Annotated in this window: 53 protein-coding genes and 1 tRNA gene; 33 read left to right on the plus strand and 21 right to left on the minus strand. The window is 57.1% G+C overall.

Going from position 1 to position 56,991, the window contains the following annotated elements:
- The first annotated feature begins 8 nt into the window (after positions 1–8).
- The 3 genes from MDHKLMBL_RS05680 to MDHKLMBL_RS05690 all read left to right on the plus strand — a co-directional run bounded on the left by MDHKLMBL_RS05680 (position 9) and on the right by MDHKLMBL_RS05690 (position 2,321).
- Positions 9–449: a VOC family protein gene (locus MDHKLMBL_RS05680; protein WP_041645131.1), complete on the plus strand. Its 441-nt coding sequence runs from the start codon at positions 9–11 to the stop codon at positions 447–449.
- A 101-nt stretch (positions 450–550) separates the two neighbouring features.
- Positions 551–1,975, plus strand: coding sequence for a hypothetical protein (locus MDHKLMBL_RS05685; RefSeq protein WP_104270316.1), 1,425 nt, complete (start codon positions 551–553; stop codon positions 1,973–1,975).
- On the plus strand, positions 1,947–2,321 hold the full coding sequence (locus MDHKLMBL_RS05690; protein WP_062785170.1) for a hypothetical protein: 375 nt from the start codon (positions 1,947–1,949) through the stop codon (positions 2,319–2,321). Before MDHKLMBL_RS05685 ends, MDHKLMBL_RS05690 begins: the two co-directional genes overlap by 29 nt.
- Positions 2,322–2,364: 43 nt before the next feature.
- Here MDHKLMBL_RS05690 and MDHKLMBL_RS21275 read toward each other — a convergent pair whose 3' ends face one another.
- The gene (locus MDHKLMBL_RS21275) at positions 2,365–2,898 is read right to left on the minus strand and encodes a cold-shock protein (RefSeq protein ID WP_104270317.1); all 534 of its coding nucleotides are present in this window, start codon (positions 2,896–2,898) and stop codon (positions 2,365–2,367) included.
- 222 nt (positions 2,899–3,120) lie between these two features.
- Between MDHKLMBL_RS21275 and MDHKLMBL_RS05700 the strand changes: the two genes are divergently transcribed.
- On the plus strand, positions 3,121–3,339 hold the full coding sequence (locus MDHKLMBL_RS05700) for a SlyX family protein (RefSeq protein ID WP_064227410.1): 219 nt from the start codon (positions 3,121–3,123) through the stop codon (positions 3,337–3,339).
- A 72-nt stretch (positions 3,340–3,411) separates the two neighbouring features.
- On the opposite strand, the gene dapE is transcribed toward MDHKLMBL_RS05700, so the two are convergent.
- From dapE to map, 6 genes are all read right to left on the minus strand, one after another.
- Positions 3,412–4,548, minus strand: a complete 1,137-nt coding sequence (gene dapE, locus MDHKLMBL_RS05705; RefSeq protein WP_008170394.1) for a succinyl-diaminopimelate desuccinylase — start codon at positions 4,546–4,548, stop codon at positions 3,412–3,414.
- On the minus strand, positions 4,535–5,563 hold the full coding sequence (dapD, locus tag MDHKLMBL_RS05710) for a 2,3,4,5-tetrahydropyridine-2,6-dicarboxylate N-succinyltransferase (RefSeq protein ID WP_104270318.1): 1,029 nt from the start codon (positions 5,561–5,563) through the stop codon (positions 4,535–4,537). The genes dapE and dapD overlap by 14 nt, the downstream gene beginning before the upstream one ends.
- A gap of 87 nt (positions 5,564–5,650) precedes the next feature.
- Positions 5,651–5,992 (minus strand): ArsC family reductase, encoded by a 342-nt coding sequence (locus MDHKLMBL_RS05715; protein ID WP_008170391.1) that lies wholly within the window; start codon positions 5,990–5,992, stop codon positions 5,651–5,653.
- On the minus strand, positions 5,989–7,191 hold the full coding sequence (dapC, locus tag MDHKLMBL_RS05720; RefSeq protein WP_008170389.1) for a succinyldiaminopimelate transaminase: 1,203 nt from the start codon (positions 7,189–7,191) through the stop codon (positions 5,989–5,991). Before dapC ends, MDHKLMBL_RS05715 begins: the two co-directional genes overlap by 4 nt.
- On the minus strand, positions 7,188–9,833 hold the full coding sequence (locus MDHKLMBL_RS05725; RefSeq protein ID WP_008170387.1) for a [protein-PII] uridylyltransferase: 2,646 nt from the start codon (positions 9,831–9,833) through the stop codon (positions 7,188–7,190). Before MDHKLMBL_RS05725 ends, dapC begins: the two co-directional genes overlap by 4 nt.
- Positions 9,834–10,604: a type I methionyl aminopeptidase gene (gene map, locus MDHKLMBL_RS05730; RefSeq protein WP_008170385.1), complete on the minus strand. Its 771-nt coding sequence runs from the start codon at positions 10,602–10,604 to the stop codon at positions 9,834–9,836.
- 252 nt (positions 10,605–10,856) lie between these two features.
- Between map and rpsB the strand changes: the two genes are divergently transcribed.
- From rpsB to MDHKLMBL_RS05835, 21 genes are all read left to right on the plus strand, one after another.
- Positions 10,857–11,609, plus strand: coding sequence for a 30S ribosomal protein S2 (gene rpsB, locus MDHKLMBL_RS05735; RefSeq protein WP_008170383.1), 753 nt, complete (start codon positions 10,857–10,859; stop codon positions 11,607–11,609).
- A gap of 92 nt (positions 11,610–11,701) precedes the next feature.
- Entirely contained in the window at positions 11,702–12,571 is an 870-nt protein-coding gene (tsf, locus tag MDHKLMBL_RS05740) for a translation elongation factor Ts (RefSeq protein ID WP_008170381.1), read from the plus strand.
- Positions 12,572–12,756: 185 nt separating this feature from the next.
- Positions 12,757–13,485 (plus strand): UMP kinase, encoded by a 729-nt coding sequence (gene pyrH, locus MDHKLMBL_RS05745; RefSeq protein WP_008170379.1) that lies wholly within the window; start codon positions 12,757–12,759, stop codon positions 13,483–13,485.
- 74 nt (positions 13,486–13,559) lie between these two features.
- Positions 13,560–14,117 (plus strand): ribosome recycling factor, encoded by a 558-nt coding sequence (gene frr, locus MDHKLMBL_RS05750; RefSeq protein WP_008170376.1) that lies wholly within the window; start codon positions 13,560–13,562, stop codon positions 14,115–14,117.
- A gap of 71 nt (positions 14,118–14,188) precedes the next feature.
- Positions 14,189–14,959: a polyprenyl diphosphate synthase gene (gene uppS / locus MDHKLMBL_RS05755; protein ID WP_104270319.1), complete on the plus strand. Its 771-nt coding sequence runs from the start codon at positions 14,189–14,191 to the stop codon at positions 14,957–14,959.
- Positions 14,960–14,980: 21 nt separating this feature from the next.
- Complete coding sequence (locus tag MDHKLMBL_RS05760; RefSeq protein WP_104270320.1) at positions 14,981–15,820, plus strand: phosphatidate cytidylyltransferase; 840 nt, start codon at positions 14,981–14,983, stop codon at positions 15,818–15,820.
- Between the two features lie 2 nt (positions 15,821–15,822).
- Positions 15,823–17,007 (plus strand): 1-deoxy-D-xylulose-5-phosphate reductoisomerase, encoded by a 1,185-nt coding sequence (ispC, locus tag MDHKLMBL_RS05765; protein WP_104270321.1) that lies wholly within the window; start codon positions 15,823–15,825, stop codon positions 17,005–17,007.
- 49 nt (positions 17,008–17,056) lie between these two features.
- Positions 17,057–18,406, plus strand: coding sequence for an RIP metalloprotease RseP (gene rseP / locus MDHKLMBL_RS05770; RefSeq protein WP_104270322.1), 1,350 nt, complete (start codon positions 17,057–17,059; stop codon positions 18,404–18,406).
- A gap of 44 nt (positions 18,407–18,450) precedes the next feature.
- Positions 18,451–20,769 (plus strand): outer membrane protein assembly factor BamA, encoded by a 2,319-nt coding sequence (bamA, locus tag MDHKLMBL_RS05775; RefSeq protein ID WP_104270323.1) that lies wholly within the window; start codon positions 18,451–18,453, stop codon positions 20,767–20,769.
- Positions 20,770–20,814: 45 nt separating this feature from the next.
- The gene (locus MDHKLMBL_RS05780; RefSeq protein WP_104270324.1) at positions 20,815–21,312 is read left to right on the plus strand and encodes an OmpH/Skp family outer membrane protein; all 498 of its coding nucleotides are present in this window, start codon (positions 20,815–20,817) and stop codon (positions 21,310–21,312) included.
- 47 nt (positions 21,313–21,359) lie between these two features.
- Positions 21,360–22,385 carry a UDP-3-O-(3-hydroxymyristoyl)glucosamine N-acyltransferase gene (lpxD, locus tag MDHKLMBL_RS05785; protein WP_104270325.1) on the plus strand — a complete coding sequence of 342 codons (1,026 nt, stop codon included), beginning with the start codon at positions 21,360–21,362 and terminating at the stop codon, positions 22,383–22,385.
- An 11-nt stretch (positions 22,386–22,396) separates the two neighbouring features.
- The gene (fabZ, locus tag MDHKLMBL_RS05790; RefSeq protein WP_008170365.1) at positions 22,397–22,834 is read left to right on the plus strand and encodes a 3-hydroxyacyl-ACP dehydratase FabZ; all 438 of its coding nucleotides are present in this window, start codon (positions 22,397–22,399) and stop codon (positions 22,832–22,834) included.
- Entirely contained in the window at positions 22,834–23,625 is a 792-nt protein-coding gene (lpxA, locus tag MDHKLMBL_RS05795) for an acyl-ACP--UDP-N-acetylglucosamine O-acyltransferase (RefSeq protein ID WP_008170364.1), read from the plus strand. The genes fabZ and lpxA overlap by 1 nt, the downstream gene beginning before the upstream one ends.
- Positions 23,626–23,643: 18 nt before the next feature.
- Positions 23,644–24,825 (plus strand): lipid-A-disaccharide synthase, encoded by a 1,182-nt coding sequence (gene lpxB, locus MDHKLMBL_RS05800; RefSeq protein ID WP_104270326.1) that lies wholly within the window; start codon positions 23,644–23,646, stop codon positions 24,823–24,825.
- Positions 24,825–25,511, plus strand: coding sequence for a ribonuclease HII (gene rnhB / locus MDHKLMBL_RS05805; protein WP_104270327.1), 687 nt, complete (start codon positions 24,825–24,827; stop codon positions 25,509–25,511). The genes lpxB and rnhB overlap by 1 nt, the downstream gene beginning before the upstream one ends.
- A 69-nt stretch (positions 25,512–25,580) precedes the next feature.
- Positions 25,581–25,657, plus strand: a tRNA-Met gene (locus MDHKLMBL_RS05810).
- Positions 25,658–25,827: 170 nt separating this feature from the next.
- On the plus strand, positions 25,828–26,811 hold the full coding sequence (locus MDHKLMBL_RS05815) for a TRAP transporter substrate-binding protein (RefSeq protein WP_104270328.1): 984 nt from the start codon (positions 25,828–25,830) through the stop codon (positions 26,809–26,811).
- 15 nt (positions 26,812–26,826) lie between these two features.
- Positions 26,827–27,372, plus strand: a complete 546-nt coding sequence (locus MDHKLMBL_RS05820; RefSeq protein ID WP_104270329.1) for a TRAP transporter small permease — start codon at positions 26,827–26,829, stop codon at positions 27,370–27,372.
- Complete coding sequence (locus tag MDHKLMBL_RS05825; RefSeq protein ID WP_104270330.1) at positions 27,369–28,628, plus strand: TRAP transporter large permease; 1,260 nt, start codon at positions 27,369–27,371, stop codon at positions 28,626–28,628. The genes MDHKLMBL_RS05820 and MDHKLMBL_RS05825 overlap by 4 nt, the downstream gene beginning before the upstream one ends.
- 346 nt (positions 28,629–28,974) lie before the next feature.
- Positions 28,975–29,172 carry a hypothetical protein gene (locus tag MDHKLMBL_RS20775; RefSeq protein WP_146083405.1) on the plus strand — a complete coding sequence of 66 codons (198 nt, stop codon included), beginning with the start codon at positions 28,975–28,977 and terminating at the stop codon, positions 29,170–29,172.
- Between the two features lie 156 nt (positions 29,173–29,328).
- The gene (locus MDHKLMBL_RS05835) at positions 29,329–29,697 is read left to right on the plus strand and encodes a fibronectin type III domain-containing protein (RefSeq protein ID WP_227497769.1); all 369 of its coding nucleotides are present in this window, start codon (positions 29,329–29,331) and stop codon (positions 29,695–29,697) included.
- A 31-nt stretch (positions 29,698–29,728) separates the two neighbouring features.
- On the opposite strand, the gene MDHKLMBL_RS05840 is transcribed toward MDHKLMBL_RS05835, so the two are convergent.
- The 4 genes from MDHKLMBL_RS05840 to MDHKLMBL_RS05855 form a co-directional block, all read right to left on the minus strand.
- On the minus strand, positions 29,729–32,296 hold the full coding sequence (locus tag MDHKLMBL_RS05840) for a CHASE2 domain-containing protein (protein WP_104270332.1): 2,568 nt from the start codon (positions 32,294–32,296) through the stop codon (positions 29,729–29,731).
- Between the two features lie 33 nt (positions 32,297–32,329).
- The gene (locus MDHKLMBL_RS05845; RefSeq protein WP_104270333.1) at positions 32,330–33,967 is read right to left on the minus strand and encodes a FecR family protein; all 1,638 of its coding nucleotides are present in this window, start codon (positions 33,965–33,967) and stop codon (positions 32,330–32,332) included.
- Positions 33,960–34,694, minus strand: a complete 735-nt coding sequence (locus tag MDHKLMBL_RS05850) for a response regulator transcription factor (RefSeq protein WP_008171403.1) — start codon at positions 34,692–34,694, stop codon at positions 33,960–33,962. The genes MDHKLMBL_RS05845 and MDHKLMBL_RS05850 overlap by 8 nt, the downstream gene beginning before the upstream one ends.
- Before the next feature lie 111 nt (positions 34,695–34,805).
- On the minus strand, positions 34,806–36,989 hold the full coding sequence (locus MDHKLMBL_RS05855) for a DNA topoisomerase III (RefSeq protein ID WP_104270362.1): 2,184 nt from the start codon (positions 36,987–36,989) through the stop codon (positions 34,806–34,808).
- A gap of 277 nt (positions 36,990–37,266) precedes the next feature.
- Here MDHKLMBL_RS05855 and MDHKLMBL_RS05860 point away from each other — a divergent pair, with 277 nt between their 5' ends.
- Entirely contained in the window at positions 37,267–37,623 is a 357-nt protein-coding gene (locus tag MDHKLMBL_RS05860; protein WP_008171407.1) for a BolA family protein, read from the plus strand.
- On the plus strand, positions 37,620–38,243 hold the full coding sequence (locus MDHKLMBL_RS05865; RefSeq protein WP_008171409.1) for an L-threonylcarbamoyladenylate synthase: 624 nt from the start codon (positions 37,620–37,622) through the stop codon (positions 38,241–38,243). Before MDHKLMBL_RS05860 ends, MDHKLMBL_RS05865 begins: the two co-directional genes overlap by 4 nt.
- A 21-nt stretch (positions 38,244–38,264) precedes the next feature.
- On the opposite strand, the gene MDHKLMBL_RS05870 is transcribed toward MDHKLMBL_RS05865, so the two are convergent.
- Positions 38,265–38,930 (minus strand): hypothetical protein, encoded by a 666-nt coding sequence (locus tag MDHKLMBL_RS05870; protein WP_104270334.1) that lies wholly within the window; start codon positions 38,928–38,930, stop codon positions 38,265–38,267.
- A 284-nt stretch (positions 38,931–39,214) separates the two neighbouring features.
- On the opposite strand from MDHKLMBL_RS05870, the gene MDHKLMBL_RS05875 reads away from it, so the two are divergent.
- Entirely contained in the window at positions 39,215–40,840 is a 1,626-nt protein-coding gene (locus MDHKLMBL_RS05875; protein WP_104270335.1) for a methyl-accepting chemotaxis protein, read from the plus strand.
- A gap of 27 nt (positions 40,841–40,867) precedes the next feature.
- On the opposite strand, the gene MDHKLMBL_RS05880 is transcribed toward MDHKLMBL_RS05875, so the two are convergent.
- The 8 genes from MDHKLMBL_RS05880 to MDHKLMBL_RS05915 all read right to left on the minus strand — a co-directional run bounded on the left by MDHKLMBL_RS05880 (position 40,868) and on the right by MDHKLMBL_RS05915 (position 49,491).
- Positions 40,868–41,515 (minus strand): MBL fold metallo-hydrolase, encoded by a 648-nt coding sequence (locus tag MDHKLMBL_RS05880; protein ID WP_008171415.1) that lies wholly within the window; start codon positions 41,513–41,515, stop codon positions 40,868–40,870.
- 36 nt (positions 41,516–41,551) lie between these two features.
- Positions 41,552–42,130, minus strand: coding sequence for a Tll0287-like domain-containing protein (locus tag MDHKLMBL_RS05885; protein WP_104270336.1), 579 nt, complete (start codon positions 42,128–42,130; stop codon positions 41,552–41,554).
- Between the two features lie 97 nt (positions 42,131–42,227).
- Entirely contained in the window at positions 42,228–42,902 is a 675-nt protein-coding gene (locus MDHKLMBL_RS05890; RefSeq protein WP_104270337.1) for a spermine/spermidine synthase domain-containing protein, read from the minus strand.
- A gap of 586 nt (positions 42,903–43,488) precedes the next feature.
- Positions 43,489–46,527, minus strand: a complete 3,039-nt coding sequence (locus tag MDHKLMBL_RS05895) for an efflux RND transporter permease subunit (RefSeq protein WP_072678648.1) — start codon at positions 46,525–46,527, stop codon at positions 43,489–43,491.
- The gene (locus tag MDHKLMBL_RS05900) at positions 46,524–47,576 is read right to left on the minus strand and encodes an efflux RND transporter periplasmic adaptor subunit (RefSeq protein WP_072678647.1); all 1,053 of its coding nucleotides are present in this window, start codon (positions 47,574–47,576) and stop codon (positions 46,524–46,526) included. Before MDHKLMBL_RS05900 ends, MDHKLMBL_RS05895 begins: the two co-directional genes overlap by 4 nt.
- Positions 47,577–47,613: 37 nt before the next feature.
- Positions 47,614–48,516 carry an alpha/beta fold hydrolase gene (locus MDHKLMBL_RS05905; protein ID WP_091642674.1) on the minus strand — a complete coding sequence of 301 codons (903 nt, stop codon included), beginning with the start codon at positions 48,514–48,516 and terminating at the stop codon, positions 47,614–47,616.
- Complete coding sequence (locus MDHKLMBL_RS05910) at positions 48,506–49,009, minus strand: PaaI family thioesterase (RefSeq protein ID WP_091642677.1); 504 nt, start codon at positions 49,007–49,009, stop codon at positions 48,506–48,508. Before MDHKLMBL_RS05910 ends, MDHKLMBL_RS05905 begins: the two co-directional genes overlap by 11 nt.
- Positions 49,006–49,491, minus strand: a complete 486-nt coding sequence (locus MDHKLMBL_RS05915) for a PaaI family thioesterase (protein WP_091642679.1) — start codon at positions 49,489–49,491, stop codon at positions 49,006–49,008. Before MDHKLMBL_RS05915 ends, MDHKLMBL_RS05910 begins: the two co-directional genes overlap by 4 nt.
- Before the next feature lie 258 nt (positions 49,492–49,749).
- Here MDHKLMBL_RS05915 and MDHKLMBL_RS05920 point away from each other — a divergent pair, with 258 nt between their 5' ends.
- Positions 49,750–50,364 (plus strand): TetR/AcrR family transcriptional regulator, encoded by a 615-nt coding sequence (locus MDHKLMBL_RS05920; RefSeq protein ID WP_104270338.1) that lies wholly within the window; start codon positions 49,750–49,752, stop codon positions 50,362–50,364.
- A gap of 69 nt (positions 50,365–50,433) precedes the next feature.
- On the opposite strand, the gene cypR is transcribed toward MDHKLMBL_RS05920, so the two are convergent.
- Positions 50,434–51,477: a transcriptional regulator CypR gene (cypR, locus tag MDHKLMBL_RS05925; protein ID WP_091642684.1), complete on the minus strand. Its 1,044-nt coding sequence runs from the start codon at positions 51,475–51,477 to the stop codon at positions 50,434–50,436.
- Between the two features lie 129 nt (positions 51,478–51,606).
- On the opposite strand from cypR, the gene MDHKLMBL_RS05930 reads away from it, so the two are divergent.
- The 4 genes from MDHKLMBL_RS05930 to MDHKLMBL_RS05945 all read left to right on the plus strand — a co-directional run bounded on the left by MDHKLMBL_RS05930 (position 51,607) and on the right by MDHKLMBL_RS05945 (position 56,348).
- Positions 51,607–51,927: a 2Fe-2S iron-sulfur cluster-binding protein gene (locus MDHKLMBL_RS05930; RefSeq protein WP_091642688.1), complete on the plus strand. Its 321-nt coding sequence runs from the start codon at positions 51,607–51,609 to the stop codon at positions 51,925–51,927.
- Between the two features lie 14 nt (positions 51,928–51,941).
- Positions 51,942–53,354 carry a cytochrome P450 gene (locus MDHKLMBL_RS05935; protein ID WP_091642690.1) on the plus strand — a complete coding sequence of 471 codons (1,413 nt, stop codon included), beginning with the start codon at positions 51,942–51,944 and terminating at the stop codon, positions 53,352–53,354.
- A 17-nt stretch (positions 53,355–53,371) separates the two neighbouring features.
- Complete coding sequence (locus tag MDHKLMBL_RS05940) at positions 53,372–55,009, plus strand: GMC family oxidoreductase (RefSeq protein ID WP_227663913.1); 1,638 nt, start codon at positions 53,372–53,374, stop codon at positions 55,007–55,009.
- 88 nt (positions 55,010–55,097) lie between these two features.
- Positions 55,098–56,348 carry an NAD(P)/FAD-dependent oxidoreductase gene (locus MDHKLMBL_RS05945; RefSeq protein ID WP_091642696.1) on the plus strand — a complete coding sequence of 417 codons (1,251 nt, stop codon included), beginning with the start codon at positions 55,098–55,100 and terminating at the stop codon, positions 56,346–56,348.
- Positions 56,349–56,991: the final 643 nt, after the last annotated feature.

Below are 56,991 nucleotides of genomic sequence, written 5' to 3' on the forward strand. Positions count from 1 at the left end.
GAGGCTTCATGCAATATCTTCACACGATGATCCGGGTAAGCAACCTGGACGAGACCCTCCATTTCTTTTGCGACCTACTGGGAATGGTCGAGATCAGTCGCAAAAGCAGCGACAAAGGTCGATTCACCCTGGTGTTTCTGGCTGCACCCGACGACGAGGCGCGGGCCCGTGAAGACAGGGCGCCGATGATCGAGCTCACCTACAACTGGGACCCTGAGGAATATACGGGCGGTCGGAATTTTGGCCATCTCGCCTACCGCGTCGATGACATTTATGCACTGTGTGAGCACCTCAAAGCCAATGGTGTAACGATTAATCGTCCGCCCCGTGATGGACATATGGCTTTTATCCGCACCCCGGATAATATTTCTATCGAGCTGCTGCAGAAAGGTGATGCGCTGCCACCGAAAGAGCCCTGGGCCAGCATGGAAAACACCGGAACCTGGTAAGTGTTTGGGCGGGCCGCTGCGAAGCTTCGGAAATGCTACAATGGCCGCCCGCAATATGGCGTTCGCATCAGGACGATGCATTCATAACATGGAGAAGTTTGATGGACGATTGGCAAGGATGCCTGGATCCCCAGTGCCAGACCGCATTATTACGAGCCCGGGAGAGCGTTGAACGCAGGGGCGGCTCGGTGATTACCGCTGAAGACTACCTGCTTGCTCTTCTGGACTCCGCGCCTGCTATTGCCCGCTTTCTGCGCGGCTGCGGCGTGGATATGGATGAACTTACCCGCACCATTCAGTGCGAACAACCGATCGTGACGGAAGTTGGTGGGGAGGGGCAATTATCTTCCCAACTGATGTATTGGTTTGCGGCGGCCCGGGAAGCCAGCGATGCGCCATGGCTTGGTTGGTCGCACCTGCTGGAGGCGCTCGTTCGGCACGCGGACCGGTTGCAGCAAAAAGCCTATGTGGCGGTTTTTGAGCTTGTTACTCGCTGGCCGGATCCTTCCGATGAGCGGGAACCGGCGCCGATTGATGAATTCCAGAGAGCACCTGTGGTAGTGGCCGATTCGGCATGGGTTGAGCTGGCTGAAGATGTCGCGATCAGTCTCTCGGCGTCTTCGTCCGCCATGATCTGGGTGCGTGGCGAACGTGGGTCGGGCAAGACCGCCTGGCTGCAATCGTTGCTCCCAGCACTGGAGCAGGATTACGTCGAGTTGGATCTCAGGCGTGAAGCGGAGATTATGGCCAGTGATCTTCCGGTCCTGCCCGAGCGCACTTTGGAAAGTGCTCCAGGAGAGAGCGGCTCACGCTGGCCGGTTCTTGTGCTGGACAATGTCTCGCCTGCAGACCTGGTTGCGCTGATGGATCTCCCTGATGGGCTGGCGTCAGCGCTCGTGCTCCAGTGGGCGGGCCCAATACTTTTGCTGGGTCCTGACGAGCCCACAGAAAGCCGTTCAGCTGTCTCACTTCAGCATCGCCTGGGCCGGAGCCTCGACATCTTTGACATGCCTGTTACGAGCGTGGTCCAGCGTCAGGCCATTTTAACGGCACATCAGGCCGCCATCGAGAAGCAATGGAATATCCAGATTCCCCGCTCGGTGATCCGGTTTGTCGCCTCTCGCCAAAGCCGTTGCGTCAGCACGCCAGGGAGAATGCTTCAGTGGCTTGAGCGGGCGGCTGCAAGGCTAAATCTCTTTGCCCGCAGAGGTCCAGGCGATGCGGTCGCCCTTTCAGGACAGGCAGACACACTGAGGCGCCAGTCTCTGGTGGCGCTTGCACGCAAGGAGCCGCTCGAAGATATTGAAACGTCGTTGAGAGAGATACAGCTCCACCGGGTGGCAGCGGAAGTGGCCTGGCACGAACGACAAGCGGCCGGCACGTTGCGTCAGCTCTGTAATGAAGATTTGCGTCGGGAACTGGAGCGGCGGGTTGCAGCGCGACCCGGGCCGGTTCACTATGTGCTGCATTGTAATCAGCAGGATGGAGATTCAGCGGGTGCAGGATCTGGAAATATACATTCGTGATCTGGAGCCGGGGGCGGTTTCCGGGTGGCTTGAAAACCATGTGGACCAACTGGAACTGAATGACAGGGACGTAGCGAGCGTGATCAAGGGCTTCGCGCGCTATGAAGGTGACAGGGTTCGAATATCGCTTTATCCCGGCGCGTTCGGCAAGCGTTTTACCTCTCTGGTGATTGAGGGGCCTCGGGTACCCTGGAACAGTGATCTGGACTGCGCCCGAAGCGCATGGCGTGCCATGGAAACCGAGATTCGCTGCAGTCCGGGAGACTGGAAAGAGGGCGAGCCGGTAGAGGATGAGAAATGGTGGCGTCTGGACCACCGGGGCGAGCAACAGGTCGTCTGGAACTGAAAGAGGCAGCCCTTGGGCTGCCTCTTTGTTTTCAGTGGGCGATTCAATCGCTCAGGATGGATACGTTGTCGGCCTGAAGGCCTTTGTCTGCCTCCACAACATTGAAGCGGACCAGTTGACCCTGTCGCAGGACCCGGCGCCCACGGCCACGAATCGCCCGGAAGTGAACAAATACCTCGTCACCGCTGTCACGCACGATAAAGCCGAAGCCTTTCTTGACGTTGAACCACTTTACGGTGCCTTCTTCATCACCCTCAGGGCTGCTTTCGTCATAGCCATCATCATCGTCATCATTGTGGTTCTGGCTGGGGGCACGGTTGCTCGGCCGGGATGGGCTTTGCTTTTCGGCCGGTTTCTTGACTGAAAGCGCAATGGCCAGGAAGCCCGCAATGCCGAAAACGATCAGCGTAATAATGTAGGCTGCGATGCCACGAGTGCTACCGAGGGCCTCAATAAGCTGACCTGCAGCGATCAGGCGAAGAGGCTCTGGTGTAAAAGACAGCAACAGGGCAAGCACCAGCGGTGCGGGGATGGCGATCAGGAGAGCAAAAAGGATCGCTTTGGATGGATTACGCATTGACTGAAATTTCTCCATTCTTGTAACGCTAACGATAAAAACCGGATATCGGGTAAAATCGCACATCCGGCCGGTGAAAACCGCCAGTTCCCCGGAAAACGGGAGCGCTGACGGGCAAAAGCGGCATGATACCAGATTATCCCGAGCGCTGACCAAGCAACGGGGTAAGCAGTGTCATCGATCACATTCTTGATAGATCCACCCAGGGAGTGCCAATACCCAATGAGCCAGAACGATCTGGAAACCCGACTGGATGAGCTGGAGACACGGCTGGCCTTTCAGGACGACGTTATCAATACCCTGAGTGAGCAGGTGGCCAGGCAGGAAATGGACATCCGGGAATTGTGGGAGGCCAAACGGTTGCTGCACAAACAGCTCAAGGATGTTTCACCGTCCAATATCAAGTCGGAGCAGGACGAAACACCTCCCCCTCATTATTGAAAGTGGCGCATTAAAAAGGGATCAGATGAAGGTTTCATCTGATCCCTTTTCGTTGGATTCCGGCTCCTGCTTTTATGCCAGCAGTTCGATCAGAATCTGTTCGTAGATTTCAGACAGGGTATTCAAATCTTCGGCCTTTACGCACTCATCCACTTTGTGAATCGTCGCATTGATGGGGCCAAGTTCGACCACCTGCGCGCCGGTAGGTGCAATGAAGCGACCATCCGAGGTGCCGCCGGAGGTTGAAAGTTCGGTTTCCCGGCCTGTCACCGTGCGAATGGCGCTCTGGCTGGCAGACACGAGTGCGCCCTTGTCCGTCAGGAACGGACGGCCACTGAGGTGCCACTGCAGATCGTATTTCAGGTTGTGGCGGTCCAGGATGGCTACCACCCGTTCCTCCAGACTTTCTGCAGTGTTTTCCGTGCAGTAGCGGAAGTTGAAGTGCACCAGGCATTCACCGGGAATAATGTTGCTGCCCGTACCGGCCTCCAGCTTAGTAATCTGGAAGGTGGTTGGCGGGAAAAAGTCGTTGCCGTTATCCCAGAATTCCTTTGCCAGCGCATCCAGGGCAGGCGCAACCAGGTGAACCGGGTTCTCGGCCAGGTGCGGATAGGCTACGTGGCCCTGAACCCCATGCACGGTCAGGTAACCATGCAGAGAGCCCCGTCGACCATTCTTGATCACATCACCCACTTCTCGGGTGCTGGACGGCTCGCCAATCAGACACCAGTCGATCTTTTCGTTCCTGGCTTCGAGAGTTTCCACCACTTTGACCGTACCGTGTTGGGCTGGCCCCTCTTCGTCACTGGTAATCAGCAGGGCTATGGAACCCCGATGGTCCGGGTAGCTTGCAACGAAGCGCTCGCATGCGGTTACGAAGGCTGCCAGGCTGCCCTTCATGTCCGCGGCGCCACGGCCGAGGAGGTAGCCATCCCTGATCACGGGATCAAAGGGTGGGTGCGACCAGTTCTTTTCCGGCCCGGTTGGTACCACATCGGTATGGCCGGCAAAGGCCAGCACCGGCCCCTCGGAGCCCTTTCGGGCCCAGAGGTTATCGGTATCGCCAAAGCGCAGGTTCTCGCCGGTGAAGCCCAGAGGCGCAAGGCGCGACATCATCAGTTCCTGACAGCCGGCATCGTCTGGCGTGACAGACTGCCGGCGGATCAGATCAACGGCAAGTTCGAGGGTCGGGGAATCAGTTGTTTGCATGCAGCTCTTCATTCAGCTCGATGGCAGACTTGTTGGTTTTGCACTCCACCGCGCCAGTCTGGCTGTTACGGCGGAAAAGCAGGTCTGTCTGGTTGGCCAGATCGCGGGCCTTGATCACCTCAACCAGCTCGTTGTTGTCGTCGAGCAGCGCAACCTTGGTGCCGGCTGTGATGTACAGCCCGGCCTCGACCTTGCAACGGTCGCCCAGCGGGATGCCGATACCGGCGTTGGCGCCGATCAGGCAGTTCTCGCCAACGGCAATGATGATGTTGCCTCCACCGGAAAGGGTGCCCATGGTGGAGCATCCACCGCCCAGATCAGACCCCTTGCCAACCATGACGCCGGCGGAAATACGGCCCTCGATCATGCTGGTGCCTTCGGTGCCGGCGTTGAAGTTGATAAACCCTTCGTGCATGACCGTGGTGCCTTCACCCACATAGGCGCCAAGGCGAACCCGGGCGGTATCGGCAATGCGGACACCTTTCGGTACCACGTAATCGGTCATCTGCGGGAATTTATCCACGGATTTGACTTCCAGTGTGCGGCCTTCCAGGCGAGCCTGAAGCTGGCGGTCGGACAGTTCGTTCAGATCGATCGCGCCTTCGCTGGTCCATGCCAGATTCGGCAGCAGGCCAAAAATGCCGTCCAGCTTCAATCCGCGAGGTTTGGCCATGCGATGAGAAATCAGGTGAAGCTTGAGGTAAACCTCCGGGGTGCTGGACGCGGTGTCATCTGTTTCGAGTACTGTGACAACCACCGGGCGCTTGCTGGCGGCTGCTTTGTCCGCCAGTGATGCCTGGCCTGTCTGGCCGATCTGACGCAAGGCGTTGGCGAGCTGGCTGAGCTGCTCGGCGGTCGCGCTGATCGCCTGGTTACCACCCTTGTAATCAAGGGCGTTGGAGATGACGTCCATCAGGGTGTTATCGGGTGTCATGACCGGCTGCTGGTAAAACACTTCCAGCCACTCGCCCTGGTTGTTCTGGGTGCCGATACCGATACCGAATGCAAAGCTCATCTGATGGTTGCTCCTGTTATGAATGTGGGGCCAGGGCAATGCCTGAAGACCCCTGAAATTAAAGTTTGGATCTGGTTTGCCCGAGATTCAGGCCAGCCATGCGGACCATTCGTCTGCACTGAAACCTACGCGCACATCACCGCCGTTTTCGACAACGGGACGCTTAATAATGGATGGGTTCTCCAGCATGATCTCGTGAGCGCTTTGGGCGTCAATGGTATCACGAACGTCCTCCGGAAGTTTGCGCCAGGTGGTGCCACGGCGGTTCAGCAGGGTTTCCCATCCGACCGCGTGTTCCCAGCGGAACAGCAAATCACTCTGCAGGCCATCCTTCTTGAAGTCGTGGAATTCGTAGTCGATACCTTGTTCGTCCAGCCACTTCCGGGCCTTCTTTACGGTGTCGCAGTTTTTGATGCCGTACAGTTTCATGGCTTGTTCGCCTTAACAAATTCAACAATGCGTTCCGCTGCCTCTACGCACTCTTCCAGCGGGGCGACCAGGGCCATCCGGACACGGTTTTCTCCGGGATTATGGCCATCCACGGTTCGGGAAAGATATCGCCCAGGCAACACGTGCACGTTCTGTTGTGCCGAGAGCTCCCGGGCAAACGTTTCATCGTCCATCGGAGTTATCGGCCACAGGTAAAACCCGGCATCCGGAAAATCAACATCCATAACTTCCCGGAGGATGGGGACCACTGCCTCAAATTTGGCGCGGTACGCTGCACGATTCTCCCGAACGTGGTCTTCGTCGCTCCAGGCGGCGATGCTCGCCAGCTGATTGTGGATGGGCATGGCGCAGCCGTGATAGGTGCGGTACTTCAGGTAGCCGTCAAGAATGCTGGCATCCCCGGCTACGAAACCCGATCGCAGGCCGGGCAGGTTGCTGCGTTTGGACAGGCTGTGGAACACCACGCAGCGGGCGTAGTCATCCCGGCCAATGGCGGCGCAGGTTTGCAGGAGGCCTTCCGGCGCGTTGCCTTCCTCCGGATAGAGTTCGGAGTAGCATTCGTCGGAAGCAACGATAAAGTCGTGTTTGTCGGCCAGGGCTATCACCCTGGTCAGCGCCTCCCGGGAGATAACAGCACCACTGGGATTGCCCGGGGAGCACAGAAACAGTATCTGGCATTCTTGCCAGATGGATTCGGGCACTGAATCAAAATCGGGAATGAAGCCATTTGAGCCATCGCAGGGGAGGTATACGGGCGTCGCGCCTGCAAGGAGGGCGGCTCCCTCGTAAACCTGATAAAACGGATTGGGGCTGACTACGGTGGCAGGCTTGGTGGCATCCACGACAGCCTGAACCAGGGAAAAGATGGCTTCACGTGTGCCGTTTACCGGCACGATGTTGTTCGCCGCGCTGAGGCTGCCGGCCTTCAGATTGAATCGGCGGGTTGCCCAGCCACTGATGGCCTCGCGGAGTTCATCCGTACCCCGGGTGGTGGGGTAATTGGCAAGCTTGTCCAGATTGTTCGCAATGACCTGTTTGACGAAATCGGGCGACGGGTGCTTCGGCTCTCCAATCCCCAGGGAAATCGGCCGGAGATGATCGGGCACGCTGATGCCTGCCTTTAGTTTGGCAAGCTTTTCAAAAGGGTAGGGGTGAAGTCTGTCGAGGTTCGGATTCATTGAATGTCGTCCAGCATTTTACAGAGATCTTGCTGCAGGGCCTGGCATACCGCCGGCTCCCGGATGGGCTCGCCGTGTTCGTCCGTCACGAAGAAAACGTCCTCCACGCGCTCGCCCAGGGTGGCAATCTTGGCGTTGCTCAGGCGTACCCGGTGCTCCAGCAGCACCTGGCCGATGCGGGCCAGAAGCCCCGGGCGGTCGGGCGTGATCACTTCCATTACGGTGCGCTGGTTGATGGTGTCATTCGAGAACGTCACTTCCGTCGGGAAAGCGAAATGCTTGAGCTGGCGTGGCGTGCGCCGGTGGATGATGTCCGGATAGTCATCCGGGTCGTCCAGTTCTTCGATCAGGCGCAAACGCACCCGTTCTTTTCTCGCAGGGTCGATGCCCAGAGGCTGTCCCTTCTCATCAAGTACCACATAGGAACTGATCGAGTAGGGCCCCTCGCTTGAGCTGATGCGCGCGTCCACGATGTTCAGGTTCAGCTGTTCGAGGACCGCCGTTGTCGCAGCGAACAGGGCAACCCGGTCCTTCATGTAGATAATGATCTGGGAGTAGCCGTCCGTCGGGCCGCCCCGCGTGTCTCGAATCAGCACCAGCGGGTCCGTATTGTCGCCGTGTCTGATGATGGCAGCAGTCTGCCAGGCGATGTCCACGGTCGAGTCCTGGAGGAAATAGTCTTCGTCCACGGTGTCCCAGATGGCGTCGATCTGTTCATCGGTCATGTTCTGGGCATGCAGGATTTCCCGGGCTTCCGACTGGGTAGCGCGAACCCATTCCTGTCGGTCGATGGGCGTTTCAGTGCCCCGACGCAAAGCCCGTTTGGCCTCGATATAGAGTTGGCGCAACAGCGAGGCCCGCCACGTGTTCCATAGCTTGGGATTGGTAGCGCTGATGTCGCATACGGTTAGAACGTACAGGTAATCCAGGTGCGCCTGGCTCGGCACTGCCCTGGCAAATCCGTGGATAATGTCCGGGTCGGAGATGTCTTTGCGCTGGGCTGTCATGGACATCAGCAGGTGGTTTTCCACCAGCCAGGAAATCAGCTGGGTGTCCCGTTCGCTCAGGTGATGCCGCTGGCAGAAGGCTTCGGCATCGATGGCACCCAGTTCCGAGTGATCGCCACCCCGGCCTTTGGCCACATCATGGTAAATGCCCGCAATATAGAGGGTTTCCAGTTTCGGCAGCCGGTGAATCAGGCGGGATGCCAGCGGATACTCGGTTCGGGCTTCCGCGCTGCCAAGCCTTACCATGTTGCGGATGACCCGCATGGTGTGGGCATCCACGGTGTAAATGTGGAAAAGGTCGTGCTGCATCTGGCCAATGATCTGGCCAAACTCCGGGAGATAGCGCCCGAGCACGTTGTACTTCTTCATGGCAGACAGCGTCTGATCCAGGGCATGGGGCGTTCTGAGCAGCTCCATGAACAGGGTAGTCACTGCCAGATCAGATCGGAACGCATCATCGATCAAATGCCGGTGGGCCCGAAGCGAGCGGATCGTCGTGGCCCGGATGCCCTTTATCTCAGGGTGCTGAGCCATCAGAACGAAGATTTCCATGATGGCATAGGGCGCGTAGGCGAAGACCTGGTTGTTGACCGCTTCAATATAGTAGTTACGAATCTGGAAACGTTTGTTGATGGGCTGGATGGCGTCTTCCGATGGGCTACCCAGAATCGCTTCGTCGTAATACTGCAGAATCACATCCGCCAGTTCGGCGAGGGCCAGGACGGTGCGATAGTAGGCCTGCATCATCAATTCGACGCCGAGCCGCTTACCTTCATCTCTATAGCCGAGCATCTGGGCCAGGGCTCGCTGATGATCGAACAGCAGCCGGTTTTCATTCCGGTCAGCGAGCAGCTGCAGGCCGTATCGCAGTTGCCAGAGGAAGGTTTCACCCTGGAACAGAATCTGATGCTCTTCCTCGGTAAGAATGCTGAAGCGGGTCAGGTCAGCGATGTTCTGCAGTCCGAAATGTCGCTTGGTAATCCAGCCGATCGTCTGTATGTCCCGCAAGGCGCCCGGGGAACCCTTCACGTTTGGTTCGAGGTTGTATTCGGTATCGCCGTATTTCTGATGCCGTTGCTGCTGCTCCTCACGCTTCGCAATAAAGTAGTCGCGGTCGGTGCTGACATCATCGGAATAGACTTGCTCGCTCAGATCTGACCGGAGTTCATCCGGGCCGGCAATCGTGCGCGTTTCCAGCAGGTTGGTCAGTATGGTGATATCTTCGCGGGCGGCTGTCTTGCTTTCCTCGATGCTGCGAACACTGTGGCCGATATCCAGCCTGAGATCCCACAGCAGGGTAACGAACGCGCCCAGGTCTTCGTGCCAACTGTCTTCGATGCCGGCACGGGTGAGAATGAGCAGGTCGATGTCCGAATGCGGGTGCAGCTCACCCCGTCCATAGCCGCCGACGGCGATCAGGGCAATGTCCGGTGAATCGGAAAAGGGGTAGCGGTTCCAGATCAATCTGAGAACTGTATCGACCGTGTCAGCCCGGGAGCGGACAAGGGCGCGCACATCGGCGCCTTGTCGAAAGGCCTCGGCATCGGCGTCATACCTGCCCTTTAACAGCTCCCGGGCCGCCGTAACCGGAGATGGGTCATTACTGATGCGGGATTCCAGCTCGCTTTGGTCCACTTAGAAGGACTCTTCCTTTCGCTTGGTCAAGACCTCATGACCGTCCGCCGTCACAAGGATGGTGTGCTCCCATTGTGCAGAGAGTTTGTGATCCTTGGTAACGACGGTCCAGCCATCCGGCAGAAGCTTGGTCTGGTACTTGCCCTGGTTGATCATTGGCTCAATGGTAAACGTCATACCTTCCTGCAGCTCCAGACCGGTGCCGGGTTTGCCGTAATGCATTACCTGAGGCTCCTCGTGGAATACTGCGCCGATGCCATGGCCACAGTAATCTCGAACCACGGAATAGCGGTGTTTCTCGGCGTGCTGCTGAATCACATGCCCGATATCGCCCAGACGGGTTCCCGGCTTGACCAGTTCAATACCTTTATAGAGGCACTCCTGTGTAATCTGGATCAGCCGCTCGGTGCCAGGTTTCGGCTTGCCGACAATCCACATCTTGCTGGTGTCGCCGTGGTAGCCATCCTTTATTACGGTGACATCGATATTAAGGATGTCTCCATCTTTGAGGATTTTCTTCTCAGACGGAATGCCGTGGCAGATAACGTGGTTGACCGACGTGCAGATGGACTTCGGAAACCCCTTGTAGTTGAGTGGTGCCGGAATGCACTTTTGCTCGTTTACAATATAGTCGTGGCAAATCCGGTCGAGCTCTTCGGTGGAAACGCCGGGCTTGACGTGATCGCCAATCATCTCGAGCACTTCGGCCGCCAGGCGGCCAGCGACGCGCATCTTTTCAATTTCTTCCGGTGTCTTGATCGATACCTGCATTGGGTTTCCCGTTGTTTGTGCCAAACCGGCATTTTAAGGGGCCTGCTGCCCGGGTACAAGGAAGCTCGCCGTCAAAAATAATGGCGTTTGTCGGGCCGAATATGGTATAAACGCGCCCGCTGGAAACGAATCCAGCAAATTCACACACGTGTCGGCACGTTATCCCAGGGTGCCTGGTCCTGCTTTTAAAGGAGTCAGGTTGGGGTAATCGGATACGTGGAGGACTAACCCGAAGCTAAAAAGGTAACTATCATGGCTCAGGTAAATATGCGTGACCTGCTGAAGGCAGGTGCTCACTTCGGTCACCAGACCCGCTACTGGAACCCGAAAATGTCGAAGTTCATCTTCGGCGCCCGTAACAAGATTCATATCATCAACCTTGAGCAGACTGTTCCTGCCATGAACGACGCGCTGAAATTTGTTCAGCAGCTGGCAGAGAACAAGAACAAGATCCTGTTCGTTGGTACCAAGCGTGCCGCGGCCAAGATCATCAAGGAAGAAGCCGAGCGTGCCGGTCAGCCGTTCGTTAACCACCGCTGGCTCGGTGGCATGCTGACCAACTACAAGACCATCCGTCAGTCTATCCGTCGCTACCGTGACCTGGAAACCCAGAGTCAGGACGGTACTTTTGACAAGCTGACCAAGAAAGAAGCACTGGATCGTACCCGTGAAATGGACCGCCTTGAGCGCTCCATTGGTGGTATCAAGGACATGGGCGGCCTGCCGGACGCGATGTTCGTGATTGACGTTGACCACGAGCGTATCGCCATCAAGGAAGCCAACAAGCTTGGTATTCCTGTCATCGGTGTTGTTGATACCAACAGTGATCCCGACGGTGTCGATTACGTGATCCCGGGCAACGATGACGCTATCCGTGCGATCCAGATTTACGTGAAAGCCGTTGCTGATACCTGCATGGAAGCAGCCCAGTCTGCTGGTGCCGGTGCTGACGAGTTTGTTGAAGTCAGCGAAGACGCTGAAGGCGCTGCTCCAGCCGCTGAGTAACGTTTTACCTTCACGGTTTAGATGTAAGGTGTGCCTGGTTTTTTCCGAGGCACACCGCCCCACCGAATTCGGAACAGTTGAGAGGATTGAACATGGCTGCAATTACCGCTGCAATGGTCAAAGAGCTGCGTGAGCGTACCGGCCTTGGCATGATGGAATGCAAGAAGGCACTTGTTGAAGCCGAAGGCAGCGTTGACGCTGCGATCGAAGAGCTGCGCAAGTCATCCGGTCTGAAAGCTGCCAAGAAAGCCGGCCGTACCGCCGCTGAAGGCGCTTCACTGATCAAGATCTCTGACGACAACACCGTTGCCTTTATTCTGGAAGTGAACTCCGAGACCGACTTTGTTGCTCGCGATGACAACTTCCTGAACTTTGCCAACGACGTGCTGAACGTTGCGTTTGAAAATGGCGAAACCGACGTAGCCAAGCTGATGGAAGGCGATCTGGAATCCAAGCGTGAAGCGCTGGTTCAGAAAATCGGCGAGAACATTACTGTTCGTCGTGTCGTCAAGGTTGAAGGCCCGGTTGTTGGTGGATACGTTCACAGCAACAACAAGATCGCTTCGGTTGTCGCCCTGACTGCCGGTGATCCTGAAGTTGCCCGTGACATCGCCATGCACGCAGCTGCCGTTAACCCGCGTGTCGGCAAGCCGGAAGATATGCCGGCTGAAGAACTCGAAAGAGAGAAGGATGTGATCAAGGCCCAGCCGGATATGGAAGGCAAGCCTGCCGAGATCGTCGAAAAGATGATGGGTGGCCGCATCAAGAAGTTCCTCAAGGAGAACAGCCTTGTTGAGCAGCCTTTCGTCAAGAACCCGGACCAGACCGTGGGCGAGCTGATCAAGTCCAACGGCGGCGAGCTGGTTGGCTTCGTTCGTCTGGAAGTGGGTGAAGGCATTGAGAAGGAAGAAGTGGACTTTGCTGCCGAGGTTGCTGCTGCAGCCGGCACAGGCAAGGCCTGATCCTTCGTTCGATGCAGCGGGCTTTGAGCCACTGTATCACCTGAGTCTGCCACGTTAGCCGGGAATTCCCGGCTCTCGTGGCGGGCTTGTATCTGAGATACCCCTTTTTATGAGGAGTATGTCAGATACAAGCCTGCAACGGGTACCACGCCGGATAGCAGCCAACAGACGACAAGGGGATCATCATGCCGACATCATCGAAAACCCAGCCCAGATACAAGCGTGTTCTGCTCAAACTCAGTGGCGAGGCCCTGATGGGAGAGCACGATTTCGGTATTGATCCCAAAGTTCTTGACCGCATGGCACTGGAAATCGGTGCGCTGATTGGCATCGGCGTGCAGGTTGGCCTGGTGATTGGCGGCGGCAATCTGTTCCGTGGCGCAGCCCTGAATGCGGCCGGCATGGATCGGGTTACCGGTGATCATATGGGCATGCTGGCCACCGTGATGAACGGTCTGGCCATGCGTGATGCCCTGGAACGTTCGAACATCCGGACCCGTGTGATGTCCGCGATCCCCATGAGCGGCATCGTGGAGCATTACGACCGCCGTCGCGCGGTACGGGATCTGAAGGATGGCGATGTCGTGATCTTCTGCGCCGGTACCGGTAACCCTTTCTTCACGACCGATTCCGCTGCATGTCTGCGTGGCATTGAGATCGAGGCCGACGCGGTGCTGAAGGCTACGAAAGTGGATGGCGTATACTCAGCGGATCCGCACCTCGACAGCAGTGCAGAGAAATACGACTACCTCACCTATGATGAGGTTCTGGACAAGAAACTGGGTGTGATGGATTTGACAGCCATCTGTCTCGCCCGTGACCACGGCATGCCGCTGCGGGTGTTCGATATGAACCGTGCCGGCGCCCTTACTCGCATCGTAACTGGCGAGAAAGAAGGTACACTGATCGAATGAATCGCTGTCCCGGCCCCACAGGATCGTGGCGCCAGATTACAGAATGACATGACGAACGAATTGAGGATGCTGAAGTGATCAACGACATCAAAGCAGAAGCCGAAAAGAAAATGAAAAAGAGCCTGGAGTCCCTTAACTCCGCGTTCAACAAGATCCGCACCGGCCGTGCCCACCCCTCTATCCTGGATAGTGTCATGGTGAACTACTACGGCCAGGAGACGCCGCTGAAGCAGGTGGCTAGCGTCAACGTCGAGGATAACCGCACGCTGACGGTCTCTCCCTGGGAGAAAAACCTGATGCCGACCATTGAGAAAGCTATTATGGCGTCAGACCTTGGCCTGAACCCGGCGACCAGCGGCGATATCATCCGTATCCCGATGCCCATGCTGACAGAAGAAACCCGTAAGGAAATGGTTAAGCAGGCAAAAGCAGACGCCGAGCACGGTCGTGTTTCCATCCGTAATGCGCGTCGCGACGCGAACAGCATGATCAAGGATCTGCTGAAGGAAAAGGAAATCACCGAAGACGACGAGCGCAAGGGCGAGGACGATATCCAGAAGCTGACCGACCGCTACATTGCAGAAGTCGAGAAGATGCTCAAGGCCAAAGAAGAGGACCTGATGGCGGTTTAACCGTCCGGACCTACTTGCAAGCGAATTGAAAGGCCGAAGCACCGAGGCGCTCCGGCCGCACAGGGGATTTCATGACGGGAACTGTATCCGCAGAGATTCCGGTGTCGGCAGACAGTCGGCCCCGGCATGTGGCCATCATCATGGACGGGAACAATCGATGGGCCAAGGCCCGTCGGCTCAAGGGAGTGGCTGGGCACAAGGCCGGTGTCGATGCGGTCAGGGCAGTGGTGGAAACCTGTGCCCGTGAAGGCGTGGAAGTGCTCACGCTGTTTGCCTTTTCCAGCGAGAACTGGCGTCGGCCCAAGGACGAAGTGTCGGCGCTCATGAAGCTGTTTCTGTTCGCCCTTGAGCGCGAGGTTCGCAAACTTAACCGGAACGATATTCGCCTGCGCATTATCGGTGATCGGTCAGCGTTCAGCGCTTCACTGCGTGAACACATGGAGGCGGCTGAAGAGCTGACCCGCAACAACTCCCGGATGACCCTGGTAATTGCCGCCAACTATGGTGGTCACTGGGATATCACGCAGGCCACACGCAAGGTGGCCGAGCAGGTCCGTTCCGGGCAGTTGGCACCCTCTGACATCACCGATGACCTGATTCAGCAGCACCTCAGCATCGGTGACCTGCCAATGCCGGACCTGATGATTCGTACCGCCGGTGAGCAAAGAATCAGCAATTTCATGCTTTGGCACCTGGCTTACACAGAGCTTTACTTTTCACCGGTGTATTGGCCTGACTTCCAGCAGGAAGAGATGCTCAAGGCCCTGCAGGCCTATGCCGGCCGACAGCGTCGCTTTGGCCAGACGGATGATCAGATAGCGGCCAAGGCTGTACAACAATAACGAACGATAGCGACGTCAACCGTGTTAAAAACCCGAATTATCACCGCACTGATCCTCGCTCCTATCGCCATTGGCGGGATCTTTTTCCTCCCGCCCCTGGGTTTTGCGCTCTTTACCGGTGCCATCATTACCCTGGGCGCCTGGGAGTGGGCGAACATGTCCGGTATTGAGAGTCCTGCCGGTCGGGTTGGCTACGCACTGGCCACCGCTATCATTCTCTACGGTCTGCTGAACGTTCCGTTTGTGGCGGTCCTCTGGTTATCGTTGCTCTGGTGGGGCGTTTGCTTTCTTCTGGTTCGCGGTTATCCCGCCGGCTCCGAAAAATGGGGCAGTCTCCCCGCAAGAGCCGTCATGGGGCTGTTCGTTCTGGTGCCGGCGTGGGTGGGCCTTAATCACCTGCGAACCGGCGGCTTCCAGTTTGGTGACAGTACCAACAACCTGTTGCTCATTCTCTACGTATTCTGTGTGGTGTGGGTTGCCGATATCGGTGCTTACTTCGCCGGTCGGGCGTTTGGTAAGGCAAAATTGGCGCCCCGTGTCAGTCCTGGTAAATCATGGGCGGGCGTTTGGGGCGGCCTGATGGCCGTCGGGGTTTTTGCCCTGGTTGTCAGCTGGCTGGCTTCGGCGGGGACGGTTCAGACCTCGCTGCTAATTGTTGCCAGCCTCGCCACGGGTCTTGTTTCAGTGTTGGGCGATCTGCTGGAAAGCATGCTCAAGAGGCACCGTGGCATCAAGGACAGTAGTCAGCTGTTACCCGGTCACGGTGGCATCATGGACCGGATCGACAGCCTGACGGCGGCCATTCCGGTATTTGCATTGATTATTACCCAACTTGGTTGGCTGACAACCGGGCACTGGTGACTATGGTAATCCGCTCTATCAGTGTTCTCGGGGCGACCGGCTCCATCGGTCTCAGTACCCTGGACGTTGTTCGGCGCCACCCTGACCGCTTCTCGGTCTATGCGCTCACGGCCAGTACCCGTGCGGAAGAGCTCGCGGTCCTCTGCCGTGAATTCCGTCCGAAAGTGGCGGTCATGGCTGATCCTGAAGCGGCCGATGTCCTCTCAAAATTGCTGGCAGACCTGCCTGAAACTCGCGTGCTTGGCGGGCTGGAAGGGTTGTGCGAAGTGGCCTCCACCCCCGATGTCGATACTGTGATGGCGGCTATCGTCGGGGCAGCGGGTCTTTCGCCAACACTGTCGGCGGTGCGGGCGGGAAAGCGGGTATTGCTTGCCAACAAAGAAGCGCTTGTGATGTCCGGCAGACTGTTTATGGATGCCGTGGCCGAAGCCGGGGCAGAATTGCTGCCGATCGACTCTGAGCACAACGCGATTTTCCAGTGCATGCCGGCCGACAAGGTCCGGGACCCTGCCGGTGCCGGCATCACTCGTATACTTCTGACAGCCTCCGGGGGCCCGTTCAGGGAACATTCTGCCGAGGATCTTCGATCGGTAACGCCCGCCCAGGCCTGTGCCCATCCGAATTGGTCCATGGGGCAGAAGATTTCCGTGGACTCGGCCACCCTGATGAACAAGGGCCTGGAGCTCATTGAAGCCTGCTGGCTGTTCAATACCACGCCCCAGAAAGTTGAGGTGCATGTCCACCCTGAGAGTATTATCCACTCGATGGTTGAATATGCCGATGGCTCCGTTCTGGCCCAGCTTGGCAGTCCCGATATGAGAACACCGATTGCCAACGGCCTGGCCTGGCCAGAGCGCATTGATGCCGGCGTTGCTCCTCTCGACCTGTTTGCGATCGGTCGTTTTCATTTCGAGCGTCCGGATCTGGGTCGTTTTCCGTGTCTGCGCCTCGCGGCGGAAGCGTTCGAGGCAGGTGGCACTGCGCCGGCGGTTCTCAATGCCGCCAATGAGGTGGCCGTTGCTGCTTTTCTCGAGGGCAGCCTGTGTTTTTCGGATATCCCCGTTATCATAGAGCGAACGCTGGTTGCGACTGCTGTTGAACCAGCAGACAGCTTTGACATTATCTTTGCAAAGGATAAAGAAGCACGGGCTCGTGCGCGGGAACAGATAGGTCTGTTAACTGTCTGATAGTCGCAGCGGAATGCTGCCCGGCTGAAGCCATTCAATCAGGAACGCTATGCAGATTATTGAAACCGTCCTAGCACTCGCACTTACCCTGGGTATCCTCGTGACCTTGCACGAATACGGTCATTTCTGGGTTGCCCGGCGTTGCGGCGTGAAAGTGCTCCGTTTCTCGGTGGGTTTCGGGAAACCGATGTTTTCATGGTACGACAGGCATGGAACCGAGTTTGCAGTTGCCGCCATTCCTTTGGGTGGCTACGTGAAAATGCTGGATGAGCGCGAAGGGCCGGTGCCAGAAGAACTGAGGGATCAGGCCTTTACCTCCAAACCGCCAGGGCAGCGCATTGCCATCGCCGCAGCCGGTCCCGTGGCCAACTTCCTGTTCGCCATTTTTGCTTACTGGCTGCTGAGTGTGGTTGGCGTTACCCATGTTGCACCCATTGTCGGGCAGATCGCTGACGAGAGTGTGGCCGAGCGGGTAGGTCTTCAGGAGGGTATGGAGATTCACGCTGTGGATGGCCATCGCGTCAGTTCGTGGCGCGATGTGAATATGCGCATTCTGGAGCGGACCGGCGAGCACGGTCTGATTTCCATGGAGGTATCGGAAGATGGCGCCCGCGGTACAGTCAGCGGTGAGCTTTCCGGTTGGGGCCTGAGTGACGATACTCCCAATCCGTTAGCCGAGTTCGGCATTACGCCATGGCGCCCGGCTGTTCCGCCGGTATTGGGGCAGATTTCCGATGGTGGCCGCGCTCAGGCTGCCGGCCTGCAGCCCGGGGATCGCATTGTGGCCGTGGGCGGCGAGCCGATCAGTAGCTGGTTTGAGCTGGTCGAGTTTATTCGCAATGCCCCGGAGCAGACACTTCAGGTAACCATCGAGCGTAATGGTGCGGAACAATCCGTCAGCGTGACACCGGAAGCGAAGACTCAGGAAAGTGGTGAGTCAATCGGTTTTGTCGGTGCCGGTGTGGAAGCTATCTCATGGCCAGAAGAGGTGCTGCGTGATGTCAGCTACGGCCCATTCGCCGCCGTTCCGGTCGCCCTCAGCGAAACCTGGGCGGATACCCGCTTGACACTGGTGGCCATCAAGAAGATGGTCACCGGCCTGTTGTCACCCACCAACCTCAGTGGACCAATTACCATTGCCCGGGTTGCTGAAGCCAGTGTCAGTTCCGGGTTCGAAGACTTCGTGCGTTTTCTTGCCTATCTGAGCGTGAGCCTGGGCATTCTGAACCTTCTGCCTGTGCCGGTGCTAGATGGTGGTCATATCGTTTACTACACCATCGAAGCTCTCCGTGGGAAGCCGCTTTCCGAGCAGGCTCAGGCGTTTGGATTACGAATTGGTATGGCAATGATCCTCACATTAATGGTGTTTGCTCTTTACAACGACCTGATGCGGTTGTGAGAATTGCGAGCTCCTTACGCGCATTAACCAGGCGAAATATTTGAATGAGACGTTCTCTTCTAGGTGTAGCCGTTGGCCTCGCTGTAGCCGTGTCCGGCCTGAAGCCAGCATTTGCTGATCAGTTCACTGTTGCGGATATTGAGGTGGAAGGCCTGCAGAGGGTATCTGCGGGTACTGTTTTTTCCGCGTTCCCTGTCAATATTGGCGAGCAGGTGGACGAGACCGAGCTGGCTGATGCGATCAAGTCGCTGTTCCGGACCGGTCTTTTCACCGACATTGAGGCCAGCCGGGATGCCGGTGTGCTTATCCTGACGGTTCGTGAACGACCCTCCATCAGCGATATCGAGATTGAGGGCAACAAGAACATTGAAACCGAGATGTTGATGGATGCCCTCGCTGGCGCCGGGCTTCAGGAAGGCCAGGTATTCCGGCGTGCGACTCTTGAACGTCTGGAACTGGAAATTCTGCGCTCTTACATTGCCCAGGGGCGCTACAACGCCCGGGTAAAGGCAACGGCCGAGGAGCTGCCCAGAAACCGCGTTGCGATTCGCCTGGATATCAATGAGGGGTCGGTCGCTGCGATCCACCATATCAACCTGATCGGCAACAAGGACTTCAGTGACGAAGAACTGCAAGAGCTGTTCGAGCTGCAGACCACGAGCTGGTGGAACTCAATTACAAACTCGGACAAGTACGCGAGAGAGCGCCTGAGTGGCGACCTTGAATCGCTGCGGTCGTTCTATCTTGACCGTGGTTATCTGGATTTCAACGTCGAGTCCAGCCAGGTATCCATTTCGCCTGACAAACAAAAAGTCTTCATCGCGATTGCCCTGAATGAGGGGCCTCAGTACACCATTTCCGAGATTAACCTTCGTGGTGAGCTGATCGTGGGTGAAGAGGAGCTGCGCTCGCTGATTCCTGTTGAGGAGGGCGACGTATTCTCCCGATCCCGCATGACGGCAATTTCCGAATCCCTGGCATTCCGGCTCGGAAGGGAAGGCTACGCCTTCGCCAACGTCAATGCCGTTCCTGAACCTGGTGAGAACAACACGGCTGCGGTGACTTTCTTCGTCGAACCGGGCAAGCGGGCTTATGTCCGCAGAATCAATTTTGAGGGCAACGTTTCCACCCGTGATGATGTATTGCGCCAGGAAATGACCCAGATGGAGGGCGGTGTTGCGTCTTCCGATCGCATCGAGTTTTCCAAGACCAAGCTGGAGCGCCTCGGCTTTTTCCAGACCGTGAACGTGGATACCGTTCCGGTGCCGGGCACCGATGACCTGGTTGATGTTAACTACTCCGTAGAAGAACAGCCAACGGGCAGCTTGTCCGCGTCTATCGGTTTTTCCCAGGATTCCGGTGTAATTCTTGGTGCCAATGTCTCCGAGAACAACTTCTTTGGTACCGGCAAGCGGGTGTCTTTTGGTGTTAATGTCAGTGATTCGGTTAAGAGCGCCAACGTTTCCTATCTTGACCCCTACTATACCGTTGATGGTGTCAGTCGTGGATTTAGTATCTTTGCCCGCGAGACTGACTACGAGGAGGAAGACATCTCCTCGTTTCTTCTGGACGAGTATGGTGGCCGCGTTACCTTCGGCTACCCGACGGACAGCATCACCCGCCTGAATTTCGGCGCTGGTGTGACCCAGTCAAACCTGAAGGAAGGCTTGTTCACGTCCCAGGAGGTGAGTGAGTTCATTGATGAAGAGGGCGATTCGTTCACCAATTTCTTCCTGTTCGGAAGCTGGCGTCGTAGTACCCTGAATCGGGGCGTGCTGCCGACCGATGGTTACAGTCACTCCCTGTCGATCGACGTGGCCGTCCCAGGCAGTGATCTGACCTTTTACAAGGCTACTCACAAAACCGACTTCTACTATCCGGTGACTGACAACAACCGTTGGGTCCTGCGGGCGCGATCCGAAATCGGCTACGGCGATGGCTATGGCGATCGCACCCAGATGCCGTTTTACGAGCATTTCTATACCGGTGGCTACGGTTCGGTCCGCGGTTACGAAGCCAACTCCCTGGGCCTCAGGGCAACTCCAAATGACAACGATCTCTCTGATCCTGACCCGTTTGGCGGCAACCTGCTGACCGAGGGCGGGCTGGAACTGATTTTCCCGACGCCCTTTGCCGGTGATACCCGTTCGATGAGGACGGCCTTCTTCCTCGATGCCGGCCAGGTATTTGACACAGCGCGGGGGTTCGATCCGGAACTGAGCGAAATCAGAATGGCCGCCGGCGTTGGCTTCCAGTGGATAACCGCGGTTGGTCCACTGGCATTCAGTCTCGCTTACCCGCTGAACGACAAGGCTGGCGACGATACCCAGGTGTTCCAGTTCTCACTGGGCCAGACCTTCTAAAGCATGGATAATAACAATCTACGGATGAAAACCAGGAGAAAACCAATGTCCCGATTTGTGTTGATGTTCGCTGCTGTGATCATGGCGTTTTCATTCCCGGCCATGGCTGAAACCCGAATTGGTGTGGTCGACCTGCGTCAGGCACTGTTCTCTTCAGACGATGCCAGGACCTTCAGCGAATCCCTCCAGAAGGATTTTGCGGGCGATGAGGCCCGGGTGCGCGAAGCTCAGGAAGAGGCCCGCAAGCTCCAGGAACGTCTGGAAAAAGACGGTGCCATGATGAATGAGAGCGAGCGCAACAAGCTGGCCGGTGAGTTCCAGGAAAAGGTAAAAGAGTTCAACTTCCTGAAGCAACGGCTCGATTCAACGGTGAATCAGCGTAAGCAGGCGTTTCTGGAACAGGCCCGTCCCGAGGTGGACGCGGCGGTCAAGGAGCTTCTTGAAGAGAACAATCTCGATCTGATCCTGCCCAGCGAAGCCGTTGTCTATGTGAAGCCTGAAATGAACCTGACCTCTCAGCTTCTTGAAAAACTGAACCGTTAATCTGTGACGGGCACCCCGGTGCCCTGATCGTTGCTTGGGAGCGCGCAATGACAGAAAGGTCCTATCGCCTGGGGGATGTTGCCAATGCCCTGGGTGCGGAGCTGCGGGGTGATCCTGATATCAGGGTATCGGGGCTGGCGACGTTGCAGGCCGCCGTGCCCGGCCAGATCAGTTTTCTCGCTAACCCTTCCTATGGCAAGTATCTGGCGGATACACGTGCTTCGGCGGTTATTGCTTCGCCGGCCTCGGCGAAGGATGCTCCGACCAACGTCCTGTTACTGGACAACCCCTACCTCGGCTATGCTCAGCTGAGCCACTGGTTTGATCCCGCGCCTGTTGCTTTGCCCGGCGTTCACGCGACTGCTGTGGTCGATCCGTCGGCCAGCATCGCTGACGATGCCTGTATCGGTCCTAATGTGGTGGTGGAAGCAGGGGCTGACATTGGCGAGAAAGTCGTCGTGGGAGCCGGCTCGGTTATTGGCGCCCGCGCCAGGGTCGGGGCCCGGACTTTAATCCGGCCACGGGTGACTCTGGCTCACGATGTGGTCATTGGCGAGCGTTGTCACATCCTCAGTGGCGCCGTTATTGGCTCCGACGGTTTTGGTTTTGCTAATGAGAAGGGTGTATGGCACCGGATCGCACAGCTCGGTCGGGTTGTTCTGGGGAGTGATGTGGAAGTGGGTGCCAACACCACCATTGATCGTGGCGCTCTCGACGACACCGTCATCGGTGATGGGGTGAAACTCGACAACCTCATCCAGATTGCCCATAACGTTCGCATCGGCGATCACAGCGCCATGGCGGCGATGGTTGGCATTGCCGGCAGTACCCGCATTGGACGGCACTGCGTATTCGGCGGCGCCTCGGGTGTGGCTGGTCATCTGGAGATTGCTGATCAGGTTCATCTGACAGGTATGACCCTGGTAACGGGCGACATTCGTGAGCCCGGGGTCTATTCATCCGGCACCAGCGCCGATAGCAACCGTCAGTGGCGCAAGAATGCTGTCCGCTTCCGGCAGCTGGATGCGCTGGCCCGACGGGTAAAAGAACTGGAAAAGAAATTAGAGGGCTGAGGCCGATCAACATGATGAACATCGACGAAATTCTGGAATACCTGCCGCACCGATACCCGTTTCTGCTGGTGGATCGGGTAACGGAGGTCGAAAAGGGAAAATCGATCAAGGGCTACAAGAATATTTCGTTTAACGAGTCGTTCTTTCAGGGTCACTTCCCGAACAACCCGATCATGCCGGGGGTGTTGATCATCGAAGCCATGGCTCAGCTGTCCGGCATTCTCGGTTTTGTGACTGTGGGCCGGAAACCTTCTGACGGCGTGGTACAATACCTCGCCGGATCCAGCAAGGCCCGGTTCAAACGCCCGGTTTTACCAGGGGACCAACTGTGTATGGAGTCGGAACTCATCTCCGGTAAACGGGGTATTTACAAATTCGAGTGTCGCGCGCTGGTCGACGGTGAAGTCGTCTGCGTGGCAGAGATTCTGACCGCTGAGAGAGAAGTTTGATGGCGACAAATGACTGGTCGGGTGTCCATCCTCAGGCGATTGTAGACCCGTCAGCCAGGCTCGGGGACAACGTCACTGTTGGCCCCTGGAGTTACATTGGCCCGGATGTGGAAATCGGTGAGGGCACCGAGATCCTCTCCCACGTGGTGGTCAAGGGGCCGACGGTTATCGGCCGGAATAACCGTATTTTCCAGTTCTCCAGTATCGGCGAGGAATGCCAGGACAAGAAATACGCGGGCGAGCCAACCACACTGGTGATTGGCGACAACAACGTGATTCGCGAGAATTGCACGGTTCATCGGGGCACGGTCCAGGACCGGGGTGAAACCCGTATCGGCAGTGGCAATCTTTTGATGGCGTACGTGCATGTCGCTCATGACTGTATCGTCGGTGACAACACCATTCTGGCCAATTGTGCCACCCTGGCGGGCCATGTTTCGGTCGGCGATTTCGCGATTCTGGGCGGTGGTACCATGGTGCACCAGTTCTGTCATATTGGTCCCCACAGCATGGCGGCTGGTGGCAGCATCGTACTCAAGGACATTCCGGCTTATGTGATGGCGAGCGGTCAGTCCGCCCAGCCACACGGCATGAACGTGGAAGGCCTTAAGCGCCGTGGTTTCAGCAAGGATGTCTTGCTGGCTTTACGCCGCGCCTACAAGGTGATCTATCGCCAGGGGCTGACAACCGAACAGGCCGTCGAAGAGCTTGAGAAGTCCTACTCCGATGTTGCAGAAATACGTCCCCTCATTGACTCCCTGCGTGGAGCTCACCGCGGCATCATCCGCTAACCCGGCAGGAGCCTGTCGGTGACAGATCTTTCTCACGCGACCATCAGCGAGCGTAAAATCACATTCGGAATCATTGCCGGTGAGGCATCGGGGGATATCCTCGGTGCCGGCCTGATCCGTTCGCTGCGCCAACGCTATCCCCAGGCCCGGTTCGTCGGCATTGGCGGGGAGGAAATGGTTGCGGAGGGATTCCATTCCCTGGTGCCGATGGAACGTCTTTCGGTCATGGGGCTCGTGGAGGTTCTTGGACGAATTCGTGAACTGTTCAGCATCCGGGCCCGGCTCCTGGACTATTTCTTCGCCACGCCACCGGATGTTGTGATCGGTATCGATTCTCCGGATTTTACGCTTGCGATCGAACGGCGCTGCCGCGAGGCCGGCATTCTTTCCGTGCATTATGTCAGCCCATCGGTTTGGGCCTGGCGGCAGAAGCGGATCTTCAAAATTGCCAAATCGGTCAACCTGATGTTGACCCTGTTTCCTTTCGAGGCAAGGTTTTACGAGGAGCATCAGGTGCCTGTGGCCTTCGTGGGCCATCCACTGGCAGATCGAATTCCCATGGCGCCGGATACCCTCAAGATGCGGGAGTCGTTGGGAATAGATGCGGACGCACCCGTACTGGCGGTTCTTCCCGGTAGTCGTGCAGGAGAAGTGGAGAGACTTGGTACCTTGTTTCTTGAAGCCTCTCGCTGGATACAGGAAAGAAGACCTGATCTGCAGTTGGTGATCCCCTGCGTGAACCGGGACCGGGAGAAGCAGGTGCGCGATCTGGTCGATGCGTTGGAGGTGAAGCTTCCGGTTACCATCGTACGTGGGCGTTCCAGGGATGTTATGGCCGCCTCCGACGTTGTGCTCTTGGCCTCTGGAACGGCAACACTCGAAGCGATGCTTCTCAAAAAGCCGATGGTTGTAGGGTACCGCCTGAGCGGGTTCAGCTATGCGCTTCTGTCGAAGTTGGTGAAGGTGCCTCATGTCGCATTGCCCAATCTCCTCGCGAAGCGCCAGCTTGTCCCAGAGCTGCTCCAGGACGACGCCACGGCCGAGAGTCTGGGTGCAGCAGTGCTTGAGCGACTGGAGAACAAAGAGGAGAGGGCGAGGCTTAACGAAGCCTTTACCGAGTTGCACCATTCACTGAAGCAGGGGGCTGATGAAAAAGCCGCTCAGGCGATCTCAGACCTGATAGAGCAGGGTGCCCACTGATGCCCAAGAGCCCTTTGCCACCCTTCGAGTGTCGTTACAACGGTTCCTTGCTTGCCGGTGTGGACGAGGTCGGTCGGGGGCCGCTCATCGGGGCCGTCGTGACTGCGGCGGTCATTCTGGATCCGGACCGGCCAATCGCAGGCCTGGCTGACTCAAAGAAGCTGACCGAGAAGCGTCGCAACGCCCTCTACGATCAGATTCTCGAGCATGCCAAAGCCTGGAGCATTGGCCGGTGCGAGTCCCACGAAATCGACCGGCTGAATATCTACCAGGCCACAATGCTGGCTATGGAGCGCGCAGTGTCGGGGCTGGCTGTGGTGCCTGAGTACGTTCTGGTGGATGGTAATCGCTGTCCCAAGTGGCGCTGGCCGTCGGAACCGGTTGTCAAAGGCGACAGTCGGGTGGCTGCCATCAGCGCCGCTTCTATTATTGCCAAAGTAACCCGTGACCGGGAAATGGAAGCGCTGGAAGCGCGTTTCCCCGGGTTCGGCCTGGCGCAGCACAAAGGTTATCCGACCCCGGTCCATCTGGAGGCCCTGCGCCGCCTCGGAGCAACCATTGAACACCGCCGCTCCTTTCGACCTGTTCAGGAAGTGATTGAAACAGTGGGATTCTATCAAGATCACGTTGCCCCAGAGCCCGAAGAGCTTCAGTACCGGGCAGACCTTTTCGAAGATATCGATTGACAGTTTTGAATCCAATCCTTAATATACGCGCACGTTGATCGGGGTAGCCCGGTAAACAACCAGTTTTGATGCGGGGTGGAGCAGTCTGGTAGCTCGTCGGGCTCATAACCCGAAGGTCGTTGGTTCGAATCCAGCCCCCGCTACCATAGTCTAGAAAGGCAGATCAGTTTCGTACTGGTCTGCCTTTTTTGTTGCGATATTGAGAACTTGTTTAGCCATATCGCCCGTCCAAAACTCCGTCGTTCTAGGGTATGCTTCGGGACTGAGTTTCCGAAACCATCGTTTGATGACTAAAACAACAGAAATGGAGCCTCCGATGAGTTCAATGAAACGCCTGCTTGCCGCGTTTGCATCCTTTGCAGTTATGTCTAGTGCCGCCGTTGAGGCCCGCGATTTTCGCCTCGGCTTGATAACGCCACCGCCCCACATCTGGACCAAGGCGGCCAACGAGTTTGGGCAGGATCTGAATGAACAGTCCGGGGGAGAGCATTCGGTAACGGTTTTCCCGGCCAGGCAGCTGGGTAACGAGGCGCAGATGGTTCAGCAGCTGCAAACGGGCGCACTGGATATGGCGTTCCTGACCATTGCTGAAGTTTCCAACCGGGTGCCGGATTTCGGCGCGCTATATGCGCCTTATCTGGTCGACAACATTGACCAGGCCGCGGAATTGTTGCGCTCCGAGGAAGCGAACAAACTTCTGGACCAACTGCCGGCCAACGTTGGCCTGGTAGGTGTAGGCTATGCCATGGCTGGAATGCGCCAGGTGCTCAGCCGGGATGAGGTTTCTGGTCCTGTCGATCTTGAGGGCAAGAAGCTACGCATTACCCCGTTCGAGCCCATCCGGGATTTCTACAACGCCATCGGCGCGGCACCCACGCCGTTGCCACTGCCTGCGGTGTATGACGCGCTGGCGAATGGCCAGGTCGACGCCATCGACATGGATTTCGACTCCATCCTGGTGCTCAAGTTTTACGAGCGCGCCGACCACCTGCTGATTTCCAACCACATGATGTTCCCCATGGTGGGCGTGGTATCTGGCAAGGTCTGGCGTGACCTGGGCAACGAAGACAGACAGCTCATCCAGGAAACCATGAAAGCTCACCTGAATGCCGTAATGGACAAGTTTGTGGCCCAGGAGAAGGATCAGGAACAGCAGCTCAGAGAGCTGGATATCACCGTGAAAAAAGCAAACCGCAGTGAATTCGCTGACGCCATTTCCGCCTGGGAAGACATCTGGGCTGAGAAAGCCCCGTCTCTTGGCATCCTGCGCAACGTCGCCGAGGACATCAAGGCCCAATAATCCGGGCGACGCACCATGCTTAAAGCTGTTTCGGATTTTGTCGCACGCATTGAAGCTGTCATCGCCGCATCGCTTGCCGGTGCGGTGACCCTGCTGATCCTATTGAATATTATTACCCGGTCTGCCGGTTACGCCATCTATTGGGTGGATGAACTGGCGATTTACTGCATGATCTGGATGACCTTCTTTGCGACATCCGTGCTGCTAAAACGTCGGGAAAGCGTTGCTGTCAATCTGCTGACCGAGTATGTAACAGGTAGCACCCGAACGGTACTGGCGAAATTCAGTGACCTGATGGTGCTTCTGTTTGGCGGTATTCTGGCCTGGCTCAGCTGGCGCTGGTACGACCCGTTCACGTTGTATCAGGTGGGGTTCGACCTGCAAAACTTTCAGGCGGAAACCTTCAACTTCATGTACGCGGAAAACACCAGCACCCTTGGCATCAAAAAGTTCTGGGTGTGGATGATTCTGCCCATTCTGTCGATCACTTTGACCCTTCATGGTTTAGCCAATCTTCTCAGTTCCGAGACTGCTCCCGAACAGAGCGTGGGTATGACATGACTGCGGTTGTCTTCGCCGTTTTGTTGTTTCTTGCGGTGCCGATCTCACTGGTCCTGGCGCTGACGGCGCTCTGGTATATCTACGATTCGGGTAATACCGTGCTGCTAGATTCCTACCTGCAACAGCTATTCGGCGCCATCCAGAGCTATGGACTGTTGGCGATACCCCTGTTCATGCTTGCCGGCGAATTGATGAATGAAGGTGGCCTTACCAGCCGGCTGGTGAACCTGGCGCGCATCCTGGTGGGCGGGTTTCGCGGAGGCATGGCTTACATCAACCTGGTGGCCAACATGATGATGGCGGCCATTATGGGCTCTGCTGCCTCACAGATCGCCATGATGTCCCGCGCCATGGTGCCTGCCATGGAGAAGGACGGTTACGAAAAGCCTTATGCCGCCGCCATAACCGCTGCCGGGGGATTGCTCTCGCCCATTATCCCGCCGTCCATGCTGTTCGTGCTGTTTGGCGTACTGGCCCAGGTTCCGATTGCGGATATGTTCATCGCCGGCATCATTCCGGGGCTGGTCATGTCTTTTCTGTTCTTTATCGCGATCAGCCTGCTCGGCCTCAGATATGAGTACCCGAAAGGCAGCTGGCCAACGCGACAGCAGGCCAAGCATTATTTCCTGATGGGCATTCCGGCGGCGCTTATTCCGCTGATCATCATCGGCGGTATCCTCACCGGGCTGGCCACTCCCACAGAGTCAGCCGCGCTGGCCTCACTGGGTGCTCTGGTGATTGGAAAATACGTCTACCGAGACCTCAAGTACAAAAACCTTTTTGGCGTTCTGAAAAGGACCGCCTTCAATTCCGGCATGGTCATCATGCTGATTGCTGCCGCGGGTGTATTCGGCTGGGTGATCATCTTCGAAAAAATTCCCCAAAGTGCGGCCAGCTGGATCGCCGCACAAACCACAGACCCATTCATGTTTCTGATGCTGGTCGTGGGTATCCTGCTGCTGGTGGGCATGGTGATCGATGGCATTGCCGCACTGATATTGGTCGTGCCGATCCTCATGCCCATAGCGGAAGCCCAGTTTGGCATTAGCGCCTACCAGTTCGGCGTGGTGGTGTGCCTGACGCTGGTTCTTGGCCTGCTTACACCACCGGTTGGTGCGGGCCTTTATATTTCTTCCGCCATGACCGGCGCATCCCCGATGGCTATTTTCCGGGCTTTGCTTCCGTTCCTTCTGGCAACCATTCTGACGCTGGTGCTGATCAGTTGGGAAGAGGGGTTGGTGCTGGCGTTGTTGTAGGGAACACCTGATTTGCAAAGAGACACGCTCTGTCACTTGAATATGGTCTCCTCTCATTTCAAGGTAGGGGGTCTGCCGTGGGTGTCTTTTGTTTGGGACTACCCCTTTAGAGCGAGTTGCTTCACTTTGCACCAGCGAACGCCTATATCTTCTTCAGATTTATCCCTTTAAGAGAATAACCAATTAATAATTGCTGTTGGAACGGGTTTTGTTCAGCTTGAAAAGCTCGATCGCGCATTTAAGTTGGTTGACCTCTTCCGTTACCGAACTTTGCTCTTCTGCGGCACTGGCAACTTATGCATTTATGTCATTCACCGCCTTGCGACTTCCCGCCTGAACGGACTCAATGACCGACTGGATTTCTCATGTCGACAAGGGGATGGTGCAGACCCGGCCCGCTTTTGCGGGCTTTTTGCAATATACCTCCTTCATCCTTTCCCCCGGCTCAGACTTTTTGCCGGTGGCGCGCGCCGCTATCGCCCTTTCCGGGCAAATTTTTGCCTTCCCAATCAGTAACTTCTCTAACTTCATTACGAGTCCCTGACGGGAAATTGACAATTTCGTAACTAGGGGAATGACAGAGTTCACATCGATAATCAGCCCCGTTTTATACAATTTCACAAAATCGACGAAAAAATGGTGCTTAAACGACATGAAGCGCGTCATCAAAGTGTCACAGGCATGGATTGCCGCGTTCGCTATGGGAGCACTACTCACAGGGTGTGGCGGTGGTGGCTCTTCCGATTCTTCAGGCACACAAACTAGCTCTAGTGGGGGAATCTCGTCTCCGGAACGCTCCGCAGTATTGAGCTGGAGCGCTCCCCTGACTCGCGTTAACGGCGAGAGCATTCCGATGGGTGAGCTCGACAAATATGTGATCCGGTACGGTCAGGATGCTGACGAGCTGAGCGAAGAGGTGGTCGTCACCAATGCTCAGGCCGAAGCGGAAATGTCCTACGAAGTGAGTGGTCTGGACGCAGGGACCTGGTATTTCACTATCCAGGTTCAGGATACCAACGGGCTGATCAGTGAGCCCTCCGATGTTGTGAGCAAGTCCATCCGTTCCTGAGACTAGAACCCCGGGCCTGGAGTGTGAAGTCTCAGGCCATCGGGTCTGCAATCGGCAGTTTGAGGGTGAACGCAGAGCCTTCGCCTGGTTGCGACGACACCGAAATTTCCCCTCTATGCTTTTCAACAACGGTTTTGACGAAGGATAGTCCGAGCCCCGTTCCGTGGACTCCGGCCAGCTCAGTGCTTTTTTGACGCCGGTAACGGTCGAACAGGTGCGGCAGTTCCTCCGGATCGATACCGGTACCTTCATCGGCAATCGTCAAACAGGCCTGATGGCCAGCGCGGAAGACCTGAATGCTGACGTCTGATCCACTCGGGCTGTATTGAACAGCATTGGTCAGCAGGTTGATAACGGCGCGCTCCAGAAGCTCCGCATTGCCTTTCAGCCACAAATCCTCGGTACCCTGTAACTGGAGTTGTATCTGCTTCTCTACAGCCTGCTCGCTGACGCTGTCACGGGCATTTTCTACGATGGCCAGAAATTCGCATTCGTAGAACCGGGTTTCCGTTAATTGTTCCGCCCGGGCCAACTGCACGAATTCCTCGGCCAGGTGATAGCTTCTCCGGGCCAGCCGCCCCAGTTGTTCCAGCTGTTCCTGTTCAATGTGGCTGGGATCCCGTTTCAACTGTTCGATCAGGGCAAGCTGTGAAACCAGAGGCGAACGCACGTCATGGGAAATAAAGTCGATTGCCTCGCGGTGCTGGCGCTGCTGCTCCCGCAATTCCGAAATATCCGAAATATTGGCAATGATGCCTTGCTGGTCGCTGTCTGGCAGCGAAAACGGTGCAAAATGAATCAGGAAGTCCTTGTCGCGAATCCTGAGGTCTACGGTGCGGCTCTGTAATAGGGTCAGGGTGTCGGAAACGGTTTCATGCCAGGGTGGCGTTTCCCGCGGATCGTGTCCCTCCAGCAGTCTTACCAGGGGAAGGCCGGCCAGGCTCGGCATGGGCTCGCGGAACCATTCCTCTATGTGGCCGTTGGCAAAACGGATGACCCCCAGTTCGTCGGTCACGATGATACCGTCGGGCATGCGCTCAAAACTTCTTCGGATGAACTGCTGCATGTGGTTCAACCGATCCGTGGCAATGCGGACCCGCTCTATTCGTGCAGAAATGTTTTCACTGGGTCTGGCAGCAGAATCCGCCGGTACGGCTTGCTCAAGGTGAAGCCTGCGAAGATAGCGCTGGATGGCCTCGCGCCCGAGATCATTGGGTAATAGCAGACCCAGGTGATAGCGGGTGCCGGCTCGCAATAGCTGAATCCAGCTGCGATTGCAGTCGTGAAACCAGTGCCCCGGAGTCAGGTCATCTGGAATATCGCTCTGTGACAGTCCACGTGCGGAGAGGATGTCGTTCTCCTCCATCAAAAGCCACCCTGTGGGGCGAAACAGGGCCTGGAAGTGCTCCAGAAGTTGTGTCGGGTTCCTTCCCGAGGGCGCGGGCAGGGCGACCTGGGGGCTTCTGGCCAGCTCGTCCAGTTGCCGGTTCAAAAATCGGTTGGTCATGGCCAGTCGAAGGCCGCTGGATACAGGAAAGGCCAAGAGTGGAACCAGCAGTGCGTTTGCAAGGGGAACCCACCATCGCATCGTCAGCAGCACGAACAGATAGATTCCGACCAGTCCCGCCAGTGCCGTCGCGCAGGCGAGAAGGGTTCGCGCAGGGCGCATGGGTGGCAGGGCGAGGGCGAGTATCAGGATGGTTGTCATGGCCAGCAGGGCAGACGCCCACGCCGGTGCGGGTTTAATCAACAATCCCTGCATGTATGCCGACAACACGTTGGCGTGGAATTCAACGCCGGACATCGGACGGCTCAGCCCCGAGAAGGGCGTGGGCAGTATGTCGCCAAAACCGGCGGCTGTGGCACCGACAAAGACTGTTTTGCCACTGAAGTGTTCGGGTGCGGCCGGCTGAGTGAGTACCTGCGAGAAAGAATACGACTGGAGAGAGCCGGCACCACCGATCAGGGGCACAGCACGGTATTGATCCCGAATATTGACATAGGAAGGCGTATCCCCGGCCTCCGGATTTTGTGGTCCAACACCGCTTGCGGCCAGCGCAAGGCTTGGCCAGAGCTGGTTACCGAGGCCATTAAATAGGTAAAGACCCCGGGCAACGCCGTCGCTGTCCAGTTCCACGTGAGCATGGCCCAGACCGGCGGCCGAAGAAGCCAGCACTCCAACCGGCAATTGTTCGCTTAACAGGTACTGGGAGGTGGGAGGTGACAGATAGACTGGCAGAATAACGTTGCCGTGGCTTCGCATCTGTTCTGCCAGTTGCTGGTCGTCTGGCGACGGTTCGGCGAACAGAATATCGAACACAATGGTTTTTGCGCCCGCCTCGTTGAGCTTGGCAATGAGCTCAGCGTGCAGATTACGGGGCCAGGGCCAGCGGCCCAGGCGATTCAGGCTCAGCTCGTCGATCGTCACCAGAACCACCTCGTCCGAGGCTTCCAGTGGATTCGAGGTGATGGTTTGGTCGTACAGCCAGTAATCCAGGCGTTGAGGCAGTTCGGTTGTCTGGATAAGCAGGAGCAGTGCCAGCAGTATCAGGCCCAGAGTCCAGGGGGTCGTTTTAATTGGCAGCCAATCCCGGTTCATGAGCCCTGCTGTGTGGTTCGGTCGATCAACGGATTATTCCAGGTACAATTCCCTCCCTGGTCCCCAACGGCTTTGCAGTGGACCATCAGAAAGAGCTTTCAGGCGCACAAAATACCGCCTTCCGGGAATAAGACGCAAGGCTGCCGTGGTATCAGGCAGTGTTGCCTCCTTGATGATATTGTTGAAGCCCGGCTCCTCCGAGAGTTGCAGTCGGTATTCTGCCGCCGTGTCTACCTTCTCCCAGAACACCCTTACCTGGCTGTCGATGTAGTTCACGCTGATGATCCGAACCGGAGGCAGGCTGCCATTTACCACCAGCTCCCGCGGCTGCGTTGTAGCAACTGAATTGCCGCCTGCTTCGGTCACCACGCGCCAGTAATACTTGCCAGGCCCAAGCGGGCGTGAGGGCAGGGCAGCCGTTTCGGGTGCCCACTCGCTGGTGGCGATCAGGTTCCGGAAATCCTGATCTTCGGCTATTTCTACCCGAGCCACTTCATTGTCGCCGTTAAGCTGCCAGCGAAACTCGGGCATATCGTCGTTGACGGTGCCGCCATCTTCCGGAGCAACCAGGCTGGCAGTCCTGGCCTGAAGATCGACTTCCAGCGGGACGACGCGTGGCATCCCCGCCGTGCCGCGAGTATCGAGTGCCGCCAGGTGTACCTCATAGCTGCCATTATCCAGTTGCCCGATATCAAAGCTGTTGCCTGTCAGTTTTCGGCTTTCTACCCAGCGGCCTGTGTCGCTTTCGAAGATGTCCACCCGGTGCATGGGGGCGCGACTTTCCTGCCAGGTCATGGTGGTGGGCAGTTGGGTCAGTCTCGGTGGCAGTGGATCGAGCGCCGGCGCTGGCGGTAGGCGGCGAATGCTCAGGCCGTCATTGTTAGTGGTGGACAGGCTGGCTCCGAAACCCGCAGGGATCCGGCGGGTCTTGCCGGGGGCCCCGAAGTCAACGTCGCCCTCGGTTACCTGCAGGCGAGTGCCCTCTGCCGATGTCTGGAGTGAAAATGCGGTACCTCTCACGGCGGCGACGGCCGAAGGCGTTTCAATCTCGAATCGTGCGCCTCCCTCCATGACCGGCTTCACTCGGGTGTGGATCTCGCCCCTGTCGAGTCGGAGTCTGGTATCGACCATGCCGGCTTTGCCGTATTGGGTCAGGCGATTGAAGATGAGTCGAGAATTCGGAGAAATCCTTACTTCCGAGCCGTCCGCCAGTTCAATGGTGGCGGTCCCGGACGCGGACAGAATTTCATCACCAACGCGGATGAGGGCGTCTTCACTCAGGGGTGTTTTACGACCGGTATTTCCGGAAATCAGCTGTACGGTTCCGGTGACCGATGTCGCCCGCGCCGGCTGAGGTTGGCGCTTTAGCCAGGCAAGGGGAATTCGCACACTGTCGCCGGCACCCAGAATGGCACCGTTGCCAATCTTGTTGTATTGCAGAAGGCGACTCGCGGGATAGTCGGGGGCGAGCAGGTCGCTGGCCACTTCCGAAAAGCTTTCTCCCGGCCGCAAGGTGTAGATCCACTCGGGCACCGGGTTGGCCGACGAAACGTCAGAATGCCCGGCTGAACCGCGCGTTACCGACAGCTCGGCAGCCGCGGGGGCAGCCCAGGCAAGCAGTGAAAGGATCAGCAGCAGTGCCGGTAATCGCGGAGCCGGGCTGTCAGTCATTGGCTGCCCTGGCGGGTTCGTCGACGTCAAAGGCCTGGTCCTGCGCCTTCATGGCCTCCAGGCGGTAGCCCCGCTGGTAAATGGTCTTGATGCGGAAGCCGTTTTCCGGGTTCAGGCCGAGACGACGGCGCAGTCGGCTCATATGCGTGTCCACGGTACGGGTATTGATATCCCGCGCCAGACCCCAGACGCGCTCAAGCAGCATTTCCCGAGTCAGCAGCCGGCCCTGGTTCTGGAACAGGAACAGGGTCAGATCGAAATCCTTGTCGGTCAGCGTCAGTTCTTCACCATGGAGTGCAATGACCCTTTGCTGCGTGTTGATTTCGAACGGACCATAGCGAAGCACTTCCTTTTCGCTGTCAGGATTGGAGCGTCTCGCCAGGGCATTGATGCGCGCGCCCAATTCCGCCGCACGGGCCGGCTTGGCCAGGTAATCGTCGGCGCCGGCATCCAGAGCCCGAACAATATCTGCCTCGCTGTCCCGCTGAGTGAGAAACACGACTGGAATCGGCCAGTTCAGCTGGGCGCGAACGCTCTCGAGAACATCAATGCCGGTCATGTCCGGAATCTGCCAATCCAGAATCAGGAGGTCATAGCTGCGGTGCAGAACCGCGCTCAGGAAATTTTGGCCCGTCGGGAAGCTGTCGCAGTGATGCCCGCTTTCAGACAGAATCGACTGGATGTGCTGTGCCTGTTCGGTTTCATCTTCAAGCAAAGCAATACGCATTAAGCCTCTCCCGGAGTGTCGCTCTCTTGCCTGGTATCGAGCAGAGCTTTCGATGGACTACTCTGCTATATCAACCAATTATCACAAAATGTGGATCTGCGTTCAGTATCGTTATGTAGACTTGCGTAAACGGACTGCAGGCTTTCCGTTGTCGTCGTCCAGTGTTTGTCGGCAGCCGGGGAAATTACTGCAGCCCCAGAACCAGCCTTTTTTGCCTTTTCGTCGCACCAGGGGCGAGAAACAGTGGGGGCATGGAATGGGTTTCTGGCCAGTACCATCCTGAGGCGTGGCTTCTTCCAGCGGTCGGGTGCCCCGGCAATCCGGATAGCGGGTGCAGGCAAAAAATCGGCCGAATTTGCCATCTCGCTCCAGCATCGGGGCGCGACATTTGGGGCAGTGGGGCTGTGCCTCTGTCGAGGTCGTGCCGGCACGCTCCGAGTCGACGGTCGGGCGGCCCTGGGGCTTGTCCAGAAAGCCGCGGATCTCTTCTTTGAGGGTGTCCAGAAACTTCCTCGGATCGCCCTCGCCACGGCGAATGCTCTCCAGATTGGCTTCCCAGACGGCCGTGCGATCCGGCCTGCTCACCGATTCGGGCAGAGCACTGATCAACGCCTTGGCTTTGTCGGTGGCGCGGATATGTCGGCTGTCGCGGTACAGATAATCCCGCTTGAACAGGGTGTCGATGATGGCCGCGCGGGTCGCCTCGGTGCCCAGGCCATCGGTTTCGCGCAGGGTTTTTCGAAGTTCGGTATCGGTTACAAAGCGTGCAATATTGGTCATCGCCGAGAGCAGGGTCGCATCGGTGAAATGCTGGGGCGGCTGGGTTTTCCGCTCGGTAAGGCTGCTCTCTTCGCAGAATACCGGTTCACCTTTTTCCAGCCTCGGCAGAGGTGTCTTGTCCGGCTCGTTGCGTCCTTCCCGGAGTTTAAGTTCCAGCGTTTTCCAGCCAGGCACCAGGATGGCGGTTTCCGTCGCGCGGAACTGGTGCTCTGACACTCGTACCGTCAGTTTGCCTTCCCGGTGGACGGCATCTGGTGCGAACTGCATCAGGTAGTAGCGGCTGATCAGGCCGTAGATCTTTTCTTCCGCTGCGCTGAGTTTGCCGTTGGGCGTGGGGCGGCTGGTTGGGATAATGGCGTGGTGAGCGTCGACTTGTTTGTCGTTCCACGCGGCAGTCCTGCGGTCGAGGTCTGCACCGTTGCAGGCTTCCTCCAGATCCGGTGCCACTCGGGCAATGGCCCTTATCACCTGCTCCCGCTGGCTGTAGTGGCCTTCCGGTAAATACCGGCAATCGGATCGCGGGTAGGTGATGAGCTGGTGGCGCTCGTAAAGATTCTGGGCGGTATCCAGGACGTCTTTGGCACCCATCCGGAATAGCCGGCCTGCTTCAATTTGCAGGGCCGACAGGGAAAACGGCAGCGGTGGCGCTTCCGACCGATCCCGAAAGCGGGACTCGGTGATGGTGCCGGGTCGGTTTCGAACGCTGTCGGCAATCTGTTCAGCGACTTCCCGGTTGAGCAGGCGGTTCTCTTCGTCCAGGTAATCCTGGAACTGCTCGTTGGGCTGCCAGCGGGCGGTGAAGGTTTGCTGGTCGGCTTCTTCCTCCTGAGCCTTGAATCGGGCTTCAATGCGGTAATAGGGCTTGGGCTGGAAGTGTTCGATGGTATTGTCACGTTCAACCACAAGGCCAAGTACCGGAGTCTGTACCCGGCCAACGGAATAGACCCCCTGTTCACCCTGCCGCTGATAACTGAGGGTATAAAATCGGGTCAGGTTGATGCCATAGAGCCAGTCGGCGCGTTGTCTGGCCAGGGCGGAATGGGATAACCGACGGAATTCCCGGTTGTCCCTGGGGCTCTGGATCGCCCGGGCCACGGCCGCTGGCGTCAAATCGTTGATCAGTATCCGTTGAACCGGAGCGCTGGCGCCGAAATAGCGTATAACTTCGTCCACCAGCAGCTGGCCTTCCCGATCAGGGTCGCCAGCATGAATAATGGTCTTGGCCTGGCGAATCAGGGATTCCAGCACCTTTAATTGTTGCTGCACACTCTCCTTGGGCATGACCTCCCATTTGTCGGGAAACATCGGCAGGTCTTCCTGGCGCCATTTCTTCCAAGCGGGGTTATAGCGTGCAGGTTCTGCCGGTTCCAGCAGGTGGCCGATGCACCAGCTAACGGTGGCAGCATTTTCGCCAGTGCCACAACGTATCCAGCCCTGGCCTTTCTGGTGAGGGCCAGGGAGGGCAGCGGCGATGGCGCGGCCGAGGCTTGGTTTTTCGGCGATGTACAGGTGCATGGGGTTTGGGTGTTTTGGAATCGGGATGGGAATGTGGCGCTTTGGCTTTATGGTGTCAAGGCTCTCGGGTGTGTCCTGTATGTGTAGTAGACTGAGGGTGTTGGTGGAGGCGGCTGTGAAGATGGCTTTCCCAAAAGACGCCGTGAACCCATCCATGGGGGCTTGGTGCTGCCATCCTTGGCAACACACACTTTTGGGAAAGCCATCTCCACACCCGCTTCTGACCGTTCGCCATTCGCCCTCTTCCATCAGGGTTGAGCTGTAGGAGTCTCGAAACATGAAGATCCAGAATGCAATTGAAACCAAGCTGAACGACGCCTTCGATGCGCGTGTGCTTCAGGTGGAGAACGAGAGCCACAAGCACAGTGTGCCTCCTAATTCTGAAACTCATTTCAAGGTGACCCTGGTGTCGCCGGAATTTGAGGGGCAGATGAGGGTGCGGCGGCATCAGGCGATTTACAAGGTGCTTGCCGAGGAACTGGCGGGGCCGGTTCATGCGCTGGCGTTGCATCTATACTCACCGGAAGAATGGGAGGCGACGGGGCAGTCGGCGCCGGAATCTCCGAATTGTATGGGCGGGTCGAAGAAAGATCCGGCGATGGCGACGCGGACCGCACAGGGAGAGGGTTCATGAGTCAGTTTTTCCAGATTCATCCGGAGACGCCACAGAAGCGTCTGATCAATCAGGCGGTGGATATTCTGCGTCGTGGCGGGGTGATCGTGTATCCCACGGATTCAGCCTATGCCATTGGCTGTCACCTGGGTGACAAGCAGGCGGCGGATCGGATCAAGCGGATTCGCCGTCTGGATGACAAGCACAACTTCACCTTGGTGTGCCGGGATCTTTCGGACATCGGGGTCTATGCCAAGGTGGACAACACCCAGTACCGGTTGCTGAAGAATTTCACGCCCGGGCCCTACACTTTCATTCTGGATGCCACCAGTGAAGTGCCCCGGCGGCTGCTTCATCCCAAACGCCGGTCAGTAGGCGTCCGTGTGCCGGACAATGCCATTGTTCAGGAGCTGTTGGGCGAGCTTGGTGAGCCCATCATGAGTAGTACTCTGATTCTGCCGGGCGAAACCGATCCGATGACAGACCCTTATGAAATCCGGGAAACCCTGGAGCATGAGCTGGATCTGATTATCGACGGGGGATTCTGCGGTATGGAAGCGACCACGGTCGTGGACTTTACCGGCGAGGCTCCGGTGGTTACCCGTGTTGGTAAGGGGGATCCGGCGCCTTTCGAGGTCTGATTCTCCTGATCCGTCTTTCCTTTATGCCCGGGCGTTCAGATTAAAGGCGTACGCCCGGCTATTCCCTGCAGCTTCGATTTGCTCGGCACTCACTGAGCGGCGCATGGTGTCGTAACGGTGCACGAGGTCCTGCAGGCCGTTAAATTGCTGGTTCTCGCTGATCAGTGTGTCCAATAGCGGGTTATTCACCCCGTACGCCTGATTCAGTTTGAGCGCATTGTCCATGAAATGCAGCGTTGGCTCGTTAACGCTGAGGCGATTGAACGCTTCCTTGAAGTTTTTGTTTACGTTCAGGTCTTTTTCAATCTGGATGCGTGTGTTGTCTGCGATTTTCCCTTCCACCGCAACGCTGCCATTCTCCGTTTTGCTCACGTTCAATGCGGTTGCCGGGTGCAGGTTGTATTCGGCAAGTTTGTGCCGCAGGGTTTCCCGTACAAAGGCAAGATCCTGCCCCACGGTCTGTTTGTAGTCAGCCATGGCCAGCCTGCGGGCTTTCAGACGGGCGAGGTCGGCCTGACTGCTATCCGAGGGCGTAAAGCGGTCATCGCCAGGTGTCGGCTCGGTTTCCATGGCCTTTGCCTGTGCTTTGCCAGGCGCGGCTTCCGGCGCTGTTGAGGGCGTCTGGCGCCTTTCCATGGCCTGCTGGAACTGGGTGCTCGCCCGGATCAGAGAGGTCAGTAGGGACATGGATGGGTTTCCTCCTTCGGTCAACCGGAGTGCGGTTTCCGAACAGTCAGCGTTGGGAATCACGAATGCTTGTCATCATGCTCTGCAGCTTTCAGGCCAACTCGATGAAGTCCCGGGCTGAGGGCTCCCTCCTTCCTTCATGTGTAAACGACTTTTCCCGGATCTGATCTGGGTCAGGAAATAATTGACGCATATCTATAAAGTTTGGCGACAGTTAGTTGTCATCACGAAACGTCAAAACAACGTCCTGGCCGCATGCCGCGCGGTCTCTGTGTCGGGTTACCATGAAAAAACAGTATTCCATCCGCTTTCTCTTACTTGCCGCTTTGGCGGCTGCCTTCTCCCTGGTGCTCGTGTTTACCGTAATCTACAGTGCAGACTCGCAGCGTGATCATCTTGAAGAGTTCAGCCACAAATACGTGGATGGACTGGCAAAATCCTATTTCGATGGGCTGAATACCATGATGGTCACCGGCACCATCGGTAACCGGGATGTGCTTCGGAAAAAGGTGATGGCGTCTGAAGACGTGCTGGACGTGCGGGTGATTCGCAGTGATCATTTAAACCGGATCTTCGGCAACGGCAACGCGTCGGAACAGAAGCGGGAACCTTTGGACAAGAAAGCGCTTGCAGGTGAGCGGGTGGAGTCCTATTCCAGCAATGAGGACGGGCGAGTCTACACACTGATCGAGCCCGTGATCGCGATGGAAAACTATCAGGGCGTCAACTGTCTTGGCTGTCATCAGGCCAGTGAGGGTGACGTTCTTGGAGCCATTCGGGTGGACTATTCCATGGCTGACAGCGATGCCCGTTTGCAGCAGCAACTGCTGACCAGTGGCGGTATTCAGGTAGCCATCTTTGCTGCGGTGTTTTTCCTGACCGCCGCCGCTTTGAGTCGACTGGTGTTTTCCCGTTTGCGGCGACTCCACGACCGCATGGACGAGATCTCCAGAAATTCTGACCTGACCATTGAGCTTGAGGTTACCCGCAACGACGAGATCGGTTCCGTCTCCCGGGCGTTCAACCGCATGATGGCGAAGATACGGGAGAGCATGAATACCGTCATGGACAACGCCGAACAGGTTGAACAGGCGGCCAGAAGCATTGCGGGGAAGGCTGACACGACAGAGAGGGAAGTGCTTGCCCAGCGTGACAACACAGATCAGGTGGCCAGCGCCACTACCGAGATGGCCGCATCTGCGGTTCAGGTTCGGGAAAATGCCATCCATACCACCCGAAAATCCGCAGATACTGCGGAATCAGCGAGCAAGGGTGAGAGCCTTGCCCGGAATGCAGTAAAAGGCATCGAGGCATTGAACACCGAGGTCCAGAGTGGCGCAAAACGCATTGAGCAGCTGGATCAACGTACCAGCCAGATGTCGGATATGCTGGAGGTAATCTCCAATATCGCTGACCAGACCAACCTGCTGGCGCTCAATGCCGCCATCGAGGCGGCCCGTGCCGGAGAGCAGGGGCGCGGTTTTTCTGTGGTGGCCGATGAGGTGCGTGCGCTGGCGTCGAGAACCCAGGATTCAACGGAGGAAATCCGGAACACCATCAACGGACTGAAGGGAGAGGTTGTCGATTGTGTGGCCACCATGCGCCATGCCTCTGAGATGGCAGAGCATCAGGTTTCAGCCATTCTGACCGTAGAGTCTGAACTGCAAACCATTGCCTCTGCTGTGCGGGAGATCACCAACCTCAATCAGGAAATGGAGAGCGCTGCCAACGAGCAGAGTGATGTCTCCGAATCCATTAATCACAACGTGATTGAAATCAGTCGCTCGGCAGAGCAGACCTCCGGGGATGCCAAGGAGACAGCGAGAATCGCCGGAGACCTTCTGGCTATGGCCGAGAATCTCAGGAAAACCATCGAACAGTTCCGGCTGAATCAGGAAGGCCGCCCTTAGAACGGCGGCGTGGGTCTGGCGACAGGCTCAGCCCCGATGGTCGGAAACAAAGGGGTTGGTGGCTCGCTCCCGGCCAAAGGTGGACATCGGACCGTGTCCGGGAATGAACGCAACCTCGTCGCCGAGCGGGAACAGCTGTTCCCTGATAGAGCGAATCAGTGTTGCGTGGTCGCCCTTTGGAAAATCCGTGCGTCCGATGGAGCCATGGAACAGCACGTCACCCACAAGCGCCAGACCGGATTCCTTATGATAAAAAACCACATGCCCCGGTGTGTGGCCGGGGCAGTGAAGGACCTCCAGGGTCTGGTTACCCACGGTGACCTGCTGCCCATCTTCCAGCCAGCGATCCGGGGTGAAAACTTCCGGGGCTGGAAACCCGAACATCTGAGCCTGCTGGGGCAGGCCAACAATCCAGAAATTGTCTTCCTTCTGAGGCCCCTCAATGGGAATACCCAGCTCTTTGGACAGCTCCGCAGTTCCGCCGGCATGGTCAATGTGGGCATGGGTAAGCAGAATTTTCTCGACCGTCACGCCTTCCTCAGCCACAGCGGCGCGAATCTTCTCCAGATCCCCGCCCGGATCGACTACGGCTGCCCGGCGCGTCTTTTCGCACCAGATCAGTGAGCAGTTCTGCTGGAAAGGCGTGACCGGAATGATTCTGTAGTTCAGTGACATACCTGTTCTCAATCGCTGAAGAAATGGCTAGTGCCATCAGTTTACTGGAACATCCCGCGTAACAACGAACGCGCCCCGCAAATCGCCCTCGGAGAAGCCGGTCGCCTTGTCTTCAGGATAGAGTTCAGCCAGTTTTGCCTTCACCTCCGGGGCGATGGACTTACCGTGACAGCCAAGGCAAAGCTTCTGTGTCGGGATGGCGCTCATATATTGGAACGCCGGCTGTCCGGAAGCTTCGGAGACCTGCCAGACCTCCACCGGTTTTCCGTTCTTCACCGGCTGTCTGTCCATGGCCAGCAGCTGGATCTCCTGCCAGTCGGTGGGGGTGTTTTCCGGGTTCCGGACTTTCAGACTGGTCCGACTGATGACCCAGCCGCCGCTGCTGTTGTTCCTGGCGATTTCCGGTGCCACAGTCTTGCAAACACCAATACCGTTTGTGAGGCCGCCTTCTTTGATGGCCGTCTGGAGCGCCTGCTTCAGTGAGCCGCCGAAGCTTTTCACCAGGGAACGTGCTTCGGCAACCATTGCTTTCGGGCTATCTGCTTGGGGTTGCGCGAGCAGTGGCATGGAAAGCAAGGAGCATAGCAAGGCTGTTGTGATGATCGGTTTGGTCATTGAATCTCTCCCGGGCTTCTTGGCTTTGGAATAAGTATATAACAAAGGAATAATCCCAAATTGAGCCAGGACAGATTCCGGTAGAGCCGATGAATGATTACCACGCCAGCCAGATAACGTGGCGGGCACCCTTGCCGGGTCGCAAGGCCCTCACAGTAACGGGCTCAACAGAAAATCCTGCCCGTCGCAGCCTCTCTGTGAAGGAATGCTCCTGGCCGGCAGACCAGTAGGCAAGGATGCCATCAGGTCGCAGGGCGTTCTGGGCGGCCGCAATGCCATCCGGTGAGTAGATCCAGTTGTTTTCTTTGCGGGTGAAGCCTTCCGGGCCGTTGTCGACATCGAGAAGGATGGCATCCCATTCGCCGTCGCTGTTTCTGAGTAATTCGGCCACATCACCAATGTGAACCTGCGCTCTCGGGTCGTTCAGCGGGTTGCCCGCCGCAGAGCCCAGCGGCCCGCGATTCCAGGCTTCTACTTCGGGAACCAGCTCGGCTACCGTCACCTGCGCATCGTCGCCCAGAGCGGCCAGCGCTGCTGCCAGCGTGAACCCCATGCCCAGGCCGCCGATAAGAACCCGGGGAGCAGGCTGATCGGCAATCCGTTCGCACGCCAGGGTGGCAAGAGCATCCTCCGAGCCGTGGATTCGGCTGTTCATCAATTCTCCGGTGGTGCCGGCAATTTTGATGGAAAATTCATCATTTCGCTGTAAAAGACGTAATCGGGTTCCCTTGCCGGGGATCGTTGCGGTTCCGATTTCGGTAAAGCGGGCCATTGAGAAGTCCTGATGTCGGTAAGGAGGGGCAGTTTAGCTCGCCTGGAGCCAGGTTGAATATCACGGACCGAGAATCGGGGTTAAGAGAGGTGGTACCCCCGGCAGGACTCATAAAGCTATGTAAGCAATTGTTTTGTATATATATAATCTTTTTTCATGTTGATATGTGCCCCCATTTGTACCCCCAAAATGGTTTGTGTGTGTTGGATTGGGGCAATTCCTTAAGCAGTTTGATAGCAAGCGTCAATGTGTAAAAAGCAACTAGGTTGCGAGGTAATTCATGCCAGGCGATCTGTACCATTTACGCCAGAACTCAATTACAGCATCTTTTCAGAGGTCCGTAATCCCCTCCGTTGCGGCGCACCACTTTAATGTCATTGTTGTTCCACTTTTAAACAAAAGCGGACATTCAAGTTAGCCTCCGCTCAGGGCCGACGAGCAAATCACTTATGCTTCATACAGCCTAATTGATGGAGCAAATCACGGACGCCAGACGATCACATGGAAAGGAAGCTGGGTGCAGGTCAGGGGTTTCAGCTAGCTTTGGGATGCCTGAACCAGTCTAAACTGTGGGGCCGATCTAATCTCAGCGTTCGTTCTTTAATCGAAACCAAAGGGCATAAAGCGCCGGCACAAACAATAGCGTGATCAGAGTGCCGACCGCCACGCCACCGATAAGGACATAAGCCAGCGGCCCCCAGAACAGGTCAAAGGTCAGAGGTACAAACGCCAGAACGGCCGCCAGGGCGGTGAGTACCACGGGGCGGGCACGTTGGACTGCCGCTTCGACAACGGCTTCCCGGGCAGCCATTCCTGCTTTGAAGTTGTCCTGCACCTGCTGCGTCAGAATCATGGTATTTCGCATCAGGATGCCGCCCAGGCCAATCAGCCCCAGCAGCGCGGTAAAGCCAAAGGGTTGATTAAACAGCAGCAAAGCCAGCACAGCCCCAATCAGCCCCAGTGGCGCGGTGGCAAGAACAGTCAATGTGCCGATAAAGGAACGCATCTGAAGCATGATAAAGATCAGCATCAACGCCAACATCACCGGTTGTAATGTCTGGATTGAAGCATTGGCTTTGGCTGATTGTTCCACCGTACCGCCGATTTCAATACGGTAACCCTCCGACAACTGTTCGCGCAGGCCCGTCATCGCACTCCATATCTCCTTGGTGACATCCGGTGGCTGGGCACCTTCTACATCGGCCTGAACGGCCAGGAAGGGGTCACGGTTGTAACGCTTTATGACGGGGTCCTCGTAACGAACCTGCCACTTGCCCAGTTGCTGTACGGAAAGTTTGCGGCCGTCGCGGGTTTTGATCTCAAGATCTTCCGGCATGATCACTTCGCCACGTGCATTACGCGCCACCAGTTGAACGCTCCTTATGCCCTGGCGCAGTTCGGTGACGGCCACTCCGCGGAGTTGGAACTGCAGTTGCCGGGCAACCTCTGCCGGAGTCAGGCCCATCCAACCCAGATTTTCCGGATCCATATCAAGATAGAGAGTGGGCACACGCTCATCCCATTCGAGATGCGGCATGACGATGTTCGGATGCCCGGTCATGAGAGTGCGGATCTGGTGCGCGATCTCTCTGAGTTGATCGGATTCCGGACCCAGCACACGAAAACTGACCGGCCAGACCACCGGGGGACCGTACAGCAAACGCGTCACCCGCACTCGTGCCTCCGGAAATTCACCCGCCGCGATTCTGGTTTCCAGCGCCGAGATGATGCGATCGCGCCCTTTAACGTCCTGCCCAATGGCAATCAACTTGGCAAATGCCGGGTCCGGCTGCTCGGGGTTGGCCGATACGAAGAATCGGGGCGCACCGGCACCGATGTAAGCGGAAAGGCTTTTCACCTCCGGCATGTCCATCAGAATCGCTTCCAGGCGTCTGACACTTTGATCCGTGGTGGCAATAGCGCTCCCCTGCGGAGCGTAGACACTGATCAGAACTTCGGGGCGATCAGAACTGGGAAAAAATTGCTTCTGCACCTGGGTTGCCATCCCGAAAGCACTGATCGCCAGCAAACCCACTGTGATAAAAACGACGGTTTTCCGGTACTGAACACACGCTGTGATCACCCCACGCAACCGCTGATAAAACGCGCTTTGGTAAAGGTCCTGGCCCATATGCCCGGTGTAATCGGGCAAGAGCTTGACGCCCAAATAAGGCGTAAAAGTTACCGCCACCACCCAGGAAATCAACAACGAAAAAGCCAGCACCCAGAAGATGTTGCCGGTGTATTCTCCCACTCCGGACTGGGCAAATCCGATGGGGACAAATCCGGCCACCGTCACCAGCGTACCGAACAGCATGGGCGCGGCGGTTACGCTCCAGGCATGACTGGCTGCCCGTACCCGGTCCCAGCCGCTCTCCATCTTCACGATCATCATTTCAATGGCGATGATCGCATCGTCCACTAACAGACCCAGTGCGATAATCAACGCACCCAGGGTGATGCGGTCCAGGTTTATGCCCGCCATTTTCATCAACAAGAAAGTCAGGCCGAGGGTCACAGGAATCGCAATGCCCACCACCAAACCCGCGCGCAGACCGATCGCCAGTATGCTAACCCCCATCACCACGACCAACGCAACCAGAAACTTGACCTGAAAAAGATCAACCGCCTGAGTGATGGCTTCCGCCTGATCGGTCAGGGTCTGTATTGACATTCCCAGCGGCAGCCTGCCCTGTTCGGTACTGACAAACTCGCGCAGCCGCGCGCCAAATTCCAGGCCATTTTCACCCGCACGCATGACCACACCCAGGAGGATCGCATCCTCACCGTTGGAGCGGACGATGTAGCTCAAAGGATCTTCATACCCTAAACGCACCTCGGCCAGATCAGATACGGTAATAAGCTGGTCGCCGATACGGAGAGGTACTGAGGTGAGGCGCTCAAGGTCAGACAGGTCGATGTTGCTGCGGACATAAACCCGCGGGCCGGCAAGATCAACAAAGCCAAGAGGCTGAAGACGGTTGTTGGCCTCTATCGCCTGCAACACCTCTTCTGCCGACAAACCGAGGTTGTTGAGCCGGTCCTGATCAAATTCGAGATACACCCGCTCAGGACGCTCCGCCAGGAGCTGTGCTTTTTGCAAGCCGGGCAGCCGTTGCAGGCGATCCCGTATCGATTCTGCCTCGCGGGTCAGTTCACGCATTGGCATCCCGGGTGCCGTCAGCGCCAGCAGGGAGAAATACACATCCGCGAAATCATCGTTGACGATGGGGCCGATCACACCCTGGGGGAGGTTGGGTCGCTCATCGAGCATGCGCTTGCGGACTTGATAGAAGAGGTCCGACACTTTTTCACTCGGAGTAGAATCCAGGAATCGGATAACCATGGCGGCCTGCCCGGGCCGAATGGTTGTCTCAATATTATCGAAATACACCACCTCCTGGATTCGCTTTTCCAAACGATCCACGACCTGGTTCTGCAGCACCTCGGGGGTTGCCCCTGGCCAGACGACAGAAACCACCATCGCCCGGACGGTGAACGCAGGGTCTTCCGCCCGACCCAGGGACGAGAACGCGTAGAAACCGGCAACAACGGACAGCAAAAGAAAAAAGAGGGTGACCGAACGCTCGCGCACTGCCAGCGCGGAAAGATTCGGTAAGCTCATTGAACCAGCTCCCGCACTGCCATGCCAGGCGTGAGCAGGTGTGTCCCCAACGCGACGATGGGCGTTCCCGCCTTGATGTCGACCTTGATCTTCGCATACTCCTCACCCAGATCGATCACCTCGACCGCCAGGGGCGTTACCGTGCCGTCGGAAACCAACCAGATCTGCGGCGTTTGCCCTCTCTCATCCAGGGCACCCAGCGGTACGCGATGGCTGGGGGCGGTTTGCTTCTGCGCTAACCGCACACTCACCACCGACCCCAGGGTTAAAGACGAGGGGTAGGGCCCCTCCAGGCTGTATCGGGCACGCCAGCTCCGGCTTGCGGGGTCGGCAGCCCCGGCAATCTCTCTCAAGCTCACAGCAAGCTGTTCGCCATTGGGTAAAGGGACATAACCGCGCATGGACGGGTTACTGCCCTCTGGTAAAAAAACCTCGACTTCCAGCGATTGATCTTCGGCCAGAACGGCAAGGGTTTGTCCGACACCCACAACCTGGCCAGGTTCAACGATGACCTCAGTGACCACGCCTGCATGGGCGGCTTTCAGTTCCGCATACCCCAGGGCATTCTGAGCCTGCTGATTGCGTGCAGAAGCGGTTTGCACCTGGCTGCGCGCCTCACGCTCTGCCAACTCAAGGCGTTGCAGGGTTTGTTCGCTGACAAACTGATGCGCCACAAGTTGCTGCTGGCGCTGGAGTTCATTGGTGGCAATTGCCAGGGCCGCTTTTGCACGCTTAAGATCCACGGCGGCGACCCCTGCGGCTGCCACCAGGTCCCGTGTATCGAGCTTGAACAGTAAGTCGCCTTTTTCCACGCGCTGACCGGCATCGATATAACGATGCTGAATCCGACCGGCGATCTGAAAGGCCTGAGGAACTTCGTGGCGGCCTCGCAGGGTTCCTGAAAATCTCTGCGCTGTTGGGCCGGCGTCCTTTAGTTCAACTGTTTTTACCCAGGGGATAGGGGCGCGGGCATCTGGGGGCGGTTCCGAAGACTGCTGACAACCAGACAGCATGAGCAGCGAGATAAACAGGGTCAGCATACAGCGCATGGCAGGTGTCCCGATTGGCAAAATCCAGATTTGAGTATCAGCTCTCACGGTAGCCGGACAAAACAAGTTGCAGGATGGCATCGCGAACGGTTTCCCTCCGCTCCATAGGCAGAAAATGAGTCGCCTCGCCGAGGACATTTACGTCAGCCTCAGGCAGCAGGATCTGCAGGCGTTTTCGCGCGGCCGGCGAGAAGGTTGACCCGCGTTCCGCCGCCAGCACGATAACCGGGCACCGCAACTGACGAATACCGGGCCAGGGGTTGTGTTCGGTATGGGCAAAAGTGGTGCTCTCCCACTCCGGCGCACACGCCAACTGAACTTGATCTTCCTGCGGTTCGAAGGCGTGCTGGATATAGGCTTCCAGCCATGCTTCGGGCCAGGTCTTGAAGCCACCGCGGCCCCGATAGTTGTCCAACGCAGCAGCGTGCGAGTCGAATACCGGGCGCCGACGTGCGGCTCCGGCGGCCAGTGACAACCGATGTGACTGGCGTAGCAGCTTGGCCAGCCACAACCTCAGGCCCTGCCCCGGATCCATGATTACGGGTTCCGCCAGAATCAGGCCCAGCACTTTGTCTGGCCGTCGGGCAGCGGCCATGATGCTGGTGGTGGCCCCAATGGAGTGGCCGGCAAGCCAGACCGGCTCATCCAGGCTATCCAGCAGAGCGGTCATGTCGCGATAGTAGGTTTCCCAGCCCCGGAATGTCGAAAAGTTCGCCGCACCGGCGCTGGCCCCGTGCCCCCGCATGTCCCAGGCCAGGACATTGACGTCCGTGGCAAGCTCATCAAGGAGGGGGCGGTACAGGCGGCCATGGAAACCCGTTGCATGCGCCCAGTGCAACGTGGGGCGCGCTTTGGATTGCGGCCAGCGCCACAGGGCGATCTCCGCGCCATCCGGCGCCTGGAATTGGTCGCGTTCAGGGTTGTTGTGCTTATTGTCCATGAAGATCTGCTTCTTTGGCCGCCATTGTCGGGAGCAACAACTGAACCTGACCGCTGGCGATCGGCTTGCGCTTATCGCCCTGCCAGCAGGTCACCCGGACCAGGCTGCTCCGCCTGCCTTGCCGGACAATTTCGGCGCTGGCGAACGTCGATCGGGCCTGCGCGGAGCGGAGGTAGTTAATGTGGCTGTCGAGAATGCGTGGGCAACGTTTGTCTGTATCCTGGCGTTGCGCAGCGACCCGCGCGGTAAGCTCCATCAGGGCGCCAAGCACGCCGCCATGGAGAGCAGGTAGCATAAAGTTGCCAATCAGCGCTTCACGACACGGCATATGAACCACTAGACCTACATCGTCGCGTTGAACCTCAAGACCAAGGTGCCGTGCGTAGGGAGTGCGCTCCAGCAGGGCCTGCCAGTCGGAACATTCTTTCCCGCTTTCTTGCCCGCTTTCGGAAGGGCCTGAGATGGGTTGTGCCGAATCGCCAGTCGTACTCATGCGCCCTCCTTTTTTCGTCCACCGGCCTGAAATTGCTGGCCCTGGGTGTTGCGCATGAAGGTGGCGCTTGCCGTCGCTAACAGCTCACTGTCACTCTCGCTGAGGATGTCGCAATGGATGAACGCGACCTCGTCCGTTAAATGACGACAGGTGGCCACCGCTACCAGGGCACGGTCGCCGCTGGCAGGCCGCAGATAATCCATGCGCAGATCCAGCGTGGCAATGGGCATCAGCTCCAGGGCCCCCGCAAATACCGCCAGGCCTCCGGCGGAGTCTGCCAGTGAGTAGAGCACGCTGGTGCAGATTTCTTTTGTATCCTCTTCGGCGAACATCCATGGCTGTGGGGTCAGGCGCATACAGACCTGGCCCTTATCGACAGAGACAACCTGCATACCCAGATCCCTGCCGTGGGGAACCTGTTCGGTGAACTGCCACGCCGTCGTCACAGCGTCACTGTGCTGAGCTCTGTTCGACTCCGTCATCAGATCTGCCCACCCCGGTTTGCATTTCGCGCAGGGGTGGAAGTGGGGGGAAACAGCTGATTTTGATAGGTCATTGCCATGTCAGTTTCTTCCGAATAACATTGTTGCTGGATTTTGGTTGGTTAACCAACCAAATGTCAAGAATCTGTTGTGGCAAATGGCACGCCACCCGTGCGATGGCGCACCACCAATGCAATGAGTCAGGTGGTTGCCGCTCTGATGAACAAATAGCTGGCTTGCTGAGGAGATGTTTAAGCCATGGTTAACAGACAGATGACTCCTGCAAGCAAACTGGGCGACCAGGGCGACGTTTTGTCTAACGCAGCCCGGCTTTTTCGTGAGAAAGGCTTTGAAAGGACGTCGCTCAAGGAGATTGCCGAGGCCTGCAATATGCTGCCCGGAAGTCTGTATTATCGTTACAACAGCAAGGAAGCGCTGCTTGTCGAGCTGATGCGCCGGGGGGTGGACCTGGTTACCGCAGAGGTCGAGTCGGCTTACGCCAGTTCGGGTGACCCGGTTGAACGGTTGCGTCTTTGTATCAACGCGCATCTGCGAGCCCTGTTGGTCGATTCGGACGCGGTTTACGTGCTGCTGTTTGAATGGCGAGCGCTGGGCCCGGAGGCCCGCGAGGAAATCATCGAACTGCGTGACCAGTACGAGTCCTTGTGGGCCGATATCCTCGAAACGATGATTGCACAGGGCGTGATCCGGAAGAATGTTGACGGCCGTTTGCTCCGCCTGATCGGCCTTGGGGCGCTCAACTGGGTTGCAACCTGGTTCGACCCGAACGGGGCTCATTCACTCGACGCCATTGGCGACTTGATCTGGCAGATCGCGATGGACGGTGTGATCAATAAAGGGGGGCAGGCATAGGTTCTGGCTTCACAAACGCAAGCAAGTAGCCTCTGTTTATGATCGCTAATCATGCGGATGCACGGTTTGTCATCTGACATTTTGCCTGAACTGCTCAGGCGACTGGTCAAACCAGCGCTTGAAGGCGCGTCTGAAATTGGCAATGTCGTGATAGTTCATCAACGCGGAAATGGCCTCGATTGACAGTTGGCTTTCACGCAAATAGGTCGCTGCCTGCTGGGACAGAATCTCGTCGCGAACTTTCCGAAAACCGCTGCGTTCCTGCTTGAGTTTGCGTGCCAGAGTGCGTTTGCTCATGAACAACGAGGCCGCTGCTTCGTCTTCACTGAGCGTTCCGGGCGGTCGGGACAACATCATCATCTTCAGCTGGGTCTGATAGCTCGGTTGATCCGACTGAAGTTGCACAAGCATCGATTCACACTGTTGCAAGGCCAGACGATAGTTTTCGTGATTGGCGGACGCATTCGGTTCCCGACACAATGACATCGGCAACGTAAGTTTTACCTGATCGCAATCATAGTGAATCTGCCCGGATAAAAAATCGGCATACATTGCCTTATACTTTGGTTCAGGATGAGCGAAGTATATTTCAGCCTCATGCAAAGGGCGACCAATTATAAATTCGCCAAATTCAAAAAGGGCCTTAATCATCGCATCCGACAGGCACTGCTGTATGTCATCGTCCAGCGACTCCTGATAGTCCAGAATACACTCCAGGCGCTCGTTGACTTGCTGCAAATGCAGGTGGATGAAGCTAGCACGCGTGGGCAGAAAAGTATGAATCGCCTGCAGCGCAGTGAGAAAGTCGGGGCTGCTGTAAGCAACGAACCCCATTGCTCCATGGGTTGCCGGTGTCAGTCGCTTGCCGAGCCGCAACCCGAATTCCGGCAGGCCGGACAAGTCCAGTGCGTTGCGCAGAATCCGCATCTGCTGAGCTGCGGTAAGCAGGCTTTCCTCACTCAATAATTGCGCCACACCAAGCCCGGTGCCGAGCAGCAGACGTGGCAGTTGTTTGGCTGTTAAATCAAGCTCACGCGCAATTAGCCGTGAGTAATTCGATGGAATACCTGGACCGGTTTTTTGCAAATCACCCGCCTTCTGCGTCGTCATCATTGATCATCTCCGTCCTGAACGACCACTATTTTGTCTTTAAATGACTCTATGTTGTCAAGAAATGACCTGACAGAAGTATCGCCAGACAGCCAATATCTATCGGTGAATACTACGGGCAGGAGAACAACAATGGGTAAGATTACTTTTATAGAACATGATCAAACTAAACATGTCGCTGAGTTCAAAACTGGTTCCTCGGTAATGCAAATCGCCGTTGACAATCTGATCCCCGGTATTGACGGGGACTGCGGGGGGGAATGTGCCTGTGGCACCTGCCACGTCATCGTCTCGGACGATTGGTTCAGAAAGACAGGTACGCCTGGTGGTGAGGAAGAGCAAATGCTGTCAATGACCCCGGAGCGGGAGAGCACTTCGCGCCTGGGCTGCCAGGTGGTCATTACTGATGAAATGGACGGCATGACCGTGCATTTACCCGAGTTCCAGATGTGAACATAGGAGGACGCATGCCAACACTGTCTAAAACATTTGACGACATTCAATCCCGAGTGATCAATGCTACCTCCAGGGTGGTACCGATGCACAGGCAGATCCAGGGGCTGAAACTGTTAATGAGCGCCAAGAAGAAGGCCTTCGGCCCACGCCGGCCGGTGCCCGAATTTGTTGAATCAGTCATCCCGGACGTTAACACGCTGGCCCTTGAGGACATCGATGTCAGCAATCCATTTTTGTATCGGCAGGATCAGTGGCGCGCCTATTTCAAACGGTTGCGCGATGAGGCTCCGGCGCATTACCAGAAGAACAGCCCCTTCGGCCCCTTTTGGTCGGTGACTCGCTTTGAGGACATCATGTTCGTAGACAAGAGTCACGACCTGTTTTCCGCCGAGCCGCAAATCATATTAGGCGACCCTCCAGAGGGGCTGTCGGTGGAAATGTTCATAGCCATGGATCCGCCAAAACACGATGTGCAGCGCAGCTCGGTTCAAGGCGTGGTGGCACCGAAGAACCTGAAGGAAATGGAGGAGCTGATCCGATCGCGTACCGGCGATGTGCTTGACAGCCTGCCTCTGGGCCAGCCCTTCAACTGGGTGCCCACTGTATCGAAGGAACTCACCGGTCGCATGCTCGCAACCCTTCTGGATTTTCCTTACGAGGAACGTCACAAGCTGGTTGAGTGGTCGGATCGGATGGCCGGGGCAGCATCGGCAACCGGCGGCGAGTATGCCGAAGAAGAGATCATGTTTGACGACGCGGCTGACATGGCCTGGTCCTTCTCCAGGCTCTGGAGGGATAAGGAAGCGCGCCGCGCGGCGGGCGAAGAGCCCGGTTTCGATTTGATCAGCCTGCTACAGAGCAACGACGACACCAAAGATCTGATCAATCGCCCGATGGAGTTTATCGGCAATCTGACGCTGCTTATCGTTGGCGGCAATGATACCACTCGCAACTCAATGAGTGGTGGCCTGGTGGCCATGAACGAATTCCCAAAGGAGTTCGAAAAACTGAAGGCAAAACCGGAACTGATTCCGAACATGGTGTCGGAAATCATCCGCTGGCAAACGCCGCTGGCCTATATGCGCCGAGTCGCCAAGCAAGATGTTGAGCTGGGCGGCCAGACCATCAAAAAGGGCGATCGCGTTGTGATGTGGTACGCCTCGGGCAACCGTGACGAGCGCAAGTTCGAGGACCCCGATCACTTCATTATCGATCGCAAGGACGCACGAAACCATATGTCATTTGGCTACGGTGTTCACCGTTGCATGGGCAACCGCCTGGCCGAATTGCAACTGCGTATCCTATGGGAAGAGATTCTCAAACGCTTTGACAAGATCGAAGTCGTCGGCGAGCCGGAGCGCGTGCAGTCCAACTTCGTGCGGGGCTATTCGGAGCTGATGGTCCAGCTGACACCAAAAAGTTAATGAACAGGCTAACCAGGATGACGACCGAACAATTTGACTATGTCGTGGTTGGCGCGGGCTCGGCCGGATGTGCTGTCGCCAGCCGCCTGTCGGAGAGCGGTCGCCATTCTGTGCTGCTGCTTGAAGCCGGTCCGGAGAGCCGCCGCAACCCTTTCGTGAACATGCCGCTGGGTTTCCTGCAGCTAATGTTCAGCCGCCGCTACAACTGGCAGTTCAATACCGAACCGCAGCGTCACATGCACGACCGGGCGCTTTTTCAGCCGCGGGGCAAGATGCTTGGCGGTTCCAGCGGCATGAACGCGCAGGTCTATATTCGCGGGCATGCCCGGGACTACGACGAGTGGGCACGGCTGGGGTGCAAAGGGTGGTCATACGCCGAGGTGTTGCCCTACTTCCGCCGATCGGAACATTTCGAGCCCAAACTTACGCCGAATGAGGCAGAATTTCATGGTCAGGGTGGTCCGCTGAACGTTGCCGAGCGCCGCTATACCAATCCGCTGAGCACGGCGTTTGTCGAGGCGGCGACCCAGGCAAAGTACCGGCTCAATACAGATTTCAACGGCAGTGAGCAGGAGGGCGTGGGCTTCTACTACGCCTACCAGAAAGACGGCACACGCTGTAGCAACGCGCGGGCCTATCTCGAACCCGCCACGGCGCGTTCCAACCTGACGGTTTGCAGCGGCGCGTATGTCACCCGGGTGCTACTCGAAGACACCCGCGCCACCGGTGTCGAATACCGCGATACAAAGGGGCTGACGCAGGTCCGTGCCGGGCGCGAAGTTGTGCTCTGCGGCGGCGCGTTCAACTCGCCGCAACTGCTGATGCTGTCCGGGATCGGTCCGCGGGAGGAACTGTCCCGGCATGGCATAGAACTGCGCCATGCGTTGGGGGGCGTCGGGCAGAATCTTCAGGATCATATCGACGTGTTCGTGCGCGTCAGCGCCCGCAGCCGCCAAAGCATCTCGATGCATCCGAGTTACTGGCTCAAGGGGCTGTGGGGCGCTCTGACGTATCTGAGCGGCCGGCGGGGCGTGCTGTCGAGCAACGGCGCCGAGGCCGGCGGGTTCATCCGCTCCCGGCCCGAGGAGCCGGTACCCGACCTGCAGCTGCACTTCGCGCCAATGCTGTACGACGATCACGGGCGAGACCTGAAGACCGCGATGAGCGGTTATGGCTACGCGGTGATGATCTACGGGCTCAGGCCGTCGTCGCGCGGGCGCGTCGGTCTGCACAGTGCCGACCCGTTTGCCGCGCCGCTGATCGACCCCAACTACATGGCCGAGTCCGCCGATGTCGAGCGACTGGTGCGCGGTGTCCACCTGGTGCGCAAGATCCTGGCGCAGGCGGCGTTTGCCCCGCACCACGAGGTTGAGGTCTTGCCCGGGCCGGCGCTGCAGAATGACGACGATCTCGCCGCATGGGTACGGCGCAGCGGTGAATCAGCGTACCACCCGGTTGGCACCTGCAAGATGGGTGTTGATCCGATGGCGGTGGTCGATCCGCGCCTGCGCGTGCATGGCCTGCAATGCCTGCGGGTGGTCGATGCCTCCATCATGCCGACGCTGGTCGGCGGAAACACCAATCAGCCGGCAACCATGATCGGCGAGAAAGGTGCCGCGATGATACTTGAGGATGCCGGGGAGATGGTCGGCTGAGCTCCGCGCGCGCGGGCGTCACAGGGCTCAGTTGGCATCTGGACTTCTGATCAATCTGATTCCAAAGAACAGTAGAAAGAGACAGGCTATGGCAAACCAACAGAAAGAGACGACAGTCATCGTTGGCGGCGGGCACGCAGCAGGTGCGCTCCTGACAACCTTGCTGCAAAAGAAATATCAACATGAAGTGGTCCTGGTGGGCGAAGAGCCACATCCACCCTATCAGCGGCCGCCCCTGTCCAAGAACTACCTGGCAGGCGAGGTGGATCAGGAGTCGCTGTACCTCAAGCCGCGCTCGGTGTACGAGAACGCCGGCCATCAGTTGCGGCTCGGTGTACGTGCCGAACAAATTGATCGGGACAACAAGACCATCAGTTTGTCGGACCAGAGCACATTGAAATACGATCGACTGGTCCTGGCCACGGGGTCACACGTTCGACGCCTGAACGCACCCGGGGCTGACTTGAAGGGCATTCATTACCTACATGACATAGCTGACTCGGATGCCCTGCGTGAACAACTGGTTCCGGGGAAACGCTTGGTCATCGTGGGTGGTGGTTACATTGGCCTTGAAGTGGCATCCAGCGCTACCAAAAAAGGCGTTGATGTCACGGTACTGGAAGCGGCCGAGCGTCTTATGCAGCGTGTAACAGGCCCGGAAATGTCGGAGTTTTTTTACACCAAACACAGTAACGCTGGCGTGGATCTACGCCTGAACACGGCGGTAACCGGTTTCGAAGCTAGCGATCAGGGGCATGTGGCTGGCGTGACATTGGCGAGCGGCGGCACTGTACCGGCCGACATAGTGCTCGTTTCAGTGGGTGTGGCGCCAGAAACCGCCCTGGCTGAGGCCGCCGGCCTGCCCTGTGATGACGGCATTATTGTTGACGAGTTTACCCGCACAGAAGATCCAGCCATCCTGGCGATCGGCGACTGTACCCGCCACCGGAATCTTTTCTTCGAGAAGATGCAGCGCCTTGAATCTGTCGCCAACGCGGTTGATCAGGCCCGGACAGTGGCGGCAACCCTGATGGGCGAGAAGAAACCCTATAATAGCGCTCCATGGTTCTGGTCGAACCAGTATGACGTGCGTCTGCAGATGGTGGGGTTGTCGCAATATCATGATCAGCGTGTGCTGCGCGGAAGCCCGGAAGACAAGGGATTTGCGGTGTTTTATCTCCGCGACGGCTGTGTCATTGCTGTTGATGCGGTTAACCTGCCCATCGCTTTTATGGTCGGCAAGACCCTCGTTCAACAACGCAGGCAGGTCAATCCTGAAATGTTGAAGGATCCGGATATTGAACTGAAGTCCTTGGTGAGCGGTCAGTCCATAAATTGAAATTGACGACCGAGTAGAGCTGTGCCCTTAGTTTGCCCAAAATTGCGAAAGCAATGCACAACTCATACGGCCTATGGATATCATATCCTACGACCGACAGCTTTCAGTGAGCGCAAAGAATGCGTGAGCCACAACCGGCGGAATTTCCCGTAGCCAGACACATTACTGTTGCTCTGGTAAACCGAGAGCACCATAGCGGTGAAATAATTCTCTATATATCCCACTAATAACCTCACCTTGCAATTACCGACGAAAATATGAACTTGATTTTATCCACAAAGATAAAGCGAAGTCTCTATCGGCCATTATGGGTAGAGGTTCCGATCACTCAATCCTTCATAAGCAACATCGCCCATTCGGTGTCGACCTCTTGTTTTGGTTCATCTGAGCATATGCTTTTTCATGCGGATGGGTGGTGGCAGCCAAGACAGGGCTTTTCAGACTGCAAGCTTCAAGCGGTGTGTAAATCAAACACAGTAAGATTCCGGCTTATTGATGGTGGACATCAAGAACCGATAGTTACGAGCGGTATTAATGTTAAGACACTTGCTCGATTAAATGAAACTTGCGGGACTACTGAAAAGGTTTTCTATAGTAAGGACGTGCCGGTCCTGATGGCTATATACTACTCGACTAAACGATA

This window comes from Marinobacter flavimaris, assembly GCF_002933295.1.
GTDB classification, from domain to species: Bacteria; Pseudomonadota; Gammaproteobacteria; order Pseudomonadales; family Oleiphilaceae; genus Marinobacter; species Marinobacter flavimaris.

Coding starts and splice junctions, on each gene's coding strand:
- lpxA (WP_008170364.1), top strand. CDS start 22,834: ATGGCGACAAATGACTGGTCGGGTGTCCATCCTCAGGCGATTGTAGAC.
- MDHKLMBL_RS05890 (WP_104270337.1), bottom strand. CDS start 42,902: ATGGCCCGCTTTACCGAAATCGGAACCGCAACGATCCCCGGCAAGGGA.
- MDHKLMBL_RS05855 (WP_104270362.1), bottom strand. CDS start 36,989: ATGCACCTGTACATCGCCGAAAAACCAAGCCTCGGCCGCGCCATCGCC.
- MDHKLMBL_RS05880 (WP_008171415.1), bottom strand. CDS start 41,515: ATGTCACTGAACTACAGAATCATTCCGGTCACGCCTTTCCAGCAGAAC.
- MDHKLMBL_RS05820 (WP_104270329.1), top strand. CDS start 26,827: ATGCTTAAAGCTGTTTCGGATTTTGTCGCACGCATTGAAGCTGTCATC.
- MDHKLMBL_RS05845 (WP_104270333.1), bottom strand. CDS start 33,967: ATGACTGACAGCCCGGCTCCGCGATTACCGGCACTGCTGCTGATCCTT.
- MDHKLMBL_RS05900 (WP_072678647.1), bottom strand. CDS start 47,576: ATGCGCTGTATGCTGACCCTGTTTATCTCGCTGCTCATGCTGTCTGGT.
- MDHKLMBL_RS05815 (WP_104270328.1), top strand. CDS start 25,828: ATGAGTTCAATGAAACGCCTGCTTGCCGCGTTTGCATCCTTTGCAGTT.
- dapE (WP_008170394.1), bottom strand. CDS start 4,548: ATGCAAACAACTGATTCCCCGACCCTCGAACTTGCCGTTGATCTGATC.
- MDHKLMBL_RS05885 (WP_104270336.1), bottom strand. CDS start 42,130: ATGACCAAACCGATCATCACAACAGCCTTGCTATGCTCCTTGCTTTCC.
- map (WP_008170385.1), bottom strand. CDS start 10,604: ATGCAGGTATCGATCAAGACACCGGAAGAAATTGAAAAGATGCGCGTC.
- MDHKLMBL_RS05940 (WP_227663913.1), top strand. CDS start 53,372: ATGACGACCGAACAATTTGACTATGTCGTGGTTGGCGCGGGCTCGGCC.
- MDHKLMBL_RS05875 (WP_104270335.1), top strand. CDS start 39,215: ATGAAAAAACAGTATTCCATCCGCTTTCTCTTACTTGCCGCTTTGGCG.
- MDHKLMBL_RS05915 (WP_091642679.1), bottom strand. CDS start 49,491: ATGACGGAGTCGAACAGAGCTCAGCACAGTGACGCTGTGACGACGGCG.
- lpxD (WP_104270325.1), top strand. CDS start 21,360: ATGACAGAAAGGTCCTATCGCCTGGGGGATGTTGCCAATGCCCTGGGT.
- MDHKLMBL_RS05715 (WP_008170391.1), bottom strand. CDS start 5,992: ATGAAACTGTACGGCATCAAAAACTGCGACACCGTAAAGAAGGCCCGG.
- MDHKLMBL_RS05835 (WP_227497769.1), top strand. CDS start 29,329: ATGGGAGCACTACTCACAGGGTGTGGCGGTGGTGGCTCTTCCGATTCT.
- MDHKLMBL_RS05945 (WP_091642696.1), top strand. CDS start 55,098: ATGGCAAACCAACAGAAAGAGACGACAGTCATCGTTGGCGGCGGGCAC.
- MDHKLMBL_RS05685 (WP_104270316.1), top strand. CDS start 551: ATGGACGATTGGCAAGGATGCCTGGATCCCCAGTGCCAGACCGCATTA.
- MDHKLMBL_RS05860 (WP_008171407.1), top strand. CDS start 37,267: ATGAAGATCCAGAATGCAATTGAAACCAAGCTGAACGACGCCTTCGAT.
- MDHKLMBL_RS05905 (WP_091642674.1), bottom strand. CDS start 48,516: ATGGACAATAAGCACAACAACCCTGAACGCGACCAATTCCAGGCGCCG.
- ispC (WP_104270321.1), top strand. CDS start 15,823: ATGGTAATCCGCTCTATCAGTGTTCTCGGGGCGACCGGCTCCATCGGT.
- dapD (WP_104270318.1), bottom strand. CDS start 5,563: ATGAGCTTTGCATTCGGTATCGGTATCGGCACCCAGAACAACCAGGGC.
- bamA (WP_104270323.1), top strand. CDS start 18,451: ATGAGACGTTCTCTTCTAGGTGTAGCCGTTGGCCTCGCTGTAGCCGTG.
- MDHKLMBL_RS05920 (WP_104270338.1), top strand. CDS start 49,750: ATGGTTAACAGACAGATGACTCCTGCAAGCAAACTGGGCGACCAGGGC.
- MDHKLMBL_RS05850 (WP_008171403.1), bottom strand. CDS start 34,694: ATGCGTATTGCTTTGCTTGAAGATGAAACCGAACAGGCACAGCACATC.
- rpsB (WP_008170383.1), top strand. CDS start 10,857: ATGGCTCAGGTAAATATGCGTGACCTGCTGAAGGCAGGTGCTCACTTC.
- MDHKLMBL_RS05930 (WP_091642688.1), top strand. CDS start 51,607: ATGGGTAAGATTACTTTTATAGAACATGATCAAACTAAACATGTCGCT.
- rseP (WP_104270322.1), top strand. CDS start 17,057: ATGCAGATTATTGAAACCGTCCTAGCACTCGCACTTACCCTGGGTATC.
- tsf (WP_008170381.1), top strand. CDS start 11,702: ATGGCTGCAATTACCGCTGCAATGGTCAAAGAGCTGCGTGAGCGTACC.
- fabZ (WP_008170365.1), top strand. CDS start 22,397: ATGATGAACATCGACGAAATTCTGGAATACCTGCCGCACCGATACCCG.
- cypR (WP_091642684.1), bottom strand. CDS start 51,477: ATGATGACGACGCAGAAGGCGGGTGATTTGCAAAAAACCGGTCCAGGT.
- MDHKLMBL_RS05895 (WP_072678648.1), bottom strand. CDS start 46,527: ATGAGCTTACCGAATCTTTCCGCGCTGGCAGTGCGCGAGCGTTCGGTC.
- MDHKLMBL_RS05680 (WP_041645131.1), top strand. CDS start 9: ATGCAATATCTTCACACGATGATCCGGGTAAGCAACCTGGACGAGACC.
- pyrH (WP_008170379.1), top strand. CDS start 12,757: ATGCCGACATCATCGAAAACCCAGCCCAGATACAAGCGTGTTCTGCTC.
- MDHKLMBL_RS05865 (WP_008171409.1), top strand. CDS start 37,620: ATGAGTCAGTTTTTCCAGATTCATCCGGAGACGCCACAGAAGCGTCTG.
- MDHKLMBL_RS05870 (WP_104270334.1), bottom strand. CDS start 38,930: ATGTCCCTACTGACCTCTCTGATCCGGGCGAGCACCCAGTTCCAGCAG.
- MDHKLMBL_RS05780 (WP_104270324.1), top strand. CDS start 20,815: ATGTCCCGATTTGTGTTGATGTTCGCTGCTGTGATCATGGCGTTTTCA.
- MDHKLMBL_RS05700 (WP_064227410.1), top strand. CDS start 3,121: ATGAGCCAGAACGATCTGGAAACCCGACTGGATGAGCTGGAGACACGG.
- MDHKLMBL_RS21275 (WP_104270317.1), bottom strand. CDS start 2,898: ATGCGTAATCCATCCAAAGCGATCCTTTTTGCTCTCCTGATCGCCATC.
- dapC (WP_008170389.1), bottom strand. CDS start 7,191: ATGAATCCGAACCTCGACAGACTTCACCCCTACCCTTTTGAAAAGCTT.
- MDHKLMBL_RS05825 (WP_104270330.1), top strand. CDS start 27,369: ATGACTGCGGTTGTCTTCGCCGTTTTGTTGTTTCTTGCGGTGCCGATC.
- MDHKLMBL_RS20775 (WP_146083405.1), top strand. CDS start 28,975: ATGACCGACTGGATTTCTCATGTCGACAAGGGGATGGTGCAGACCCGG.
- uppS (WP_104270319.1), top strand. CDS start 14,189: ATGACGGGAACTGTATCCGCAGAGATTCCGGTGTCGGCAGACAGTCGG.
- MDHKLMBL_RS05910 (WP_091642677.1), bottom strand. CDS start 49,009: ATGAGTACGACTGGCGATTCGGCACAACCCATCTCAGGCCCTTCCGAA.
- MDHKLMBL_RS05840 (WP_104270332.1), bottom strand. CDS start 32,296: ATGAACCGGGATTGGCTGCCAATTAAAACGACCCCCTGGACTCTGGGC.
- rnhB (WP_104270327.1), top strand. CDS start 24,825: ATGCCCAAGAGCCCTTTGCCACCCTTCGAGTGTCGTTACAACGGTTCC.
- MDHKLMBL_RS05935 (WP_091642690.1), top strand. CDS start 51,942: ATGCCAACACTGTCTAAAACATTTGACGACATTCAATCCCGAGTGATC.